At 70.6% G+C, this 56,868-nt stretch carries 50 protein-coding genes and 2 pseudogenes (1 of these 52 only partly in view); 27 read left to right on the top strand and 25 right to left on the bottom strand.

What is annotated here, in order from left to right; genetic code table 11:
- Positions 1-94: 94 nt before the first annotated feature.
- From FPZ41_RS06125 to FPZ41_RS06135, 3 genes are read left to right on the top strand one after another with little or no spacing between them, the layout of a single operon-like run.
- The gene (locus tag FPZ41_RS06125; protein ID WP_194236006.1) at positions 95-1,438 is read left to right on the top strand and encodes an ABC transporter substrate-binding protein; all 1,344 of its coding nucleotides are present in this window, start codon (positions 95-97) and stop codon (positions 1,436-1,438) included.
- A gap of 16 nt (positions 1,439-1,454) precedes the next feature.
- The gene (locus FPZ41_RS06130) at positions 1,455-2,327 is read left to right on the top strand and encodes a carbohydrate ABC transporter permease (protein WP_322619876.1); all 873 of its coding nucleotides are present in this window, start codon (positions 1,455-1,457) and stop codon (positions 2,325-2,327) included.
- Complete coding sequence (locus tag FPZ41_RS06135) at positions 2,324-3,151, top strand: carbohydrate ABC transporter permease (RefSeq protein WP_152859878.1); 828 nt, start codon at positions 2,324-2,326, stop codon at positions 3,149-3,151. Before FPZ41_RS06130 ends, FPZ41_RS06135 begins: the two co-directional genes overlap by 4 nt.
- A gap of 54 nt (positions 3,152-3,205) precedes the next feature.
- Here FPZ41_RS06135 and FPZ41_RS06140 read toward each other — a convergent pair whose 3' ends face one another.
- From FPZ41_RS06140 to FPZ41_RS06155, 4 genes are read right to left on the bottom strand one after another with little or no spacing between them, the layout of a single operon-like run.
- Entirely contained in the window at positions 3,206-4,318 is a 1,113-nt protein-coding gene (locus FPZ41_RS06140) for an NAD-dependent epimerase/dehydratase family protein (protein WP_152859879.1), read from the bottom strand.
- The gene (locus FPZ41_RS06145) at positions 4,315-5,913 is read right to left on the bottom strand and encodes an AMP-binding protein (RefSeq protein ID WP_322619877.1); all 1,599 of its coding nucleotides are present in this window, start codon (positions 5,911-5,913) and stop codon (positions 4,315-4,317) included. The genes FPZ41_RS06140 and FPZ41_RS06145 overlap by 4 nt, the downstream gene beginning before the upstream one ends.
- A 4-nt stretch (positions 5,914-5,917) precedes the next feature.
- A complete protein-coding gene (locus tag FPZ41_RS06150) occupies positions 5,918-6,943 on the bottom strand; it encodes an alpha/beta fold hydrolase (RefSeq protein ID WP_152859880.1) in 1,026 nt (341 codons plus the stop codon).
- A 2-nt stretch (positions 6,944-6,945) separates the two neighbouring features.
- On the bottom strand, positions 6,946-7,974 hold the full coding sequence (locus FPZ41_RS06155; RefSeq protein WP_322619878.1) for a 3-oxoacyl-ACP synthase III family protein: 1,029 nt from the start codon (positions 7,972-7,974) through the stop codon (positions 6,946-6,948).
- Between the two features lie 253 nt (positions 7,975-8,227).
- On the opposite strand from FPZ41_RS06155, the gene FPZ41_RS06160 reads away from it, so the two are divergent.
- The gene (locus FPZ41_RS06160; protein WP_152859881.1) at positions 8,228-15,685 is read left to right on the top strand and encodes a type I polyketide synthase; all 7,458 of its coding nucleotides are present in this window, start codon (positions 8,228-8,230) and stop codon (positions 15,683-15,685) included.
- A 180-nt stretch (positions 15,686-15,865) separates the two neighbouring features.
- On the opposite strand, the gene FPZ41_RS06165 is transcribed toward FPZ41_RS06160, so the two are convergent.
- The gene (locus FPZ41_RS06165) at positions 15,866-16,066 is read right to left on the bottom strand and encodes a hypothetical protein (RefSeq protein WP_152859882.1); all 201 of its coding nucleotides are present in this window, start codon (positions 16,064-16,066) and stop codon (positions 15,866-15,868) included.
- Between the two features lie 32 nt (positions 16,067-16,098).
- A complete protein-coding gene (locus FPZ41_RS46905) occupies positions 16,099-16,296 on the bottom strand; it encodes a hypothetical protein (protein ID WP_194236009.1) in 198 nt (65 codons plus the stop codon).
- Between FPZ41_RS46905 and FPZ41_RS06170 the strand changes: the two genes are divergently transcribed.
- Together FPZ41_RS06170 and glpK are read left to right on the top strand one after the other, a co-directional pair.
- Entirely contained in the window at positions 16,265-17,095 is an 831-nt protein-coding gene (locus FPZ41_RS06170; RefSeq protein WP_152859883.1) for an MIP/aquaporin family protein, read from the top strand. The genes FPZ41_RS46905 and FPZ41_RS06170 overlap by 32 nt on opposite strands.
- 16 nt (positions 17,096-17,111) lie before the next feature.
- A complete protein-coding gene (gene glpK / locus FPZ41_RS06175; RefSeq protein ID WP_152859884.1) occupies positions 17,112-18,626 on the top strand; it encodes a glycerol kinase GlpK in 1,515 nt (504 codons plus the stop codon).
- Positions 18,627-18,702: 76 nt separating this feature from the next.
- Here the strand turns inward: glpK and FPZ41_RS06180 are convergent, their stop codons facing one another.
- From FPZ41_RS06180 to FPZ41_RS50165, 9 genes and pseudogenes are all read right to left on the bottom strand, one after another.
- Positions 18,703-19,035, bottom strand: a complete 333-nt coding sequence (locus tag FPZ41_RS06180; RefSeq protein ID WP_131557843.1) for a TcmI family type II polyketide cyclase — start codon at positions 19,033-19,035, stop codon at positions 18,703-18,705.
- Positions 19,036-19,046: 11 nt separating this feature from the next.
- Complete coding sequence (locus FPZ41_RS06185) at positions 19,047-19,526, bottom strand: SRPBCC family protein (protein ID WP_131557841.1); 480 nt, start codon at positions 19,524-19,526, stop codon at positions 19,047-19,049.
- 1 nt (position 19,527) lies between these two features.
- Entirely contained in the window at positions 19,528-19,797 is a 270-nt protein-coding gene (locus FPZ41_RS06190; RefSeq protein WP_131557839.1) for an acyl carrier protein, read from the bottom strand.
- A 14-nt stretch (positions 19,798-19,811) separates the two neighbouring features.
- Positions 19,812-21,062 carry a ketosynthase chain-length factor gene (locus tag FPZ41_RS06195; protein ID WP_322619879.1) on the bottom strand — a complete coding sequence of 417 codons (1,251 nt, stop codon included), beginning with the start codon at positions 21,060-21,062 and terminating at the stop codon, positions 19,812-19,814.
- A complete protein-coding gene (locus FPZ41_RS06200) occupies positions 21,059-22,327 on the bottom strand; it encodes a beta-ketoacyl-[acyl-carrier-protein] synthase family protein (protein WP_152859885.1) in 1,269 nt (422 codons plus the stop codon). The genes FPZ41_RS06195 and FPZ41_RS06200 overlap by 4 nt, the downstream gene beginning before the upstream one ends.
- On the bottom strand, positions 22,324-22,740 hold the full coding sequence (locus FPZ41_RS06205) for a cupin domain-containing protein (RefSeq protein WP_152859887.1): 417 nt from the start codon (positions 22,738-22,740) through the stop codon (positions 22,324-22,326). The genes FPZ41_RS06200 and FPZ41_RS06205 overlap by 4 nt, the downstream gene beginning before the upstream one ends.
- A gap of 75 nt (positions 22,741-22,815) precedes the next feature.
- Complete coding sequence (locus tag FPZ41_RS06210) at positions 22,816-23,961, bottom strand: SchA/CurD-like domain-containing protein (protein ID WP_228022517.1); 1,146 nt, start codon at positions 23,959-23,961, stop codon at positions 22,816-22,818.
- A gap of 254 nt (positions 23,962-24,215) precedes the next feature.
- Positions 24,216-24,632 carry a type 2 periplasmic-binding domain-containing protein gene (locus tag FPZ41_RS49370; protein ID WP_152859889.1) on the bottom strand — a complete coding sequence of 139 codons (417 nt, stop codon included), beginning with the start codon at positions 24,630-24,632 and terminating at the stop codon, positions 24,216-24,218.
- A 47-nt stretch (positions 24,633-24,679) separates the two neighbouring features.
- Positions 24,680-24,841 (bottom strand): annotated as a pseudogene (locus FPZ41_RS50165) (hypothetical protein); the annotation flags it as partial.
- 9 nt (positions 24,842-24,850) lie between these two features.
- Between FPZ41_RS50165 and FPZ41_RS06220 the strand changes: the two are divergent.
- Both FPZ41_RS06220 and FPZ41_RS06225 read left to right on the top strand, forming a co-directional pair.
- Positions 24,851-25,993, top strand: coding sequence for a DUF4037 domain-containing protein (locus FPZ41_RS06220; RefSeq protein ID WP_152859964.1), 1,143 nt, complete (start codon positions 24,851-24,853; stop codon positions 25,991-25,993).
- A 54-nt stretch (positions 25,994-26,047) separates the two neighbouring features.
- Positions 26,048-26,515, top strand: coding sequence for an HIT family protein (locus FPZ41_RS06225; RefSeq protein WP_322619880.1), 468 nt, complete (start codon positions 26,048-26,050; stop codon positions 26,513-26,515).
- A gap of 120 nt (positions 26,516-26,635) precedes the next feature.
- Here FPZ41_RS06225 and FPZ41_RS06230 read toward each other — a convergent pair whose 3' ends face one another.
- A complete protein-coding gene (locus tag FPZ41_RS06230; protein WP_152859893.1) occupies positions 26,636-28,297 on the bottom strand; it encodes a PucR family transcriptional regulator in 1,662 nt (553 codons plus the stop codon).
- Positions 28,298-28,636: 339 nt separating this feature from the next.
- On the opposite strand from FPZ41_RS06230, the gene FPZ41_RS06235 reads away from it, so the two are divergent.
- From FPZ41_RS06235 to FPZ41_RS06270, 8 genes and pseudogenes are all read left to right on the top strand, one after another.
- The gene (locus tag FPZ41_RS06235) at positions 28,637-30,133 is read left to right on the top strand and encodes a sodium:solute symporter (protein WP_152859895.1); all 1,497 of its coding nucleotides are present in this window, start codon (positions 28,637-28,639) and stop codon (positions 30,131-30,133) included.
- A gap of 23 nt (positions 30,134-30,156) precedes the next feature.
- Positions 30,157-31,020 (top strand): class II aldolase/adducin family protein, encoded by an 864-nt coding sequence (locus tag FPZ41_RS06240; RefSeq protein WP_152859897.1) that lies wholly within the window; start codon positions 30,157-30,159, stop codon positions 31,018-31,020.
- A 148-nt stretch (positions 31,021-31,168) separates the two neighbouring features.
- Positions 31,169-31,678: a DinB family protein gene (locus FPZ41_RS06245; protein ID WP_322619881.1), complete on the top strand. Its 510-nt coding sequence runs from the start codon at positions 31,169-31,171 to the stop codon at positions 31,676-31,678.
- Positions 31,679-32,560: 882 nt separating this feature from the next.
- Positions 32,561-33,214 (top strand): hypothetical protein, encoded by a 654-nt coding sequence (locus tag FPZ41_RS06250; RefSeq protein WP_194236007.1) that lies wholly within the window; start codon positions 32,561-32,563, stop codon positions 33,212-33,214.
- 92 nt (positions 33,215-33,306) lie between these two features.
- Positions 33,307-33,501 carry a hypothetical protein gene (locus FPZ41_RS06255; protein WP_152859903.1) on the top strand — a complete coding sequence of 65 codons (195 nt, stop codon included), beginning with the start codon at positions 33,307-33,309 and terminating at the stop codon, positions 33,499-33,501.
- 269 nt (positions 33,502-33,770) lie between these two features.
- A pseudogene (locus FPZ41_RS06260) lies at positions 33,771-34,493 on the top strand (undecaprenyl-diphosphate phosphatase); the annotation flags it as partial.
- Positions 34,494-34,542: 49 nt separating this feature from the next.
- Positions 34,543-34,839, top strand: coding sequence for a Chromate resistance protein ChrB (locus FPZ41_RS49800; protein WP_322619887.1), 297 nt, complete (start codon positions 34,543-34,545; stop codon positions 34,837-34,839).
- A gap of 29 nt (positions 34,840-34,868) precedes the next feature.
- Positions 34,869-36,023 (top strand): MFS transporter, encoded by a 1,155-nt coding sequence (locus FPZ41_RS06270; protein ID WP_152859966.1) that lies wholly within the window; start codon positions 34,869-34,871, stop codon positions 36,021-36,023.
- 386 nt (positions 36,024-36,409) lie between these two features.
- On the opposite strand, the gene FPZ41_RS06275 is transcribed toward FPZ41_RS06270, so the two are convergent.
- Positions 36,410-36,934 carry a GNAT family N-acetyltransferase gene (locus FPZ41_RS06275; protein ID WP_152859968.1) on the bottom strand — a complete coding sequence of 175 codons (525 nt, stop codon included), beginning with the start codon at positions 36,932-36,934 and terminating at the stop codon, positions 36,410-36,412.
- Between the two features lie 55 nt (positions 36,935-36,989).
- Between FPZ41_RS06275 and FPZ41_RS06280 the strand changes: the two genes are divergently transcribed.
- Positions 36,990-37,580, top strand: a complete 591-nt coding sequence (locus FPZ41_RS06280; RefSeq protein WP_152859905.1) for a helix-turn-helix domain-containing protein — start codon at positions 36,990-36,992, stop codon at positions 37,578-37,580.
- A 26-nt stretch (positions 37,581-37,606) separates the two neighbouring features.
- On the opposite strand, the gene tpg is transcribed toward FPZ41_RS06280, so the two are convergent.
- Positions 37,607-38,161, bottom strand: coding sequence for a telomere-protecting terminal protein Tpg (gene tpg / locus FPZ41_RS06285; RefSeq protein WP_152859907.1), 555 nt, complete (start codon positions 38,159-38,161; stop codon positions 37,607-37,609).
- Between the two features lie 8 nt (positions 38,162-38,169).
- Positions 38,170-40,461 carry a telomere-associated protein Tap gene (gene tap, locus FPZ41_RS06290; RefSeq protein ID WP_152859909.1) on the bottom strand — a complete coding sequence of 764 codons (2,292 nt, stop codon included), beginning with the start codon at positions 40,459-40,461 and terminating at the stop codon, positions 38,170-38,172.
- 177 nt (positions 40,462-40,638) lie between these two features.
- Between tap and FPZ41_RS06295 the strand changes: the two genes are divergently transcribed.
- Positions 40,639-40,968, top strand: coding sequence for an antibiotic biosynthesis monooxygenase family protein (locus FPZ41_RS06295; protein ID WP_152859911.1), 330 nt, complete (start codon positions 40,639-40,641; stop codon positions 40,966-40,968).
- Between the two features lie 64 nt (positions 40,969-41,032).
- Here FPZ41_RS06295 and FPZ41_RS06300 read toward each other — a convergent pair whose 3' ends face one another.
- The 4 genes from FPZ41_RS06300 to FPZ41_RS06315 form a co-directional block, all read right to left on the bottom strand.
- Positions 41,033-42,193, bottom strand: a complete 1,161-nt coding sequence (locus tag FPZ41_RS06300; RefSeq protein WP_152859913.1) for an alpha/beta hydrolase family protein — start codon at positions 42,191-42,193, stop codon at positions 41,033-41,035.
- A 248-nt stretch (positions 42,194-42,441) separates the two neighbouring features.
- Positions 42,442-43,215, bottom strand: a complete 774-nt coding sequence (locus tag FPZ41_RS06305) for a class I SAM-dependent methyltransferase (RefSeq protein ID WP_194236008.1) — start codon at positions 43,213-43,215, stop codon at positions 42,442-42,444.
- Positions 43,216-43,358: 143 nt separating this feature from the next.
- Positions 43,359-43,700 (bottom strand): VOC family protein, encoded by a 342-nt coding sequence (locus FPZ41_RS06310; protein WP_152859917.1) that lies wholly within the window; start codon positions 43,698-43,700, stop codon positions 43,359-43,361.
- Positions 43,701-43,768: 68 nt separating this feature from the next.
- On the bottom strand, positions 43,769-44,176 hold the full coding sequence (locus tag FPZ41_RS06315) for a RidA family protein (protein ID WP_152859970.1): 408 nt from the start codon (positions 44,174-44,176) through the stop codon (positions 43,769-43,771).
- A 142-nt stretch (positions 44,177-44,318) separates the two neighbouring features.
- Here FPZ41_RS06315 and FPZ41_RS06320 point away from each other — a divergent pair, with 142 nt between their 5' ends.
- The 8 genes from FPZ41_RS06320 (at position 44,319) to FPZ41_RS06355 (ending at position 53,336) form a co-directional block, all read left to right on the top strand.
- A complete protein-coding gene (locus FPZ41_RS06320) occupies positions 44,319-44,699 on the top strand; it encodes a winged helix-turn-helix transcriptional regulator (protein WP_152859919.1) in 381 nt (126 codons plus the stop codon).
- Positions 44,700-45,105: 406 nt separating this feature from the next.
- On the top strand, positions 45,106-46,197 hold the full coding sequence (locus tag FPZ41_RS06325) for a LacI family DNA-binding transcriptional regulator (protein ID WP_152859921.1): 1,092 nt from the start codon (positions 45,106-45,108) through the stop codon (positions 46,195-46,197).
- Positions 46,198-46,358: 161 nt separating this feature from the next.
- Positions 46,359-47,669: an ABC transporter substrate-binding protein gene (locus FPZ41_RS06330; RefSeq protein WP_152859923.1), complete on the top strand. Its 1,311-nt coding sequence runs from the start codon at positions 46,359-46,361 to the stop codon at positions 47,667-47,669.
- A 9-nt stretch (positions 47,670-47,678) separates the two neighbouring features.
- Positions 47,679-48,647 (top strand): carbohydrate ABC transporter permease, encoded by a 969-nt coding sequence (locus tag FPZ41_RS06335; RefSeq protein ID WP_407698755.1) that lies wholly within the window; start codon positions 47,679-47,681, stop codon positions 48,645-48,647.
- A gap of 14 nt (positions 48,648-48,661) precedes the next feature.
- Positions 48,662-49,540 carry a carbohydrate ABC transporter permease gene (locus FPZ41_RS06340; RefSeq protein ID WP_181587276.1) on the top strand — a complete coding sequence of 293 codons (879 nt, stop codon included), beginning with the start codon at positions 48,662-48,664 and terminating at the stop codon, positions 49,538-49,540.
- A complete protein-coding gene (locus FPZ41_RS06345; protein WP_407698756.1) occupies positions 49,537-50,568 on the top strand; it encodes a hydroxyacid dehydrogenase in 1,032 nt (343 codons plus the stop codon). Before FPZ41_RS06340 ends, FPZ41_RS06345 begins: the two co-directional genes overlap by 4 nt.
- Before the next feature lie 36 nt (positions 50,569-50,604).
- Entirely contained in the window at positions 50,605-52,548 is a 1,944-nt protein-coding gene (locus tag FPZ41_RS06350) for a DUF2264 domain-containing protein (protein WP_152859927.1), read from the top strand.
- A complete protein-coding gene (locus FPZ41_RS06355; RefSeq protein ID WP_322619882.1) occupies positions 52,545-53,336 on the top strand; it encodes a sugar phosphate isomerase/epimerase family protein in 792 nt (263 codons plus the stop codon). Before FPZ41_RS06350 ends, FPZ41_RS06355 begins: the two co-directional genes overlap by 4 nt.
- A gap of 39 nt (positions 53,337-53,375) precedes the next feature.
- On the opposite strand, the gene FPZ41_RS06360 is transcribed toward FPZ41_RS06355, so the two are convergent.
- Both FPZ41_RS06360 and FPZ41_RS06365 read right to left on the bottom strand, forming a co-directional pair.
- Positions 53,376-55,421, bottom strand: coding sequence for an NAD(+) synthase (locus FPZ41_RS06360; protein WP_322619883.1), 2,046 nt, complete (start codon positions 55,419-55,421; stop codon positions 53,376-53,378).
- A 57-nt stretch (positions 55,422-55,478) separates the two neighbouring features.
- A complete protein-coding gene (locus FPZ41_RS06365; protein WP_131561380.1) occupies positions 55,479-55,916 on the bottom strand; it encodes an Lrp/AsnC family transcriptional regulator in 438 nt (145 codons plus the stop codon).
- A 97-nt stretch (positions 55,917-56,013) separates the two neighbouring features.
- Here FPZ41_RS06365 and FPZ41_RS06370 point away from each other — a divergent pair, with 97 nt between their 5' ends.
- On the top strand, positions 56,014-56,868 hold the 5' portion of the coding sequence (locus FPZ41_RS06370; RefSeq protein ID WP_152859929.1) for an SMP-30/gluconolactonase/LRE family protein. It continues 63 nt past the right edge of the window; the window shows 855 of its 918 coding nt (coding positions 1-855); it begins with the start codon at positions 56,014-56,016; its stop codon lies off the right edge, out of view.

Here is a 56,868-nt window from a genome sequence, read left to right on the forward strand (position 1 = left end):
CTCCCGTACAAGCTCCTCCCCCACACCGGCTCGACACCTCCCCGCGGGGCTGACGCCCCGATGCGCACGCCGAGACCACGCAAGGAGGCCGATGATGGACAGGACGCACCGGGCGTTCCGCCGCGTCGCGGCGATGGCCTGCGCCGTCGCGCTCGTGCTGCCGCTCACCGCCTGCGACGCCCTGACCCCCGGCAGCGCGGCCGTGGTGCCGGGGCCCCGCAGCGTGCCGTCCTCGACCGCCGTGCCGGACGAGGACATCACCTTGCGTCTGCAGTTCGCCGACGCTCCAGTGATGGTCGACGCGCTGATCGCCGCGTTCGAGAAGGACCACCCCTCCATCAGGGTCGAGCCGCACTACAAGACGTTCCCGGACTACGTGCAGAACCTGAAGCTCACCATGACCTCGGACACCGCGCCCGACATCGCGCAGTACGCGGTCGGGATGAACGACCTCGCAGCGGACGGCCAGATTCTCGATCTTGCGCCCTATCGGGAGGCGTACGGCTGGGACGACGCCATTCCCCCGGTCAGTCTCGACCAGCTCACCGCTGGGCGGAGGAGTGAGGCCACTGGCGGGCGTGCCCTGTTCGGGGTCCCGGCGGGCCTGTCGATAACGGGCATCTACTACAACAAGAAACTGGCCGAGCGGGCCGGGATCGGCTCTCCGCCCAGGACTCTGGCGGAGTTCGAGGACCAGCTCGCCGCGGCCAAGGAGGCGGGCCTGACACCGCTCGGCGTCGGCGCGCTCGACTCCGGCGGCATTCACCTTTGGGCCGCGCTCCTCAACCAGACCATGCCCACGGACGACTACTGGGACTGGGTCAACGGCACCAAGGGCGCCACCATCGAGACACCAGCCGGGATCACCGCCAGCGAACTCGTCGTCGAGTGGGGCCGCAAGAGCTACTACAACAAGTCGGCCAACGGCACCGCACAGATCGACTCCACCGCCCGGTTCACCAAGGGCGACAGCGTCTTCCTCATCAACGGCAACTGGGCGGCCGGACAGTTGGCAACCACCATGGGAGACAACGTCGGCTTCTTCCCGATGCCGGGCGTACAGGCCTCCGACCCCACGGTGGCCTCAGGATTCAGCGTCTCCTACGCCGTCTCGTCCCGGAGCGAACACCCTGAGGCGGCAGGCGCGTTCCTCGACTTCCTGACCTCGCCAGAGGCCGGGCAGATCATCAGCGACAACGGCTTCCTGCCGCCCAACCCCGAGGCCGTGGCCAAGCCGGACGGCGTTCTCGCCGACATCGCGGAGGGCCACCGGCGGGCCGTCGCCGACGACGGGATCACGACGTTCCCCGACTTCGCCGCCCCCGCCATGCTCGACCGGCTGCGCTCCGGTATCCAGAAGCTCATCGCGGACCGCGTGAAGCCGGCGGACTACCTCGACTCGCTTCAGGACCAGTGGGAGGAACACCATGCGCGGTAGGCCACCGGTCCAGCCCGTGAGCTCCCGCAGGCGCAGTCCGTATCGCGGCTACGTGTACGTGCTGCCCGCCTTCGCCGTCTACCTCACGTTCGCGGTGCTGCCCGCCCTGCACACGGCGTACCTGTCGCTCTTCGACTGGGATGGCGTCACGCTGGGCGACTGGGTAGGCCTCGGCAACTACCGGGAGATTCTCCGGGACTCCGTCCTGCGGCGGTCCGTGTTCAACGCTCTGGTGCTGGTGGTGTTCTTCTCCTTCGTGCCTATCGTGCTCGGGCTGACGATGACCGGCCTGCTGGGCCGTTACCGGCGGCCGGGCATGGGGACGTACCGGTTCCTGTTCATGCTGCCGCAGGTCGTTCCGCTCGTCGCGGTGGGCGTGACCTGGCGCTGGCTGTACGGGGACGACGGGCTGGTGAACCAGGCGTTCCGCGTGGTCGGCCTGGACGGCGTGACGCGGGCGTGGCTGGGCGACTTCGGCGCCGCGCTGATCGCCGTGGGCCTCGTGGGTACGTGGGTGCTCAGCGGGCTGTGCATGATGCTCTTCCTGAGCGGTGTGCAGAAGGTCGATCCCAGCCTGTACGAGGCGGCCCGGATCGACGGGGCGGGTCCCGTCCGGGAGTTCGTCTCCGTCACCCTGCCCCACCTGCGCGGCGAACTCGCCGTCGCCCTGACCGTGACCACGGTGGCCGCGCTCGCCAGCTTCGACATCGTGTACGTGACGACCAACGGCGGCCCCGGCGAGCAGACCACGGTCCCCGGCCTGCTCGTGTACCGGCTGGCGTTCTCCGAGGGCGAGGTCGGGCTCGCCGCGGCCCTGGCGGTCGTCCTCGGCTGTGTGATACTCGCGATCGTCTACCTCGTGAACCGTCTGTCGAGGTCACAGTCATGAACACAGCGACGCGATCGGAACGCTGGTCGGGTTACGCGCTCCTGACGGTCATGGCGATCGCCGTCGTGATCCCGTTCCTCAGCGTGTTCCTCGCCTCACTGCAGCCCGCGGGGACGCCGGTGGTGGGTCTGACCTGGCCGGAGCGGTGGAGCTGGGAGAACTACGAACAGGCGTGGTCGGTGGCCGGCTTCTCCGCCCTCATCCGCCACAGCCTCACCATCGCGGCCGGTGTCGTCCCCGCCTCCCTGGTCCTCGCCGCACTGGCCGGCTACGCGCTGGGGACCATGAGGCTCCCGGGCGGCAACGCGGTCGCGACGTTCTTCATCGCCGGCCTGACCATCCCGGTCGAACTGATCGTGGTTCCTCTCTACTTCGACCTGCGGGGCTTCGGTCTGACCAACTCGTACCTGGGCGTGATCCTGGTGGAGATCGCGCTGTTCATGCCGTTCAGCGTGTTCTGGATGCGCACCCACTTCCGGTCCACCCCCGCGTCGCTGGTGGAGGCGGCGCGTATCGACGGCGCCTCGTCGGCCACGATCCTGCTGAGGATCCTGCTCCCGCTGGCCCGCCCGTCCCTGATGACGCTCGGTCTGCTGGTGTTCATGTGGTCGTGGAACCAGTTCCTGCTGGTGCTGGTCCTCATCCAGGACACCACCAAGCACACGGCACCCGCCGGGCTCGGCTTCTTCGTCGGTCAGAACAGCACGGACATCCCCACGCTGGCCGCGGGGACGATCATCGTGATGCTCCCCATCCTGATCCTCTTCGTGATCTTCCAGCGCAGCTTCATCGCGGGACTGCTCCAGGGAGCGATGAAGGGCTGACCCCGCACACGGCCTGCACGCACGGAGGTGCTCCTGGATGGAGGTGGGCGGTGCTCACTTGTCGGTGGGGTTCCAGGGGCCGGCGAACTCGGCGAGGGCCCGGTTCAGGATCTCTGGGCGTCCTGAGGTGTGGGCCAGTTCGCGGAGGCCGTCGACGAGGCCGACGGGCGGTGTGAATCCGAGGTCCCGTCTGGCGGCGGTGATGTCGAACCAGTGCGGGTGCGTGAGTTCGTTCACCAGGAAGCGGCTGAGCGTGTGTGTACGGGCGGAGCCGGTGAAACGGGCGACCGCCTCCTGGACGGTGGCGGCGCCGTGCGCGAGGGCCGGCGGGACGGAGTGCCATGCGGCGCGGATTCCGGTCGCCGCCAGGTAGAGGGTGGCCATGCCGGCGAGCGGGCAGGGCTCGCCCTGGGCGATGAAGTAGGCGCGCCCGTTGACGGGCCCTCCCCGGTGGAGGCGGTCGAGGGCGAGCAGGTGGGCGTGGGCGGCCGTGCGCAGGTGGGTGGTGTCGACGAGGTTGGTTCCCCTCCCCGGCATGATCAGGTGGCGGCCGCGGGCCGCACGGGTCAGGGCGGGCAGGAAGTGCGGGTCGTCGGGCCCCCAGATGAGGTGGGGGCGAAGGGAGACGGTGGCCAGGTCGGAGCTGTCCGCCCGCAGGACGAGCGCTTCGGCGCGCGCCTTGCTCAGCGGATAGGCGGCCAGGTGTCGCTCGGGGTAGGGGGCGCGTTCGTCGGCGTTCTCCAGGCCGCCGGTGCGGAAGACGACGCTGGCGGTCGAGGTGTACACGAGGGTGCGGACACCGTGGGCGCGGCACTGGTCGAGGATGTTGCGTGTGCCGTCCACGTTGGTCGTCCAGTACGGTCGCAGAGGGCCGCTGACTCCGGCCAGGGCCGCGTTGTGGATGACGGCGTCACATCCGGTGACCGCCTTCCCGACCGCGTCCGCGTCGGCGAGGTCGCCCAGGTGCTGGCGGACGCCGAGCCGGTCCAGGGCGGTGCTGGGGCGGCGGCTGAGGGAGGCGGTCTCGGTGCCGCGCCCGACGAGTTGACGGCAGATCTCCGCACCGAGGAACCCGCTGCCACCTGTGACGAGAACCCTTTGCGGTCGGGCTCCTTGTGGCCCACATCCTTGTGGGCCGGCTCCTTGTGGTCCAACTGGTCCGGTCATCGCACCCGCTTCAGTCGTCCGGCGGCCCACGCGGCGAGTCGCTCCCGGTCGATCTTGGAGTTGTGCCGGATGTCGGTCGGGAAGCCCGGGTGGACGAGTACGGCTCCGACGTGGTGTCCGTCCGGATGCCGTCGCAGCGTCAGGTGCAGTTCGCGCAGGACGTCTTGTGGGTCGCCGCCGTCGCGGTTCAGTTCTACGCACAGCACCGCCTCTTGGTGTCCGAGGGCTCCGACGCCCACCAGTGCCGTGCGCCGGACGCCCGGCGTGCTGTCGGCCGTCGTCTCGACGCCCTCGGTCGGCAGGGCGAATCCGGCGCCGGTCACCTGCTGGGACTTACGGCCGTGGAACCACAGCCGACCGTCCTCGTCGAGCCGCCCCAGATCGCCAGTGCGGTGGAGCAGGCCCCCGGAGGCCTGGACCTTGGTTGCGGCCGTCGCCTCGGGGCGGGCGTGGTACGCGGGGCTGACGTTGGGTCCGGCGACGGCGATCTCGCCCACGCCGGAGCGATCCTCGTCCAGGATGCGCGCCTGAACCGCGGGCAGGGGACGGCCGAGGCAGGTCCCGGCTCGTACCGTCCGGCCGACGGCGCCTGCCGCGCACCGCAGTTCGGGAGCGCTGATCGCGCTGACCGGCAGGCACTCCGTGGCTCCGTACACGCTGAGCACCTCGGCGTCCGGCCGCAGTACCGCGTGCAGGGCATCGGCGAGCCCGGCGCGCAGCGGCGCTCCGAAGGAGACGACGCGGTCGACCGAGGGCAGGGTCAGCCGACGGCGGACACAGTGCTCGGCGAGCAGCCCCAGTACGGCCGGCGACGCCGCGACCACCGAGGCCTGGTGCTCCAGCAGAGGTCTCAGCAGGCGTTCGGGCGGTGTGCGCGCCGGGGAGCGGTGGCTGACGGCGGGCGCGAGTGTCGTCAGGCCCAGCGCCGGGCCGAGGAGGACGAAGGGCAGGAAGCCGGCGAGCAGAACGTCGCCCGGTCGTGGTGCGAGGACCGGGCCGAGGGCGTCGAGCTGACCGGTCAGGGTGCTGTAGCGGTACTCCGCCCCCTTGGGCACCCCGGTGGAGCCGGAAGTGAAGGCGATCATCGCCAGGTCCCCCGGGGGCGGTTCCTCCAGCTCCCAGGCCGGTCCGTCCGTGTCCGGCACCGTCACGGGCAGCCCGCGTCCGAGCCCGGGAACAGCCCGGCCGGTGACCAGGGGAAGGCGTACGTGCCCGCGGGCCCAGCCCAGCACGCGGCGTGCCAGATGCGCCAGGGGCTCACCGACGAACGCCTCCGGCGCCACCTCGTCGAGGCACGCGCGCAGCTGGGGCCGGGGCAGCCCCGGATCCACCAGGACCGGCACGGCGCCGACGGCGAACAGCCCGTAGACGAGGGTGAGCAGCTCGTACGGGTCCCGCGTCATCGTCACGGCCTTGTGCCCGCGGCGGAGCCCGGCGTCATGGAACGCCTCGGCCGTGCGGCGGCAGCCTTCGTGGAGCTGAGCGAAGCTGATGACGTGGCCGGATCCGTCGCTACGGCCCCGCACCAGCGCCGTTGCTCGTGGCCGTTGCTCGACCAGGCGCGCCATGCGCGCGTAGAGGCCAGGACTGTCCACGGCGTCACGCCCGAAGCAGGAAGTCGCGGACGTGCCGGTCGAGTTCCCCGGCGGCGTCCTCCATCACGAAGTGGCCGGCGTTCCGGTAGCGGTGTACGCGGGCCTGCGGAAACCGGCGGGTCCATTCGTCCAGCACGGGGGGCGTGAACACGGGGTCCCGCATACCCCAGCCGATGAACGTCGGCAGACCGGCAAGGCCGCCGCCGACGAGGCCGCCGCCGACGTCAGCAGGTCCGGCCTCGGCAGGTCCGGCCTCAGCGGCTCCGGCCCCGGCAGGTTCGAGCAGTCGCCATGCCGGGTCGTCGCCGCCCCGGGGAATGCACCGGATGAACTCCACGACGGTGCGGCGGTTCTGTGCGTCGGCGAAGGGCAGCAGGTACGCCAGCCGCTCGGCCGAGCCGAGCCGTCGTACGACTCCGAGCCGTACGGCGGCGCGGGGAAAGACGTTGGTGGCCCGCGCGAGGGCGGCGACAGGGGCACTGTCCCTGATCCACCTCAGATACACCGGTAGCCGGTAGCCGACGGGCCACGGGAAGGCCACGCTGTTGAGGACGACCAGCCGTGCCACCACGCCGGGGTGGCGCAGCGCCCACGCGATGCCGATCGGGCCGCCCCAGTCGTGCACCACCAGGGTCCATCGGTGGGCGGGCACCCCCTGGCTGCCGGTGAGGTGGTGGAACAGGTGGTCCAGACACGCGATGTGCAGTTCAAGGCGGTCCACGGGCCCCAGCGCTCCGGGGGAGCCGGTCCCCTGCGGTACCCCGGAGCGGGGGGACAGGCCGAGTCCCGCAAGGTCGGGGGCGATGCAGCGGAAGTTTGGTGACAGGGTGCCCAGCAAACTCCGCCAGATGTAGCTCCAGGACGGGTTGCCGTGCAGGAACAGCACCGGGTCGCCGGAGCCGGCATCGACGTAGTGCTGCTCCGTGACGGGAACCTGTCGCCAGTGGCTGGGGCCGGGGTAACCGGGAAGGGCTCGCGCCGACCGCGTCGGCGGGGCGGCGCCGTGGCGGCGCGTTCCCCTGTCCCCCATGCTCACAGCCGGATCACCGCCAGCCCCACGCTGAACCCGCTGGCCATGCCGATCAGCGCGACGGTGTCACCCGGCTCGACGCGGTCGCTCTCCAGCGCGGAGACCAGTTGCAGCGGCAGCGACGCGGACGCCGCGTTGCCGTGCTCGGCCACGGTGGGCAGACAGCGGTCGGGCGGCAGACCGAGTTGCTCGATCGTCTCGTGGAACTGCGGCATGGAGATCTGGTGGAAGGCGACGAACGCGCTCCGGCGCACCAACTCCAGCTCCGCGGCGGCGCGTTCGAGCACCAGGGGCAGGATGCCGATGGCGGCGTCGCGCAACCGGTCGTCGTTGAGGCGCACATAGGTGGGTTCCGGGCTGGTGGGGCGGTAGTGCATGGTGCCGCCCGCCTCCACGACACAGCGGTCCCAGGCGGTGGAATCGGCGGTGAAGGCCGTGGTGAGCACCCCCGGTCCGTCGTCGGTGGCGGGGACCGCCGTCAGCAGTACGGCGGCGCCCGCGTCGGAGAGCGTGTATCCGGGCAGGGCCCGCAGGAAGGCGTCGTGATCGGGCACGGTCCAGCGGGTGGTCATGGTGGGCGCTTCACCGGAGGTGATCAGTACGGTCCGGTAGCGGCCGGATTCGATGAACGCGGCGGCGACCTCCAAGCCGTTGAGCACGCTGTTGCAGGCGTTCTTCACATCGAACACCGGGCAGCCGGCGCCCAGTTTGGCGGCCACGATGTGCGCGGTGGCCGGTTCGATGAGGTCCTGGGTGCAGGAGGTGAACAGCACGAGATCGATGTCGTCGATGCCCAGCCCGGCGGCGGCCAGGGCTTTCGCGGCTGCCGCGACGGCGAGGTCGGAGGCCTGTTCCCGGTCACCTCTCTCGTGGACCCCGCGCACCCCGGTGAGGTCCTCCAGCAGGCCGGACGGTGGCACATAAGGACTGCCCAGGGCGGCGATGCGCGCCCGGGCGTCCTCCATGGTGCGGTACGCGGGGGGTAGATGGACGGCGGTGGTCACCAACTGGGCACGTACGGCGGAAAGCACGCGGATCACGGTAGGGCCGACGGTGCCAACTCGCCCCTCTTGCACGGCTTTTCACCTCAACGACGGAAGAGGTGATCAAAGAGGCGAATAGCTGCTTGCCTCCTGCTTGGGCACGCTTTGGGGGACCGGGCTTTTGACGAGGCCCCTGACGGGCCTTTCACGGGGCCGTTGACCGGGCCTTTGAGGGGACTTCACCTGGGGTTCGCAGCCGGTCGACCACTGCGTACGTGAACGAGCAAGAGGGGGAGTGTCCATGGGGCAGGGTGACGAGGCCGTCGCCGTTGTCGGTGTGGGTTGCCGACTGCCGGGCGGGCTGACGGATCTGGCCGGGCTGTGGGACGTGTTGTCGCGCGGCGAGGACATGATCGGCGAGATGCCGGAGGACCGTATGCAGCGGGCGCGCGTCGTGGACCCGGGGCCCGCGCGCGCCAACCGGAGTTACACGGCGGCCGGAGGGTTCCTCCCGGACGTCGCGGGCTTCGACGCGGGGTACTTCGGCATCGCACCGGCGGAAGCCATCCGCATGGACCCGCAGCAGCGGCTGCTGCTGGAGATGGCCGTCGAAGCGTTGGACGACGCCGGTGTTCCCGCACAGGCGCTGGCCGGTTCGTCGGCCTCGGTGTTCGTCGGCGTCTCCGAAGCTTCCTATCTGCGGCTCCAGGCCCAGGCGACGGCCGAGCTGAGCCCGTACGTGGTGAGCGGCGGAACCCTGTCGGTCATCGCCAACCGTCTGTCGTACTGTCTGGATCTGCGCGGCCCGAGCATGGTGGTCGACACCGCATGCTCGTCCGCGCTGGTGGCGCTGGACCGTGCCTGCCGGTCTCTGCTGGACGGCACCAGCCGCCTCGCGTTCGCCGGCGGTGTGCACGTGCTCACCGGGCCGGAGGGCTTCTACGGGTTCTCGGCCGCGTCGATGCTGTCGCGGCGCGGCCGGTGCGCGGCCTTCTCCGCCGACGCGGACGGTTTCGTGCGGGCCGAGGGCGGGGGCGTCGTGGTCCTCAAACGGCTGGCCGACGCGGTGGCCGACGGTGACCGCATCCACGCGGTGATCGCCGGCAGCGGCACCAACAGCGACGGCCGCACCATGGGCCTGGCGCTGCCCAACTCCGAGGCGCAGGAAGCGCTGCTGCGCGACGTGTACGAGCGCGCCGGAGTGGTCCCCGACGACCTGGTGTACTTCGAGGCGCACGGCACCGGGACCCCTGCCGGGGACCCGGCCGAGGCCCGGTCCGTCGGCCGGGCGCTGGGGCAGCGCCGCACCACCGGCCCGCTGCCGATCGGCTCGGTGAAGTCGAACCTCGGGCATCTGGAGCCGGCCTCCGGGATGGCGGGACTGTTCAAGGCACTGCTCGTGCTTCGGCACGGCACGGCCCCGGCGACCCTGCACGCCCTCCCCCTGAATCCGCAGATCGACTTCGGCGGGCTGGGGCTGGCCCCGACGGTCGAGCCCGTCAAACTACCCCTGCGGCCCGGAGCCGCCGTCGGCATCAACTCCTTCGGCTTCGGCGGCGCGAACGCCCATGTCGTACTGACCGCGCCCCCCACCCCGCCACTCGCCGGGCCCGCACCCACCGGCAGGCTGCCCGTGCTGATCTCCGCGCGTTCGGCGAACGCGCTCAGCGAACTGGCCACGCGAATGTCCGCACGTCTCAGGGACGCCGCCCCCGACGAGTTCTACGACCTGGCGCACACCTCCACCCGGCGCCGCAGCGCCCACCCGCACCGCGCCGCCGTCCTGGCCGACAGCCCGGACCGGGCGGCCGACGAACTGGACGCGCTGTTCGCCGGTACACCGGCCGCCGGAGCGAGCGGCTCGGCAGCGGAACACGGCGCCGTGGTGTACGCGTTCACCGGCAACGGCTCCCAGTGGCCCGGCATGGCCGCCGATCTGCCGGCCGCCGAACCCGCATTCCGTTCCGCCGTCGAGGAGGCGGACGCCGCGCTCGCCCCGCACCTGGGCTGGTCGGTGGCCGGGGAACTCGCCCACCCCGATCCGGCGCGCTTCAGCCGTACCGAGGTCGCCCAGCCCGCCCTCTTCGCCGTCCAGGTGGGACTCGCCGCCCTGCTCCGCGCGAACGGGGTGCGCCCGGCGGCGGTCCTCGGGCACAGTGTCGGCGAGGTCGCGGCCGCGTACGTCGCCGGAGCTCTCACTCTCGCGCAGGCCGCGCACGTGATCGCCGAGCGCAGCTCAGCCCAGGCCGCCACCGCGGGAACCGGCCGGATGGCGGCCGTCGGACTGTCCGAGCAGGCGGCCCGTGACGTACTGGCTCGCTACGACGGCGCCCTGGAGCTGGCGGCCGTCAACAGCGACCGGGACATCACCGTCGCCGGGGACCCACGGGCGCTGGCCGCTCTCGGAGCCGAACTGAGCGCCAGGGACGTCTTCTTCCGCGAGCTGGACCTCGACCACGCCTTCCACAGCCGTGCGATGGATCCCCTCGCCGGGCCCCTGCGTACGGCCCTGGCCGGACTCACGCCCTCGGCTGCCCGTATCCCCTTCGTCTCGACCGTCACCGGCGCCCCGCTCTCCGGCGAGCAGCTGACGGCCGACTACTGGTGGCGCAACGTGCGCGAGCCGGTCCGCTTCGCCGAAGCGGCGGCCCATGCCCTCGGCGGGACACCCGGCGTGGTGGTGGAGATCGGCCCCCACCCGGTGCTGCGCCCGTACCTGCGCCGTACCGGCGCCGCTCATGTGCCCACCCTGCAACGGGACTCCACCGGTCCCCGGGACATGGCCGCGGCCGTGACGGCGGTGATCTCGGCGGGCGCCGACCTCGACTGGGCCGCCCGCTTCCCCCACCCCGCCCGGGTGGCCGACCTGCCCTCGTATCCCTGGCAGCGCCGACGGTACTGGCACGGCGAGGCCTGCGACTGGGAGCGGACCAGCGGCACCGGCCGGACGGAACACCCGCTGCTCGGCGAGCGGTTGCCCGGCCCGCATCCGACGTGGGAGACCACGGTCGAACCCCAGCTGGTGTCCTGGCTCGGCGACCACCGCGTCGACGGGGCGGTGGTGATGCCCGCGGCCGGTTACGTCGAGATGGCCCTGGCCGCCGGACGGCGGGCCCTGCACTCACCCGTCGAGGTGCGCCATCTGGAGATCACCCGGCCACTGCCCCTGCCCTGGCCCGACCCCGGCGACACGCGAGTGCAGACCAGCGTGCAGCCGGACAGCGGCGCTCTGGCCATCAGTACCAGCGAGCGGCGAGGCGAGGAGTGCCACCCGGTGGCCCGCGCCCAGGTGCGTACCCTGCTCGGCCGTCCTCCGGCACGGGTCGACCTGGACGCGACACGCCGTCGCTGTCCCCACCCGGTCGACAGCGCGGCCCACTACGAGGAGTGCCGACGAGCCGGACTTGCCTACGGTCCGGCCTTCCAGCTCCTGCGGAACCTGCACGTCGGCGACGGTGAAGTGCTCGCCACGTACACGTACGACGACCCGGACGCGGCCTACGAGGTGTGGCCGGCAGTGCTGGACGCCGCGTTCCAGGCAGGCGCTCCCCTGCTGCGGAACCGGACCGCCACAGGTGATTCCTACCTGCCCTGCGGTCTGGGAAGCGTTCGCGTCTGGCGGGCGCCGGGCCCCTCGGGGGTCGTCCGGGTGCGCCAGGGTGCCGTGATCGATCCCGAGGTCTGCTGGGACATCGTGATCACCGACGAGGACGGCACCGTCGTCGTCGAGATCGACCGCCTCCGCATGCGGCGGATGCCGGGCGACCGTACACCTCTGAGCGTCCAGCAGACCGTCCTGCGAGCCGCCCCCGGCCCCGGTGACCACGGCGACGCCGCCGCCGTTCCTGTACCCGCCGACCTCGTCGAAGCCGCTCACGGTCGGATCACACAGCTGCGACAGGCGTGGCAGGCATCCGGCTGTGATCACTTCGCCGCGGCTGCCGACCGCGCGATCGCGCACCGCTGGGCGACGGCCCTGGCCGGCCTGCTGGGTGAACCCGCCCGGCCGTTCACCACCGGGGATCTCGTCGCGGCAGGCCTGCTGCACCGGCACCGCCGCCTGCTCAAGGTCATGCTTCCCCTGCTTGAGCAGCAGGGCGTGGTCAGCGGCCTCCCCGACGGAAGGTGGGAGCTGACCGGGACAGCGCGACGCGACGCGGAGCTGTCGGCCGCGCTGCTCACCGATCACCCGGCCTTCGCGGCCGACGCGAGCCTGCTCACCCGCCAACTGCACCACCTGCCCGGCCTGCTGACCGGCGCCACCGGTCCTCTCCAGTTGCCGTCGGCCGACCCGACACGCCATCAGCACTTCTACGACCTCAGTCCCCGGAGCCGCTTCGGCAACCTGACGGTCCGGTGTGTACTGGAGGAGATCATCCGGCACTGGCCGGCCGACCGACCGCTGCGTGTACTGGAGATCGGCGCGGGCACGGGTGGTCTCACCGCTGCCGTCCTCCCGGTGCTGCCGGCCGACCGCACCCGCTACACCTTCACCGACGTCTCGGCCGCCGTCCTCGGCCCCGCCGAACACCGGTTCAGCGCCTACGACTTCGTCGACTACCGCACGTTCAGCCTGGACACCGGGACCGACGGGAAGGAGCTGCCCGAGGCCGGGTTCGACGTCGTCCTGGCCGCAGGCGCCCTGCATACCGCCGCCGATCTGACCGAGGGCCTCCGCCGGGCCAGGCGGCTACTGGCTCCCGGCGGCCGGCTGCTCGCCGTCGAGTCGCACGATCCGGCCCGCCTCGCCGCGGTCTTCGGGAGCCTCGACAGCTTCTGGCGCCGCAGCGACCACGCACTACGCCCCGACGGTCTCCTGCTGCGGCGCGATCAGTGGCCGCCGCTACTGGAACGGTGCGGCTTCACCGGTGTGGTCCGCACCGGGCCCGACACCGATGCCGGGACGGCCGACCTGTCCGACCTGTCCGTCCTGGTGGCCGGCGTGGACGACCGTACGGCCCCGCCGCCCCAGGCCCTCGCGGCACCGGCCCCCGGAACCGTGTGGAGGGTCGGTGCCGAGGCCCCGTCCGAAGAGCCGCTGGCCCGGGCCCTGGCCGAAGTGCTGGGCGGCGCCACGGTCACCGATCTGGAGGGGCTCAGCGGACCGGCCGAACCCGGAGCGGAGGAAGTGGCCACCGTGCTGGTGCTCGGGGAACCCGAGGAGCACCCCGACCGCATCGTCGGGCAGACCACCCGCAGAGCAGCCGCACTGCGTGCTCTCGCCGCAAGCAGCGCACGTCTGCCGGGCGGCACCCGCGCCTCCGTCTGGCTGGTCACCCGTCCCAGCGGCCTGCTGCCCGCCCCCGAACGCCCGGCCCACCCCGGCGACGCTCCTGTGTGGGGCGCCGCGCGCACCCTGGCGAACGAATGGCCCGACCTGACGGTGCGCCGGATCAGCCTCGACCGCTGTGACGACCCGCCCTCCGACGCCCGGCGCCTCGCGCAGGAACTGCTCAGCCCTTGCGACGAGGACGAGATCGTACTCACCCGCGGCGGCCGTTTCGTCGCCCGCGAAACCGGCCGCCCCGCGCACGAACCGGCAGCCACGGCACAAGCAGTCACTGCCCCGGCCCACTCCTTCGCCTTGGCAGTCCGCGACCCCGGCCTGTCCTACCGGCTCCTCTGGCAGCAGCGCCCCGCTCCCCGCCCCGGTCCGGGCCAGATCGTCATCGAGGTCAAGGCTGCGGCCCTGAACTACCGCGACACCATGCGGGCCAACGGCCTGCTGCCCGCCGAGGCAGTCGAGGGCACCCCCACGGAACACGGGCTGGGCATGGAGTGCGCGGGCGTCGTCACCGACATCGGACCGGGGACCACCACGTGGGCACCCGGCGACCGGGTCTTCGGCCTGGCGGCCGCGGCGCTCGCCTCGCACGCCGTCGCCGACGCGGGGGCGGTCGGCCGTGTCCCGGACGGCATGAGCTTCGCGGAGGCGGCCACCCTGCCCGTCGTCTTCGCCACCGTCCACTACAGCCTCGCCCAGTTGGCGCGGCTCGCTCCCGGAGAGACCCTCCTGGTGCACGGCGGTGCCGGCGGCGTCGGTCTGGCCGCCCTGCAGTACGCCCGCCGGCACGGAGCGCAGGTGATCGCCACGGCGGGCAGTGACGCCAAGCGTGATCTGCTGGCCGCTCTCGGCGTCGAACACGTCCTGGACTCCCGCTCGCTGGACTTCGTGCCCCGCGTTCGCGAACTGACCGGCGGCCGGGGCGTCCACGTCGTGGTGAACTCGCTCAGCGGTGAGGCGGGCGACCGCAGTCTGGAACTGCTGCGCCCCGGCGGACGGTTCATCGAGCTCGGCAAGCGGGACATGTTCGAGAACCGGCCTCTGCCCCGGCGTCCCTTCCTGGACCACATCGCCTACTTCGGCGTCGACATCACCAGGCCCCTGGCCGACCCCGACGCCGCGAAGGAACTCCTGAGGGAGATCGTCGGCCTCGTACACGCCGGGGACTACCGGCCGTTGCCGCACGTCGTCCATCCCGCGGCCCGCGTGGAGGAGGCGTTCCGGCTGCTTCAGCACTCCCATCACACCGGCAAAGTCGTCGTCGCCTTCGATCCGTTGGACGAACCCGTCCCCGTGCGTCACACACGGGTACCCGCGGCACTGGACCCCGACGGTACGTATCTGGTCACCGGTGGTCTGGGCGGCTTCGGTGCGGCCACCGCCGCCTGGCTGGCCGACCAAGGTGCCCGCCACCTGGCTCTGGTCGGCCGCCGCGGGGCCGAAGCTCCCGAAGCGGCCGCGTTCGTCGACCGGCTCACGCGGCGCGGCATCACCGCCACCCCCTACGCCGCCGACGTCACCGACGAGGCCGCCGTACGCCGGGTGTTCGCTGCCGTGGACGCCACCGGGCACCCGCTGCGCGGGGTGGTCCACGGCGCCATGCACCTCGACGACGCCCCCCTCAGCGACCTGACGGACGACCGTTTCGCGGCCGTACTCTCCCCGAAGGCAGCCGGCGCCGCCGTCCTGCACCGGCTCACCGCCGACCGCGATCTGGACCTGTTCCTGCTCCACTCCTCCGTCACGGCGTGCGTGGGCAACGTGTCCCAAGCCCCCTACGTCGCGGGAAACAGCTACCTCGAGGCCCTGGCCCGCGCCCGCCGGCACGCGGACCGCCCCGGCACGGCCATCGCCTGGGGCGCCATCGACGGAACCGGCTACGTCGCGCGCAACGATCTGGGCGATGCCCTGTCGGCCCTCGGAATCGACCCCGTGGCCCCCGACGTGCTGCTTCCCGTCGCTGCCGGCGTCCTGGCCGAGGGTGCCGCCGTCGCCGCGATCGGGCGCTTCCGCTGGAGCCGGGCACGCCATCTGCTCCCCGCGATGGCCGCGCCACGCTTCACGCATCTCGTCCCCGCCCGGCCCGACGCCTCGGACGACACCCCGGGCGATGTGCTGCGCGCGCTGAACGCCTTGCCTCCTGACGAGGCCGCACATGCCATCACCGGCATCCTCGCCGGGTTCCTTGCCACGGTCCTGCGCACCGAAGTCGCCGAACTCACTCCGGACCGCCCGCTGGCAGAGTTCGGCATCGACTCCCTCATGGGCGCCGAGTTCCTGGTGCGCGCCCGCGAGTACTTCGACGTCCGCCTCTCGCCGACCGAACTCCTCGGCAACTCGGGCAACCTCACCCAGCTCGCCCGCCTCATCCGGCAACGTCTGGAGCAGGCCGTACCGGCGCCACGGAAGGAGACAGAGGCGTCAGAGCAGGGCGGCCGACCGACAGCCGGTCTCACGGCAACAGCCACCGCGTAAGCCGACGAGACCGAAGCCGATCACAGTCGCGAGGCCCTGGGCGGGGCATCCACCCGCCCAGGGCCGCCAGAACGGCTTCCGTCGGCTCGCTCGGGGTGGCTCATCCCGCCAGGACGACCGACAGGGCCGCGGCGACGATCGTGACGGCGGTCAGAGCGACCATCACCGTCCTCACCGCCCTCACCTGTCGGCCTGCGCGAGACGCCGGAACAGTCCCAGTGGCATCGTCCGGGGCACGGGCAGACGTTTCGCGACGGTCGGCACCTGTCGGGCCACGGCGTCGGCGTCCCGCAGTTGCACGCACCACGCGCAGGTGTCCTCATCAAGGCCGGCAAGCCACTGAGCGGGGCCCGTGTCGGGGCTGTCGCCGAAGAAGTCCATGACCGTTCAACGACCCAACCGCGGCCAGGCTGTCACAGGTCACCCGTTCGCCACACCGCTCGGACGTCACCGCGCTCCGGCGCGGGGTTGTGGCCCACCCGAACGGCCCGCCCGTGGATGCCGCTTCCGGCCGTGCCGGTGACGATTGCCGGTACGTGATCGCGATGGGCCAGGCCGACTGGACGGGAGGTGCGGAACATGCCGGCACCGACGTCGAGGGCACGTCTCATGGGCGAACTCTCGGCCGAGTTCGCCGGCACCATGATCCTCATTCTCTTCGGGTGCGGTGCCGTCGCGCAGGTCATCGCCGGCGGCGCACTGACCCACGGTGCACTGGGTGGCCACGACAGCATCGCCTGGGGCTGGGGGCTCGGCGTCGTCATGGGCATCTATGTGGCGGCCCGGCTCAGCGGCGCCCACCTCAACCCAGCGGTCACCCTCGCGCTCGCGGCCTTCAAGGGCTTCCCCTGGTACAAGGTCCTGCCGTACTCCCTGGCCCAGACAGCGGGCGCCTTCGTAGCCGCACTGCTGGTGCGCTGGAACTACACCGAGGTGCTGGCGAAGGCCGACCCCCACCACACCGACAAGACGCAGATCGTGTTCTCCACACTGCCGGGCAACGGCGTCCTCCCCATCAGCCAACTGGGCGCCCTGCGCGACCAGATCATCGGCACCGCCGTGCTGGTGCTGCTGATCTTCGCGGTCACCGATCTGCTGAACACGCCGCCGCAGGCGAATCTCGCCCCGTTCATCATCGGCCTGATCGTCGTCGTCATCGGCATGGGGTGGGGGACGGACGCCGGTTACGCGATCAACCCGGCCCGTGACCTCGGGCCCCGGCTGGCGTCGTTCCTGACGGGCTATGGGGGCGCCTGGCGTGACCAGTACGGCGACCTCTACTTCTGGGTGCCGATCGTCGGGCCCCTCATCGGGGGCCTGGTCGGTGCGCTGCTCTACCGCTTGCTGATCAGCCGTTACCTGCCGGTCACCGAGCAGGAACCGGGCCAAGTGCCCGCGCCGGACGAGTGAAAGGAAAGGGGCCGCCATGCCCGAGTTCGTCGGTGCGGTGGACCAAGGCACCACCAGCACCCGTTTCATGATCTTCGATCACGACGGCCGGGAGGTCGCACACCACCAGCTCGAACACAAACAGATCTTCCCGCGCTCCGGCTGGGTCGAGCACGACCCCGTGGAGATCTGGGAACGCGCGAACTCCACGATGCAGAACGCCGTCCGCCTGGGCGGCCTGTCCGCCGCCGACCTGGCGGCCATCGGCATCACCAACCAGCGGGAGACCACGGTCATCTGGGATCCCAGAACCGGTGAGCCGTACTACAACGCGATCGTCTGGCAGGACACCCGCACCGACTCCATAGCGGCCGCGCTGGAGCGGGAACACGGCGACCTCATCCGGCGCAGGACGGGGCTCCCGCCGGCGACGTACTTCTCCGGCGGCAAGATCAAGTGGATCCTGGAGAACGTCGACGGTGTCCGGGAGGCCGCCGAGAGGGGGCGGGCCGTCTTCGGGAACACCGACGCCTGGGTCCTGTGGAACCTCACCGGCGGTCCGAACGGCGGCATCCACGCCACGGACGTCACCAACGCCAGCCGCACCATGCTGATGAATCTCGAAACCCTCGACTGGGACGACGAGCTGCTCGACGTCTTCGGCATTCCGCGCGCCATGCTCCCGGCCATCAACCCGTCCTCGCACCCGGAGGCGTTCGGGATCACCCGCACCAGCCGTCCGCTGCGCACCGCGGTACCCATCACCGGGGTCCTCGGGGACCAGCAGGCGGCCACGGTCGGCCAGGTCTGCTTCCGCCCGGGCGAGGCCAAGAACACCTACGGCACCGGCAACTTCCTGATCCTCAACACGGGCACGGAGATCGTCCGTTCCAGCAGCGGCCTGCTGACCACGCTGGCGTACCAGTTCGCAGGCGCCCCCGCGGTGTACGCACTGGAGGGGTCCATGGCGGTCACCGGGTCCGCCGTGCAGTGGCTCCGTGACCAGTTGCGGATCATCTCCTCCGCCTCAGAGATCGAGGCTCTGGCCCGGCAGGTGGAGGACACTGGGGGCATCTACTTCGTACCGGCCTTCTCGGGTCTGTTCGCGCCGTACTGGCGCTCCGATGCCCGGGGCGCGATCGTCGGCCTTGCCCGGTACCACACCAACGCACACCTCGCCCGCGCGACCCTGGAGGCCATCTGCTACCAGAGCCGCGACGTCGCCGAAGCGATGGAGCGGGACTCCGGGGTGGCCCTCGACGTGCTGCACGTCGACGGCGGCGTCACCGCCAACGACCTGTGCATGCAGCTCCAGGCCGACATCCTCGGCGTACCGGTCAGCCGCCCGGTCGTCGCCGAGACCACCGCGCTCGGCGCCGCGTACGCGGCGGGACTCGCCACCGGTTTCTGGGGGGACACCGACGAACTCCGCTTGCACTGGCACGAGTCGAAACGGTGGGAACCCCAGTGGAACGACGATGAGCGGGAGAAGGGCTACGCGGGCTGGAAGAAGGCCGTGGAGCGCAGCCTCGACTGGGTGGACGTCGAATAATCGGTAACCCCACAACGCACCGCGGTCGTTCAGCGGTGCGCTGTGGGGTGTGGCCGCCGGTGCGGCACTGAGAGGCTCAGCCCGCGGTGTCCCGTTCCCAGCGGTAGAAGCACCGTGCCATCGCGTCCTTGGGGCTCCGCCACGTCTCCGGGTCGTAGGCGGAGACGAACGGGGCGAGCCGTTCGCTGACGCCGCGGAACTCCGGATGGCCGGCCAGCTTGGCGATGGTGGGTGCGGGGTCACGCTCGCTCTCGATGAGATGCAGGTACACATCACCGAACTCGAAGAGGCTGCGCCGGGTGACTCCCACGAGGTGGGGCAGTTCGCCGCTGTCCGACTCGGAGAAGACCTCGGCGATGTCCGGTGCCGCGCCGGGAGCCATGCGGGCGACGATCAGGGTGTGGTGCATCGGGGTCCCCTTCAGTCGGTGAGGACCGCGGCGCTGCGGCGTTCGTCCGCGGCCCGTTCGATCCGGTCGCGGATGAGGGCCATCTGTTCGCGGGAGTTGCGGTTGATGATCTCTGTCATCCCGGTGTCGTCGACGGGTGCGTCCGGCTTCATCGTGAAGTCCTGGATCCAGTCCATCCGGGTGCCGTGGGGTGTCTCGGTGTACTCCCAGCGGATCTTCATGTACTCGAAGGGACCGGTCTCGACGCGATGGGCCCAGACGGTCCGCGTCATACGGTCCGCGACGCGTTCGGACACCCAGCTCCACACCCGGCCCTGGTCGTCGGGGAACATGGTGAGCCGGAAGGTGGTGCGGTGGCCGTCCCGGCTGAGCACCTCGACGGAGGCGTACTCGCTGAACAGCCGCGGCCAGTTCTGGATGTCGTTGGTCATGTCCCAGACCAGGTCCAGGGGTGCCGCGATGGTGATCTCGTTCTCGGTGTGGGCTGCCATGTCATGCTCCCTTCATCAGGACGCCGTTCACCACGGCGAGGAAGTCCGCGGGCGTCTTGCAGCGCTCCATCTGCTCGGGCAGGCCCATGCCGTGGCGCTTCTCCAACTCGGCCACGATGCCCAGCAGGCCGAGGGAGTCCAGGCCGAAGGTGTCCCAGCCGGAGCCGGACTCCTCTTCGAGAATGAGGGGGTCGACGCTCACTCCGGCGGTGCGCTTCATCAGCTCGGCCAGATCGTCGATGGTCACCTGGTGGTCCACTTGGTCGGTCATACGGATGCACTCCTTCATTCGGGGGGCGGAACGGAGCCCTGGCGCAGGACGAGCGCCGAGTTGAAGCCCATGAGTCCGCGGCTGAGAACCAGTGCCGTGCGCAGCTCGGCAGGGCGGGCACGGCCGACCACGAGGTCCACGTGGTGGCAGATGTCGAAGACGTTGGGTGTGGGCGGAATCGTTCCCTGCTCCATGGCGAGCACCGCGGTCGCCACGTCGAGCACCGGTGCCGCGCAGTAGGCGCGCCCCATTCCCGTCTTGGGCGCGGTGACCGGCACGCGCCGTGCGTGCGGGCCGAGTGCGTCGGTGAGGGCCAGCGCCTCCGCCTCGTCGGCCTCGGGCACTCCGAGGGCGTCCGCGAACACGACGTCCACGTCCTCCGGGCGGCAGTCGGCCTCCGTCAGTGCGGTGCTGATCGCCCGGGCCAGCCCGGACCGGGAGTCCTCCCAGCGGGAGGCGCCGGTGAACGTCGCCGCATGGCCGGCCAGTGTCGCTCGTGGGTCGGCCCCGCGTTCGCGCGCCGCCTCCTCGTCCTCCACCACGAGCATCGCTCCGCCCTCGGCGGGCACGAACCCGCAGGCGGCAGTGGTGAAGGGCCGGTAGGCGCGTTGCGGATCGTCGTTCCGGCTCAGCTCGGGGTAACCCAGCTGGCAGACGATCGAGTACGGAGCCAGCGGGGCCTCGGTGGCGCCGACGACGATCGCGTCGGTGCCGCGCCGTACGGCCTGGGCGGCGTGTGCCAGGGCGTCCAGGCCGCCGGCTTCGTCGCCGGCCACGACACCGCAGGGGCCCTTGAAGCCGTTGCGGATGGAGATCTGACCGGTGCTGGCCGCGTAGAACCAGGCGATCGACTGGTAGGGGCCGACGTGGCGCGGTCCCTGCCCCCACAGTTTCTGGAGTTCGCGCTGGCCGAACTCGCCGCCGCCGGAGCCCGCGGCGGTGAACACGCCCACGGAGAAGGGCGAGTCCATGTCGGCGCGCCCGAAACCCGCGTCGTTCAGCGCGAGTTCGGTCGCCGCCATCGCGAAGTGCGTGAACCGGTCGGTCTGGACGAGGAAGGTCCCCTCGATCAGGGCGTCCGCGTCGAAGTCACGTACCTCGCCCGCGATCCGCAGGGGGAGGTGTTCGCAGCCTTCCTTGCCGAGGGGAGCGAGGCTACTGCCGCCTTCCTTGACCGTCTTCCAGAAGACGTCGGTACCGATTCCGTGCGGTGTCACCACACCGAGTCCGGTGACGACCGCATGCCTGGGGCGTTTCCTGTTCACTGCCGCCTCCCCTCAGGGCCCCTCAGTACGACCGCGGACTGGAACCCGCCGAAGCCGCTGCCCACCGACAGCACATGGCGCAGCTTCCGCTCCCGTGCCACACGGGGCACGTAGTCCAGGTCGCATTCGGGGTCCGGGGTCTCGTAGTTGGCGGTGGGCGGTACCGCCTGGTGGGACAGGGCGAGTACGCAGGCCGCGACCTCGATGGAGCCGATCGCACCGAGCGAGTGGCCCACCATGGATTTGATCGAGCTCATGGGTATCGCGTAGGCGTGGTCGCCCAGTGACCGCTTGACCGCCGCGGTCTCATGACGGTCGTTCTGCTTGGTGCCGGAGCCGTGCGCGTTGACGTAGTCGATGTCCGTGCCGCCCAGGCCCGCCTGGGCGAGGGCGCCGTCGATCGCCCGCGACATCTCCAGGCCCTCCTTGGTGAGCCCGGTCATGTGGTAGGCGTTGCCGTACGTCGCGTAGCCGGCGATCTCGCAGTACACCTCCGCGCCGCGGGCACGCGCGTGTCCGAGTTCCTCCAGGACGAGCACGGCGCCGCCTTCCCCCATGACGAACCCGTCGCGATGGGCGTCGAAGGGGCGCGAGGCGTGTGCGGCGTCGTCGTTGTTCGGAGAGGTCGCCTTGATGGCGTCGAAACACGCCATCGTGATCGGCGAGATCGGTGAGTCCGAGGCGCCCGCGAGACATACGTCGGCACGGCCCTCGGCGATGGCGTGGTACGCGTATCCCACCGCGTCGAGTCCGGATGTGCACCCCGTGGAGACGGTCTGCACCGGCCCGTGGACGCCGAACTCCTCGGCGACGGCGGAGGCGAGGGTGCTCGGGGTGAAGGCCCGGTGCAGTGACGGCTCCGCCCGCCGGTCGTCGACGTCCCATCGCGCGCCGTTCGCGCTGACGAGGACGTAGTCGTGTTCGAGTCGCGTGGTGCCCCCCACCGCGCTCCCCAGGCTGGCTCCCATCCGCCAGGGGTCCGACTGCTGGAGGTCGAGGCCCGCGTCGCGGACCGCCTCTCTGGCGGCGACCAGCGCGAACTGTATGTACCGGTCGCAGCGCCCGGTGGTCTCGTCGTCCAGGCCGTGTGCCGCCGGGTCGAAATCGCACTCGGCCGCGATCTGTGAGCGCAGGCCCACCGGGTCGAAGAGGGAGATCCGGCGCGTCGCCGTACGCCCATTGGAGAGCAGGTCCCAGAACTGGGATATGCCGATTCCGCCCGGGGCGACGACACCTACGCCGGTGACGGCGACCCGCCGGTTCATGACACCACCTCGGGCTGCGCGGTCCCTTCCGTCTCCTCCGTGTCGACATGCCCGAGTTCCGGCCGAGGGGCCAGCGGGCCCAGGTGGAAGACCATGCGCGCCTCGCTGTCGCCGACGTTGCGGAAGCGGTGCCGCGTGTTCAGCGGGATCAGCAGCCCCTGGCCGGGCCGGAGGGCGTGGGGCTCTCCCTCCAGGTCCACTTCGAAGGTGCCGTGGGTGACGTACACGAACTCCTCGGAGTACGGGTGGTAGTGCTCGGCGATGCGTTCCCCGGGCTGCACGATGGCCACGCCCATGAATCCACTGGTCGACCCCACCGTGGTGGGTGTGAGGAGGGCGCGGATGTCGCCGCCGCGCCGGCGGTTGGGCGCGATGCCGCTGAGGTCGACGATGCGTGCGTGCTGTTCTGCCATGTCGGTCTCCGGAGCAGGATGCGAAGGTGGGGGCAAAGGTGGGGGACGGGATGCGGCGTTCGGACGGCAGCCGGGTCAGGAGGCCGACGCCCGGCGGTCGGTGACGTGCTTCATCCGGGCGTGCGTGAGGAGCCGCGGCAGCATCCGGTCGTCCGCCAGGGTCTCGTCGATACCGAGTGCTCCCGCATCCAGCATTCGCCCTGCCTCGGCGATGACGGCGGACGTGCGCAGAGCCAGCGCGGCGCCGGGCGCGTCCTCCGGTTCGCCGTCCATGTCGACAAGCCGGACGACGAGGTCGTCGCGGTGGAAGACGGTGCAGGCGAGGACCTGACCGGCCGGGTCGCCCGTGGCGGCCACGTCCTGCTGCGACAGGAGCAGGGCCAGTGCCTGGCCGCTGCCGGGCCTCGCCGGGTAGTAGAACGCGCACCGCCGCACGTCCGGGCCCTCCCGGCGACCGGACTCCACGTGATGGACGGCCGGGACCGCGGCCCGGGTGAAGAACAGCCGGGCGGACTGCGGGTCGCGGAGGTCCCGTTCCTGTTCCAGATACGGGTCGAGGGCCTCCTCGACGGCGCGTACTTCGGGCTGCCGGGCGACGTGCCGCAGCGCGGCCTGCAGCTCGCCCTGTACCTCGACCGCTCTGACGACACGGTTGCCGTGCATGAACAGTGAGGTGCGGAGCAGCCTGGTGGTCTCGTCCACCCGGGCCTCGGGCGAGGCGTAACCGGAAAGGATCTCCGCGACCTTGGACTCAGTGCCGGGTTTGACGGTGAAGGTCAGCGCCTGCCGGACCGTGTTGCCGCCCACGCGCGGCGCGGACTGCAGCCGTTCCCGGGCCACCGCACGCGACTTGTGCTTCTTGCCGAAGGTCTCGCGCAGGACGGTGTAACGCATCGACCGGGTGTCGCGGACACAGCCCTGCAGGGGCTTGACCATCTCCAGATGGTCCTCACTGTTGACCCACGCGAGGAAGGGCGGTGCGCTCTCCCATTCGCTGGTGATGAGCCACTGGGTGGGGTTCTCCAGTGACTGGCAGAGCTGGTCGCTGATGTGCCCGGGCACCGCGGCGACCTGCTCGCACATGTGCTCGTAGGCGTCGAGGAACTCCTGCTGTGTTCCGTCATGGATGTCCAGCATCAGCACGACCCGCACTCGGGACCCGTCGAACGCGGTGGTGGACACGCCGTCCGGGATCATCGACACGGCTGGGGAGACTGCCATCCGGAGCACCTCTTCCTGTGGAACGGGGCGGACCGTCGCACCACGTGAGGGTGCGTATCGGCCGCATGGCAACGATCGTGTGTCGTGCCGTGCGGCACCGCGAACCAGGCGGGCCATGCGGGTGAACGTCCAGGCCCTCCGCCTCATGCGGCGCGGATATGCCCCGGGCATCGCCCTCTACAGCCCGTCAGCCCCCAGCCCGTCAGCCCCCAGCCCATCGGTCGATGCGCGTGGCGGCGCCGAACAGGGCCGCGCTACGCCACCACAGCCTGTTCTTCCCCTTGCCCGGTGATCGCCGCTGCCGCCTGCTGCACGACGGTACGGGTGTCCGCCTGGCGCACCACCCACGTCGTCATGGCCGGCGACAGTCCCGTCAGCGGTCGCCAGGGCCAGTCGGGGAGCTGGCGGCCGGCGGTGTACGAGCCGACCACGACCGCCTCGGCCTCGGCGGCCTCGGCACAGGCGCGGGCGTGCTCGACGTAGTGGGTGAAGAGCCACTGCGGGCGGATGTCGGAGGCGAGAGCGGCGGCCATGAGGCTGTCCTGCTGAGTCGGCACCTGGTCGCGGGAGTGGACGAGGACGCGCAGTCCGTCCAGGTCGGCCAGGGTGTAGCGGGGGCGGGCAGCGAGGGGGTGGGATGGTCGGACGGCGACGCCGAGGGTTCGGCCCACAGCCGGCGCGAGACGTGTTCGGCGGGCGGGGCCTGGTGGACGATGCCGATGTCGAGGCGGCCCTGGCGCAGCAGGCGCAGTTGCTCACTGCTTCCGGCTTCGCGGTACGCGGGCTCGCAGTGCGGCACCTCGGCGCGCAGCTGGTGCACCGTGGCGAGCAGCCAGTCGTCGCGGATACCCGGTGGTACGCCGAAGAGGATTTCCAGCACAGTTGGGTCATGACGTTCTCTGGCGCCAGGTACATGCCCGGAATCGAGCTGTCCAGGGTCTTGTACGAGGAGGCGGTACGCCCGCTCCTGGGGGAAGTCCTTCCGGGGCTGCGGTACGCGGCTGCCCGGGTCGGTAGCGGGTCTGAGGTGCTGGGCTTCGACACACCGCGGTCGGCAGATCACGAATGGGGCCCGCGGCTGCAGATCTTCCTGACTGCCCAGGACCACGCCCAGCACGGGGCGGATATCCGTCGCATGCTGGCCGAGCGGCTGCCGAAGCAGGTGCGGGGTTGGCCCACCCACTTCCAGGAGAGGGACGATCCGCTGGATCCGGTCGGTCGCATGCAGTTGACCGATGGCCCGGTCAGCCACCGCGTGGACGTGTACGACGTGGACGGATGGCTGGCCGAGCAGCTCGGACTGCGTACCGCCGAGACGGACTTGAGCGTTCGTGAATGGCTGGCCATGCCGCAGCAGCGGCTCGCCGAGACCACCGGTGGCGCGGTGTTCCACGATGAGCTCGGCACGCTCACCGACCGCCGGCGCAGGCTGGAGTGGTACCCGGAGCAGGTGTGGCGGTACCTGTTGGCGTGTCAGTGGCAGCGTGTCTCGCAGGAAGAGGCGTTCGTGGGGCGCTGCGCGGAGGTCGGTGACGACATCGGTTCGGCTGTTGTGGCCGCCCGCCTGGTGCGGGACCTGATGCGCCTGTGCCTGCTGCTTGAGCGCCGCTACGCCCCCTACGGCAAGTGGCTCGGCAGCGCGTTCGGCCGACTGCCGGTGGCGGAGTCGCTCACCCCGGCGCTGCGCGGTGTGCTGACGGCAACGGACTACCCGACCCGGGAAGCGCACCTGTGCGATGCCTACGAGGCCGTCGCTTCGCTGCAGAACACATCCGGACTGATCACGCCGATGGACCCGAAACGTCGCCGCTACCACTCGCGTCCTTTCCTGGTCCTGCATGCCGAGCGCTTCGCACAGGCACTCGCGCGCACCGTCACCGACCCGGACCTTTGCACGCTGCCACTGGTGGGAAGCGTGGATCAGTGGGCGGACAGTACCGACCTGCTCACCCGGCCCCACGTCATTCGGGCCACGACGAGAGCGGTCGGACGAACCGTGACAGGCTCCAGCGCCATCGGCGTGGTTTCGTGAGTGGGAAGGGGCAAGGGGCGCGTCATGGGGCTGTCCGGGATTGGTGGAGCGACCGTGGCTGAGGATTCCGGTGCGCGGGGCGGGTGTCTGGCGTGTGACCTCACGATGGGGAATGTTCCGCTGCCGGGCGGAAACGTGCTGCGGACCGAGTCCTGGGTTGTCGAGCACTGCGTCGGACCGCTCGGTCCGGGGACCGTTGTGGTCAAGCCGGCTCGACATGTGGTGCACGTGGCCGAGTTGACGGCGCAGGAGTCCAGCGAGCTGGGGCCTCTGCTGCAGAGGGTGAGCGCTGCCGTCACCGAGGTGATGGCCCCGGAGCAGGTGTACGTGTGCCTGTGGTCGCATGCCGGCGGGGTTCCCGGCCACATCCACTTCGTCGTGCAGCCCGTCGGAAAGGACGACCTGGCCCGGTTCGACGCCTTCGGTCCCGCATTGCAGGTGGCGATGGGTGAAGCGGAGTATTTCCCCGGGGCGGCGGAGGTGGAGCGGGTGTGTGAACGGCTGAGGGAAGCCCTCGGCTGAACAGCTCCCGCTGAGTCGTCCCTCGCGGCCGTCAACCTCTGTGCGAAGCCCGGCGGGTGAGTACAGGGGGCGGCCCGCGTGTGCGGCAACGGCGGTGGTGCCTCGTTGTCCCAGTCCTGCTCACGGCGGTGTCGGTTCGGTGGGATCAGCTGTCCTCTGTTTGCCCGTGGGCTGCTCGCCGGGGAGCCAGTGGAGGGCGAACCAGAGCTCCATCCGGACATTGAGGTCCTGAAGGTCGGCGTCGAGCAGTTCGGCTGACTTGGCGATGCGTCGGCGCACGGTGTTGCGATGGAGTTGGAGAGCGGCGGCTGTGCGGTCCCAGTTGCCGTGGTGGGCAAGCCAGGTGCGCAGGGTTTCCAGCAGGACGGCGGGGCCGGGCGCGGGGGCTTCTGCGAAGGGGGCGAAGCGGGCCTGCGCGAGTGCCGCTGCGTCGCCCGGGCTGACCAGGGAGTGCATGGTCAGGTCCTGGGTGCGGTGCTGTGCCGAGGACGTGCCGGTGGCCACGGCATGGCGCAACATGCGATCGGCCTGTCTGTCGGCGATCGCCAGATCGGCGGCGGCGACGGGCGAGCTGATGCCGAGGGTCCAGCCGAGGCGTGCGACCGAGGCGAGGTCGGGCAGCGGGGAACCGGGGCTGCTGGGGACGAGTGCGCGCAGGCTGGTGCCGTCGATGTCGAGGTAGGGCGTGGTCAGGACCGTGCCGAGGGCGGCCAGTTGGACAGGGTCGCCGCCGGGGCGCGCCGTTGCCCCTGGGCCAGGTCTGGTGATGCGGCCGTGGACCACGACCCAGTTGTCCGCAGCCCGTGCGTCCGGCGACAGGAGCCGGGCCACGTCGACGGGGTGCTGGCCGAGCATCAGGCGGACCAGGGCCGCGGCGCCACGGGTGTCGGTACCCAGGGCGTGCCGGGGGGTGGTGAGCAGCGACAACAGGACCAGCGCGGTGCCGATCACGGAGCGGTGCACGGCGGTGGGCGTGGAGGCGGCTGCGACGCCGAGGACGAACGGGCCGTCGGCGATCTCTGCGGGGAGGGTGTGCACCGTGAGGTGGAACTCGGCGTGATGCTCGGCTGCCGCTGTCGGCAGCTGCGGCCGTCCTTCGGCGGAGCGGGATCGTACGTGGGCCGTGGTGCGCGCGGCGAGGGCGCGCAGTTGCACTGCGGCGGGCGCCTCCGGCCGGGTGCCGGCGGCGAGGAGTTCGCCGCCGAGCGGGTTCAGGAGGACGACCCAGGCACCGAGACGCGTGGCGAGCTGCTGCAGGACCGCCTTCAGTGCGTCGGGACGGGCCGCGGCCGTGGCGAGGGCGGCCTGCGCCTCGGCGATCTGGCGCAGTTCCTGGTGCCGTGCCTCGGCCATGGCCGCGTGGGCGGCATGGTTGACGGCGACGAACGGCGTCCCGGGCGGGATCCGCAGCAAGGGAAGCCCGTGCCGGTCGCAGGCCGTGACCAGGGCGGACGGGACCTCGTCGTGCACCGGGGCGACACCGAAGCCGAGCGCCGCGATGCCCGCCCGGACGACGCGTTGTACGTAGGTGTCGACGCCCTCGGTGGTCTCCGGGAGGCGGACACCGGCGATGAGCAGGAGTTCGCCGCCGAGCAGGTAGGGGGCCGGGTCTTCCAGCTCCGTGGTGCCGATCGTGCCGACGAGGCGGTCTTCCGTGGGCCCTGCGACCTGCTGCAGGCCCAGGGCGGCGTCGGCGAGCAGGGTGCTCAGTGGGACGGCGGGGGTGCCTGACGGGGGTGGAGTGGGGCTGGTCGGCGCTGGGGGCGCGCTGGTCGGCGGCATGAGCGATTCCTCGGATCGACGCGTTCCGCAGGCGGGATGATTCATCCCTTGGCGGTCACGATATGAGACAGATCCGACAGTGTGGTGTCAAGGCCCGGCGGCCTACGGTGGTCGAACCCCACCGGGCACCGGACACCGGGCACACACCTTCCGCACCGGCACCAGCGTCCCCACTCGTCCCCACCGTGGCCGAGCCCGCCTGTCACCCCGAGTAGCAAGCCGCCGCCTTACCCGGTCCTGCGCGCAGCCGCTCCCCTCACACGAGTCACAGAGCACACGAGCATCCCGGTACCGCGTTCCCCGGCGCGGGCCGCCAAGGACCTAGGACCGGAGGACGTCATGAGCGTCGACTACGCAGTGATCATCGGATATCTGCTCGGTATCGCCGCCGTCGGATGGTGGGGCAAGAGACGCGCCCGTTCCACCAGCGACTTCCTCGTCGCCGGACGGCGCCTCGGCCCCGGCATGTACACCGGCACGATGGCCGCCGTGGTCATCGGCGGTGCCTCCACCATCGGCGGTGTGCGCCTCGGCTACACCTACGGGCTGTCCGGCGCCTGGATGGTCTTCGCCATCGGCTTCGGACTGCTGGCACTGAGCATCGGCTTCTCCGCGCGCATCGCCCGTCTGCGGGTCTACACCGTCGCCGACATGCTGTCCCTTCGCTACGGCGACTCGGCCAGCATCATCTCCGGCCTGGTGATGTGGATCTACACCCTGATGCTGGCCGTCACCTCCACCATCGCCTACGCCACCGTGTTCGACGTCCTCTTCGACGTGCCCCGCTGGGCCGCCGTCATCATCGGCGGCACCATCGTGGTCGGGTACTCCGCCCTCGGCGGCATGTGGTCGATCACCCTCACCGACATGGTGCAGTTCGTGGTCAAGAGCATCGGCGTTCTCGTGGTCCTGCTGCCGGCAGCGGTCGTCAAGGCGGGCGGCTTCGCGCAGCTCTCCGCCCAACTGCCCGACAGCTACCTGTCGTTCGGCTCCATCGGCGGCGAGAGCATCTTCACCTACGTACTGATCTACACGTTCGGCATGCTGATCGGTCAGGACATCTGGCAGCGCGTCTTCACCGCCCGCAGCGACAAGGTCGCTTCCTGGGGCGGCACCGTCGCCGGCCTGTACTGCCTGGTCTACGCACTGGCCGGCGCCGTGATCGGCATGGCCACCAAAATCCTCCACCCCGACCTCGCCGACGCGGACAGCGCCTTCGCGACCATCGTCAAGAGCACCCTGCCCACCGGCGTCAAAGGCCTGGTGCTGGCCGCCGCCCTGTCCGCGATGATGTCCACCGCCAGCGGCGCCCTGATCGCCTCCGCCACGGTCGTCAACAACGACATCTGGCACCGACTGCGCGCCCTCGGCGGACGCACCGCACACCCGCGGACCGGTGACGACCACGACGAGGTCGCCTCCAACCGGGCCGCCATCATCATCCTCGGCGTGGTGTCCATCGCTCTCGCCTGCCTGCTCGACGACGTTCTCGCAGCGCTCACCGTCGCCTACAACCTGTTGGTCGGCGGCCTGTTGGTGCCCATTCTCGGCGGCCTGCTCTGGAAGCGCGGCAACCTGCCCGGGGCGCTCGCGGCGATGACCGCCGGCAGCGTCACCGTCATCGCCCTGATGGCCGCCGAGGGCATGCTTGCGAACGAACCCATCTACTACGGCCTCGCCGTCAGCCTGGTCGCCTACGTCGCGGTCAGCCTCACCACCCGGCCGACCGAAACACATGTCCTGGAGCAGTGGCGTCGCCGCCTCGCCGGGCAGGCCACCACCGATCTCGACGACAGTCCGACCACGCAGTCCAAGACAGCCGTCACCTCCCTCTGACACACCGACAGGAGCCGAGTTCCATGGCCACCAGCGCCACGACCGCTGACAACGCCCCAGCCCCCACCCTCGCCGCGGCCAGGCCCGTCCCGGCCGAGCCCGCCCCGGCCGAGCCCGCCCCGGACGGACAACAGCACCACGGCGACGAAGAGCAGCGCCTACGCCGCGAACTGGCAGCCGTCTACCGGCTCGTAGCGCACTTCCGTATGACCGACCTGATCTTCACCCACATCTCGCTGCGGCTGCCCGGCCCCGACCACCACTTCCTCATCAACCCCTACGGGCTGCTCTTCGAGGAAATCACCGCCTCGAACCTCGTCAAGATCGACCTGGCCGGCAACCCCGTCGAGCCGACCCCGTACCCGGTCAATCCCGCCGGGTTCGTCATCCACAGCGCGATCCACGCCGCCCGCTCCGATGCCCACTGCGTGCTGCACACCCACACCAAGGCCGGCTGTGCCGTCGCCGCCCAACGGGACGGACTCCTGCCGGTCAACCAGATGTCCATGGAGTTCCACAACCGAGTCGGCTACCACTACTACGAGGGCGTCGCCCTCAACCTCGACGAACAGCAGCGCCTCGTCGCCGACATCGGTGTTCACCCCGCGCTCATCCTGCGCAACCACGGCCTGCTCACCGTCGGCGAGACCGCCGCCCAGGCCTTCCTGCGCATGTACTACCTGGAGAAGGCTTGCGAGATCCAGGTCGCCGCACAAACCGGCGGTACCCCACTCACGCTGCCGCCCGGCGACGTGTGCGAGCGCACGGCTCGCCAACTGCGCGGCGAGGAACACGGATCCGACCTCCAGGACGACCAGGCATACGACCTGGCCTGGCAGGCCCTGCTCCGCCTGGTGGAACGCATCGCCCCCGACTACGCAGACTGATCGAGGCGGTGACGGCGGAAACGTCCCGCACAACTTCCGGTCGCGGGGCCCTGTCCAGCCGAGGTCGAGACTCGTGGGTCGGGTCAGCCCGACGGCCATGGGAGTGGATACTGGCCGTATATACCGGTACGGATCAGGAGCATGGCCAGTGACCAGCGACAATCGCATAGGGCCACCCAGTTTTGGAAGCGAACGCGAGACGCTGCGGGCGTTCCTCGACTTCCACCGAGCGACCCTCGCCATGAAGTGCGAAGGGCTGACCGACGAGGAACTGCGGCAGCAGTCGATGCCACCGTCCACGCTTTCGCTGCTCGGACTCGTGCGGCACATGGCGGAGGTGGAACGTGCCTGGTTCCGCCGCGTGTTCGAGGACAACGACGCGCCCATGGTCTGGTCCGAGGAGATCGACTTCCAGGCGGCGTACGACGCGAGCGCATCGACCAGGGCCGAGGCGTTCACGGCCTGGGAGGCCGAGGTGGCGAACTCGCGCCGTATCGAGCGGGAGGCCGAGTCCCTGGATCTGGCCGGATACCAGCCGAGATGGGCCGAGGAGGTGTCGTTGCGGATGGTCATGGTGCACGTGCTTCTGGAGTACGGCCGCCACAACGGGCACGCGGACTTTCTGCGTGAAGGGGTCGACGGGACCGTGGGCGCCTGATCCGCAGGGTCGTCCACCACTCTCCTAAAGCAGGTGTCGCAGGTTCGAATCCTGCCGGGGGCACAGAGAAACACCAGGTCAGAGCTTGGTTGGGAGTGACGGATGCCCTCCGTGGAGATCGGCGGAGGGCATTCTTACATCAGATGGGAACGCGCTGGGAACGTGCCGTCAGGCGGGCCGTCCACCTGGGTTCATCGCTGGGAACGGCGGGCGCGGCTGGTGGCTCCTTCTGCTTTCCTGCTCGCGGCACCAGGGCGACCTGAGCTTCGTCCTCGGCGTTCTCGAACTGGGGCAGCACCGAGGTGTAGGGATCGGCGGTCAGGGAGTAGCTGCTGCCCCTAGGAGAGCTTGGATCTTCTTCATGTGGATGCGGACGGCCAGGGAGAGTGTGGCAGCGCAGTGTCGGAGATCGTGGAACCGGACGGGCGGCAGGTCAAGCTTCTCCAGAAGAGGATCCGACGGCGCAGTCGGGACGTAGACCGACCGCATCGGCGGCGTCGCGTCAACTGACTGGCGCATCCGGCGGTTTCGTTGAGCGGGCAACCAACCCGGGTCGTTGAACGGGCAGCCAACCCGGGGAGGTGTGTGCCCAGATGCGAGCCCACCAGAGCCGGACCACAATGGCCGTAAGGGGCTCCCGCAGCAGGGGAGTTACTGGGTGTCATCTCGGGCCGCGCCGGACGACGCGGAGTCTTCACCTTCGGTGACCAATGGCAGCAAGCAGCGCCTTCGATATGAGAGAGCAGCGCCATGAATCGTCCTCTGAGAACACATTCCGTCCTGCCTCGGTGGCCAAGCTACCGCGGTGTTTCCCACCTGGTGGGAGCCAGCCCCAGCGGGGCGGTGACCGTTTATGTCGACCCCAGCCTCGGGCCGCAGGGCATGCAGAACGCGACCGACCTCCTGAGCGACGCCGACCGCGTGTTCAACCTGAACAACACCATCTTCAACACCACCGGCGCGCCGGTCAGCGCCATCGTCTTCGCCCTCGGCGGCGTCGCCGACGGCTCCGGCGGCGCGGACCACGACGGCTGCACCTTCCAAAGCGGCGGCGCCATCGAGGTGGACGCCTCCTTCGGCAACCCCGCCCGGGTATCGGGGCTGTTCGAGGCCGAGCTGAGCGAGTGTGCGATGAACGGCCAGCTGTGCGGGCTGAGCACCGGCGAAGCCCTCTCCCGCTGGTGCGCCGCCGTCGCAAGCAACAACGCCCTGGTCGATTTCGCCACCGCCCCGGACTGGGCCGAGCACGGGGCGCGCAACTTCGTCGACCGGACCGACCCGACCGACCGCAACCCGCTGAGCACCGGCTGCGGGATGGCCTTCATCTCCTGCCTCATCAGCCAGGGCCACAAGCTCCCGCAGATCGCACAGGAGATGGTCCCCCTCGGGGACACCGGCACCCTCGCGGAGCTCTACGCCAGGCTGACCGGAGGACCCCAAAGCCAGGCATGGCCCGACTTCGAGCAGGCCATCAAAGGACTACCCGACGGCGTCACCAGCGACGACCCCTTCGGAGCCTTCCCAACCGCCATCTGAAGGCCCAGGCCTGACATGCCTGACCCTTCGGGTTCCAGGACTCCGATGACGGTGATCTGCCCGTCCCGTTCCCTGACGATGTCGCGGGCGGCGTGTTCCTGAACCCCATCCCGGGGCGTCTCGACATCTACGGTGCCGGCCACACGCACACCGCTGCGGTCACCGTGGAGGTGTGGGACGGGGAGCCGCCCGGGCAGGATCCTTCGCGGTGGGATGAACAGGCTGAGGCCGGCTTCGAGTCGACCAGCGGTGAAGTGGCCGTGTGGTCCAAGCTCGCGGGCCGATGACGTGATCACGCTTGGCGAGTCGGGGGGGTGCGGGTGAACTGCGCTGGGCGCAGCGAGGCCGCGGCACTCTCCGAGCAGGAAGGTACTGGCGAAGGCGTGCGGTGCAGAGTCGGCTCCCCTACTGCCGCACGCTCCACAGGCCGTCCGGAACAAGATCAGCACGCACCCGAACACCTTGCCAACCAAGATCGCCATGAGCATGACCGCGCCGACCCGCGGCTCACCTCATTCTGAAACGATCAGTCAAGAGTGCCGGCTGGCAGCTCACACTGACCCAATATGGTTGCGCTCGAGGCTGCCGGGTCGGAGTCGGACAGGCCACCGTTCTCGGAATCGTCGAAGAGGTCACGGAGTTCCTTCCGGTCTCCTCCACGGGCCACTTGAAGATCGCCGAGGGGCTGATGGGTATCCCGGTCGACGACACCTCGGTGGTCGGCTTCACCGCCGTCATCCAGGTCGGCGCGATCGCCGCGGTGCTGGTGTACTTCTCCAAGGACATCGTGCGGATCGTCTCCGCCTGGGGCCGCGGCATCGTCGACCGGGAGGAGCGCCACCACCACGACTACAAGTTCGCCTGGTGGGTCATCAACGCCACCATCCCGATCGTCGTCGTGGGCCTGGCCGCCAAACCGCTCGTCGAGGGGCCGCTTGCCTCACTGTGGGTGGTGGCCGGTTCGCTCATCGTCGGGTCCGATGCGATGTGGGCGGCCGACCAGATGGGCCGGCACAAGCGCGGTGAGGACGACACCGGCTTCAAGGACGCGATGCTGGTCGGCAGCTCGCAGATCCTCGCGCTGCTCTTCCCCGGCTTCTCCCGCTCCGGCGCGACGATGTCCACCGCGCTCATCCTGGACCTGGACCGGGTCGCGGCCACCCGCCTGTCGTTCTTCCTCGGCATCCCGGCACTCACCGGCGCCGGACTGTACGAGCTGAAGGACGCCGTGGGCGCCGGGGTCGGCGGCGCGCCGCTCGTCATCGGAACCGCCGTCTCCCCTGAACGCCGCCGGGCGCAGCTCCGAGGACGCCGCCCGATTCCAGGCGCTGTTCACTGCCGCCCGGACCGCGGACTGGACGGAGTTCCTGGCCGACTGCGGCAAGTTCGAGGCGGAGCTGGCCAAGGAGATCCGCATCGCCAAGTTCACCCTGGCCGAACTGGAGGAAGAGGAGCAGTCGCTGGAGCGGCTGCGACGCCGGCACCGCGACCTGACCGCGCGCGATGTGTTCGGTGCTCCGGAGGCGGCCGAAGCCGCACGGCGCCTCAAGCAGTGCACCGCCGCCTGTGAGGACTACGCCGAACGCGTCTTCCGCGCCCTGCACCAGGCCCCGGAGGGGGAGTAGTGAGCGCGCACACGGCACCGGCCCGGCAGATGTGGCCGCTGTACGCGGCCGGGTTCACCACCGCCTTCGGCGCCCACGACATCGCCGCCAACCTCGGCGGCTTCTCCGAAGACGCCGTCACTTCCCTGCTCGTCCTCGGCGGATTGCTCGCCCTGTACGACGGGGCCGAGGTGATCCTCCAGCCGGTCTTCGGCATCCTCGCCGACAAGATCGGCGCCCGCCCGGTGCTGCTGGGCGGGCTGGTCGCCTTCGCCGCCGCCTCCGCCGTGTACGCCGTCGCGGACAGCCCCGGCTGGCTGTGGGCAGCCCGCCTCGGCCAGGGCGCCGCGGCCTCCGCCTTCTCCCCCTCGGCCTCCGCACTCGTCGCCCGGCTCAACCCAGCGGCCAAGCACGGCCGCGCGTTCGGCTCCTACGGCTTCTACAAGTCCATCGGCTACACCCTCGGTCCGCTGCTCGGCGGGGTCCTGGTGTGGGCCGGTGGCCTACGCCTGCTCTTCGCGGTCCTGGCCATGCTCGGTGCGGCGGTCGCCATCTGGGCCGCGCTCGCCGTCCCTGCCGTACCGCCACTGCCCAAAGCCCGGCAGACGGTGCTCGACCTGGCCCGGCGCCTGGCCGACCCGGCCTTCCTGGCCCCCACCGCGGCCCTGGCTGCGGCGACCGGCGCCCTGTCGGTCGGTGTCGGCTTCCTGCCCGTCTCCGGGCGGGCCACCGGACTGGGCACAGTAGCCACCGGGGCCGCCGTCTCGGTGCTCGCCGCCTGCGCGGCCCTCGTCCAGCCGAGGGCCGGACGCGCGTTGGACGACGGACGCCTCACCGCCCGCGGCGGCATCGCGGCGGGTCTGCTGCTCACCACCGCCGGACTGGGGTGCGCCATGCTGCCCGGCCTCACCGGGGTGCTCCTGGGCGCTGCCCTGATCGGCGCCGGAACCGGCCTGATCACCCCGCTCGGCTTCGCCGCCCTCGCGGCCACCACCCCCCAAGAACGCCTCGGCCAGACCATGGGCGCCGCCGAACCCGGACGCGAACTCGGTGACGCGGGCGGCCCGCTGCTCGTGGCCGCCGTCGCCGCGTCGACCACCCTCACCCACGGCTACGCGGCGCTCGCCGTCCTCCTCGCGTCGGGCGCGGCACTCGCACTCGCCCACCGCAGCACCGCGCCTGCGACGCCCGAGACGGAGACGTGACCGGAAGAGAAACCGCGACGGCCGCTCCCTCGCTCCCCTGCTTCCCAGCGTCCGGGCCGACATCGCCCCACTGCTGGGCCACTGGGGCTACCTGGCGGTCGCCGCCCTGGTGTTCGCCGGGGACTTGAGGGTCCCCGTCCCCGGCCAAACCGTCATGATCATCGCCGCCGTCTTCGCGGGCGCCGGCCGGTTCAATATCGTCGCGGTGGCCGCCATGCCATCGTCTCCGCCGTCTCGGGCGACAACGTCGGGGACGCCGTCGCCCTCGTCGACGTCGACCAGGTGCAGCCAGGCAGACCCTGGAGATCATCGCTCGCCAGGGCCCTGCCCGCTCTCCCCGGCGATGGGCTCAGTTCCGGTCCGGGTAGAGACTCCCGCGCCTCGGCTCATTCCGGTTCGGCCGCCGTCAGGTCGCGTTGCAACAGCAGTGTGTCGATCCACCGTCCGTGCTTGCGGCCGACGGCGGTCAGGCGGCCTGCCTCCGTGAAGCCGCAGCGACGGTGCAGTGCGGCTGAGGCGTCGCTGCCCGTGTCGGCTATGACGGCGATCATCTGGCACACTCCGGCCCGGGCTGCGCCGGCGATCACCTCGTGTAGTAGAGCGTTGCCCAGGCCACGGCCGGTAGCACTCGGGGCGAGATAGATCGTGTCCTCCACCGTGTGGCAGTAGGCGGGTTTGGCCCGCCAGGGAGCCGCGTACGCGAAACCGGCCACCTGGCCGGAGAGTTCGGCGACGACGAACGGCAGACCGCGGCCGGTGAGGTCGTCCAGTCGACGCTCCCAGTCGGCGACACCCGGAACGGTTGTCTCGAATGTCGCGACGGTGTGGAGAACGTAGTGCGCGTAGATGTCGGCCACTGCCTCCTGGTCCCGAGGAGTAGCCGGGCGGATGACCGCCTCGGCATCTGCCATGCCTGCCACGACCAGCTCATTTCTCTATAGCGGAAACAGATGCCATTATAGAGCAATGCTTGATCTGTTGGCGCTGGGCAGGCGCGTCCAGGGACTGCGGCACGACCGGGGACTGACCCTCCAGCAACTGGCGAACACCGCCGATGTGAGTGTGAGCATGCTGTCCTCGGTCGAGCGCGGGCAGAAGGCCCCGACGATCACAGTGCTCGCCCGCATCGCCGAAGGACTCCGAGTCCCTCTTCCCGAACTCGTCGCCCAGTCCGCCGACAGCCGTGCCATCGTGCGACGAGCGGCCGACCAGGACACGGTCCACGAGCCTGGCGGGTGGCACCGGACGGTCCTCTCCCCCGTCGTGCCCGGAGTGAACTTCGAATGGATCCGCACCACTCTGCCGCCCGGCTGCGACGCCAGCGCGTTCCCCGCCTACGCTCCGGGCTCCCACGAGTTCATCGCCGTGGAGTCCGGGACGCTCCGGCTCACCCTCGGAGACGAGGCACTCGTTCTCGACGCGGGTGACTCCGCCTACTTCGCCGCCGACGTCACACACGGTTACGCCAACCCGGGCCCGGAGCCGTGCACTTACCACGTTGCCGCGCTCATCATGCGGCCCCGCTCACCACAGCAGCGCAACCGCCAGTCACCGTGATGCCGGGGGCGTGCCGTACGGCCCGGCTAAAGCTCGAACTCCAGGTGCTCCAGGTCGCTGAACTCAACCTCCAGCCCTTGGGCTCGGCGGCCGCTGTCGCGGAAGTACACCTCGCCCAGTGCCTCGGCGGCGATGTCGCGCAGCGCCTGCTCGCCGGCCCCGGCTTCCTGGGCCTCGAAGAGGCGGGCGGCGTGCTGCGGGGGCAGTGCCACGGTGAGGTGGCGGAGCCGGGGGTCGTCGGTGGTGCCCGGGGCGGCGGTGTAGCCGAAACGGGCGCGGGTGTCGATGACGATGCCGCCGGTCGTGGCCGCGGTCTGCTTGGCTTGCGCGCGGATCTGCGGCTGCCACCGCTTGTACACCTCGCGCTCCAGGCGCTCGGCGAGGTCCCGGCGCGGCTTTTTGATCTGGTCCTTCACATACCGCTCCACGGTCCGCTGGGAGACACGCAACAACTGGGCCACCTGCTTGGTGCCCTTGAGCTGTCTGACCAGGTACCGCATCCGGGCACCCGCCGACTTCGGAGCGGGGCGCGTGAACGCCGCCCGCACCGCCTTGTCGAGCCCATCCCCGACCGTGACCATCGGCTCCCCTACTCCCCGTCGTCCTTGGCGGTGACCTCGCCCGTCTTGACGTAGCGCGCGAGGTTCAGGGCCCGGTCGTACTTCTCCCGTACTTCCTCGGCCCACAGAGTGGTCCGGGTGCCCTCGTGCTTGACCATCCCCGGCGACACCCCCAGGCGGAAGCTTCCAGGCACCGTCTTGCCGTCGGCGTCGTACGGGAGGACGTCCAGCGGGGAGGGCCCGTCGGCGGCGTACACGGCGCAGTCCGACAGGACCGCCACCGGATACCGGCCGGTGGCCGCGGCCAGGTTGAGCATCTTGCGGTGCATGTTGACCCGGGCCCGGGAGATGACGGCCGCGCGGATGTCGGGCCGCCACGTTGGCCTGGAGAGGGCCGGCCAGGCCTGGCCGGGCTTCCAGCCGCCGCCGCGCGCCCGCTCCCGCAGCTTGCCGATGCCGCCCTTCACGGTCGCCTTGATCGCGTCCAGGACGATCGCCATCTCCGGGTCGCGCTGTTTGTAGTCGTCCATCACCCGCAGGAACTCCGCCGGAGGCAGCTTCTCGCCCACGCCCAGGTCGCCCATGGTGTCGACGTAGGCGTTGCGCAGCCGCTTGTACCAGCCGTCCAGGAACTTGCCCTTGTCCTGGCGCACCCAGGCCTCGACCGGGGCGACGTCGTAGCCGAGCTCCACCGCGTACGCCACGGTCGGCGTCGCGTACCAGGCCGGCCCCTCCGGGCGCTCGCCGGTCGGTGTGAACGGGCTGGGCAGCAGGGCCCCTTCGAGCTGCCGCCACTGTTTGGCGACCAGCACCCGGGAGAGGTCGACGTGGGAAAGGTCGACCAACCACGCCCCGGGCAGCGTCGGATCGAACGGCGGGTCGGTCACGTGAACCGGCGGCTGCGCGAGGCCCACGACAGCGCCGTTCGCCGCCGCGCCGAAGGCGAGGTTGACGTCGATGCCGACCACGAAGCGCATCATGCACTCGGCGTCGGTGAGCTCCCGCGCCCAGTCGTACGCCTCCTCGAACAGCATCTCCGCCGGGCCCCGCTGGTGGAAGCGCGGCAGATCGCTCAGCAGCGGGTGCCCGTCCGGGGCCTCGCACGGCGCGCAGTCCATCGCCCGCTCGCCGAGCGATCCGGGACGGTGTTCCTTGTGCCGCCTTCCGTCCTCGTCGGGCCGGCTTGCCCGGGTGGGCGGGTTCAGCGCGGTCATCAGCTCCAGGCCGGTCACGGCGGTGGAGCCGCGCGGCGTCATCACCCGGGCCGCGTACGTGCCGAGCAGCCGGGCGAGTTCGGCCGGCGGAAGCTTCGCCGCGTCGCCCCAGGTCCGTGTGTCCAGCGCGGACCACGACGGGACGCACAGCTGCACGCAACTCCGCTCTCGTCCCTGCGCGGGCCGGTAGATCCGCGCCCACGGCCCCAACCCTCGCTTCGTCAGCTGCCAGTCCGCGCGGTCGAGCTGCTTGAGGACCTTGTGGCCGTCCGGGAGGCGCCCGGCGAGCCGCTCGGACTCCGACAGCGTGACCGGCAGTCCATAGCGCTCCAACGCGGCCTCGGTGAGGACGAGGAGTGGGTCACCGTCCTTCCCGGAGCCGTTCAGCCGCTCCGCCCCCAGCTGCGCCTCCGTCAGCGTCCAGTCCACCAGTGAGGGAAGGGACTTGGCGGGCACGTCCAGGATCAGGCCGCCCACGCAGTACGCCACCACCCGGCGGTCGGCGTCGGCGTCGATGACGGCGAGCGGACCATTGGCGAACCGCGTGTCGAGGGCGGCCGCCGGAGTGGTCTGCTGAGGGGCGGCGCTCCTCGCCCGGGGGCGGCGCGATGTCGATGACGGCCTCGGCCCCGCCTCGGCACGCGACGCACTGTCCGGCACCGAGGCGGGGACGGAGACCGAGACCGGGACGGGGACGGGGACCGGGTGCATGGCGCTGCTCTGGGGATCGGACTTGACCGCGGCCTCATGTGCCTGGCCGACGGAGGGAGTTGGCGCTTCTGACGACGCCTCCGCAGACGGGGCGGGGCCGCTGGCCGTCTCAGGCACCGGCGCCGTGTCCTGCGCGGGAGGGGTGGTGTCGGTGTCAGCGGGGTAGAGCGCCGCGAGTTGCTTCAACAGGCGCGCGTACGCGTCGCGCTCCGGGGGCCTCGGCTCGGTCCTGCCCGCCTCCCAGCCGCTGACGGTCGCTCGCCGTACCTTCAGGGCGGTGGCCACCTCGTCCAGCGTCAGCCCGTGTGCCTGACGCAGCCGTTTGCGCTCGGCAGGCGCCGGCAACGGGGATCGGGACGCGACCAGCGCGTCGACCGCGTCGAACAAGTCGGACATGGAGCACCTCCTGGCTCACAGCCTACTCCATGAACCGTACGGATTCCGTACGGTGGAACATTCATTCTGCGTACGAAACGCGGCCACAACCGTCGCGCAGTCCGAGGGGACGAGGTGGCGGCATGTGATGTACGAGCCGCTCGTCCGTTGCCGATCGCCGTGCGGCAGGATGGGTTTATGAGCGTCGTCAAGATCAACGTACTCACCGTCCCCGCCGAGCAGCGGGAGACGCTGGAGAAGCGGTTCGCGTCCCGTGCCCACGCCGTGGAGAGCTCCGACGGCTTCGAGTGGTTCGAGCTCCTCCGTCCCGTCGAGGGCACCGACAACTACCTCGTCTACACACGGTGGCGTGACGAGGCATCCTTCCAGGCCTGGCTGGAGGGTCCGATGAAGGCAGCCCACCAGGGCGGTGACGCCGAGGCCGGCGAGCGGCCCAAGCCGGCGGCGAGCGGGTCCACCCTGTGGTCCTTCGAGGTCGTGCAGCAGGCGACTCCGACCAACTCGTAGGCGGGTCGTCACGGGCGACAGGGCCAGAGGCCCTGTCGGCTCCGCGGGGACGGCATACGTTCGATCAGTTGGTCCGGTGGAAAACCACTTCCGGATACTCCGGCGACGGCCGGTCCAGCAGCGGCCGGCTGACGCCCTTGAGGTGAAGGTCGAAGAAGGCCGCCACGTAGCGCCGGGTGATCTGCTGCGACCTGTCGCCCGACAGGGGCTCCTCCGGCGGCAGGAGCCCCAACTGGTCGGCGAGGACCGGAATGTCGGTGAACGTAAAGTGCCCCGAACCAGACACGGCCAGCCAGCGCTTCCAGCCGTCGAGGTTCGGCCAGTCACGTACCCAGGAGGTGTCCTCGACCCCGGCGCCCAGCACCATGAAGGGTCGGCCACCGAGACCGCCCGTCGGCACCGGGTCGAAGAAGGAGCCGTCCAGGTTGACCCCGGCACGCATCCGCTGGTCGCCCATCATGGCGGACGCGGCGGAGGCACCGCCGATGGAGTGACCCGCCATGCCGATCCGCGCGGGGTCGATCATGCGGGCGTATCGCCAGGCCGGGAAGCGGTCGGTCAACTGGTCGAGCACGAAAGAGACATCCCGGGCACGGCCGCGGGCGACGGCCCCGTACCCGAGTTCGGGAAGCTTGTCGCAGGCGACGCAGGTGAGAAGCCGGTTGCCCGGGAATGTCGTGCCCACCGACTCGTAGGCGTGGTCCACGGCGGCCACCACGTACCCTCGGCCGGCCAGTTCCTCGGCGAGCGAGGTGAGTGTCGAGCGGTTGACGGTGAATCCGGGCGACAGCACGACCAGTGGAAACTTCCCCCGTAGGGGGGTGGCGCCGGGGCGGGCGTGGGTGCGAGTGCCGCTGAGGGTCTCGGCCGGCACCACCTCGGCCACATCCCGGTCCTCCAGGAAGGCGCGGGCCTCGCCAGTGGTCATGTACGGCGCCGTCGGGCCGCGGCCGGAGCGGGCGGGGTAGTACAGCGACACCATCAGCTCGCGAGCGCCGGCCTCGGACACCCACGGGTCGGGGCGGTCGGTATCGACCAGATGCAGGGTGTCCCGCCCCACCGCCAGCGGCCCTGTGGGGCGCGGCAGTTCGAGGCGGACGCGGTCGCTCTCACCGGCAGTGGACACGCCGGCCGGTGCCGGTACGGGGTGGGCCGTCCCCGTACCGAGGAGTGCGAGGGACAGACCGAGTAACGCGGCGGTGGCGCCGCGGGGCAAACGATTCATGCAGGTGAGGCTAGGCAACAGGAACCCCCTTCACGTCCTGCGGCGAGCTGATCCATGATCGGCCCACGGGCCGATCCGGGGGGCGTGATGTCATGCGGTGGACTGACGAACTCCACGCGACGACGCCCACGCCGGCCGTCAGGAAGCACGCCTGTGCCAGGCCGGCCCCCGGGAAGGCGGGGACGTCCTGGTCTTCTTCGCGTCCGAGTGCGCGGCCGCCCACGCCTGCGGGCCTCGCGGCTCGTGCGTCACACGGCGCAGTCGACGTACAGGGCGTGCGGGATCTTGAGGTAGTTGGCCCAGTGGAACTCGCCGTACGCGGCGACGCCCTCGGCGGAGACCCGGGGGTGGACCCAGGTGACGGTGGTGAAGCCCGCCTCGTGCAGGGCATCCTCGTAGGCTCGCCGCGACCAGCGGTAAGGGAGGAGAGGGAACTCCTCGAATCCGGGCACCTTCATCACCGCCGGGGCCTCGGCGCCGTCCCGGGCGGCCGGGCCGATGGCGAAGTCGATGCCGTAGTGCGCGTACCAACCGGGTTCGACGGCGACATCGGGGTTGAGCGTGGCGAAGACGAACCGGCCGCCGTTCGGTCGGAGGGCGCGGCGCGCGGTGCGGCAGAAGCCGGCCAGCGCCTGCCGGGTGGGTGCGTAGCACAGTACGTACACGGAGGACACCAGGTCGAAGCGGCCGTCGAGTTGGGGGTCGCCCTCGGCAGGTGGGGCGGTGGCTTCGCGTGACAGGTAGGTGATGTCGAGGTCCGCCGCGGCCGCGCGGCGCCGGGCGAAGTCGAGCATGCCGTCGGAGCTGTCGATGCCGGTGGCCGTCGAGGCACCGAGCTCTCGCAGTCTGCGGGTGTAGAGACCGCTGCCGCAGCCCAGGTCCAGAACGGCCCTGCCCGTGATGTCGCCGAGGAGGGTGAACAGGGTGTGGGACTCGATGTGTTCACGGAAGGGCAGTGCGGTGGCCATGCGTTCGTAGGCCTCGGCGAGGCTGTCGAAGTCCGTGCCGTGGTCCTCGTCCATGGTGTGGTCCTCCTGCTCACGGCCGACGGTCCGCCCCCAGGGGGCGTCGGGCAGGGTGGCACGGTCATGGTAGCGCCGGAGGCGCGCCAACTTCCCTTGCAGGCAGGACAGTTGTCTGCGATGACCGGGAACCCGCCTCCGGGTCAGAGTGGGGCGCCGCCGAACTGGATCTCGTTCCCGTCGGGATCGACGTACGCGGCCTTGCGCACGCCGTTCGGGTAGGTCTCCCGCTTCGTGGGCTTCAGGCCACGATCGGCCGCCTGGGCGACGAAGGTGTCCAAGTCGTCGACGAATACGGTGTGCATGGCGTGGCCGGCGTGTTCCGGTCGGTGTTCGATGAACACCGACCGGTGTTCCGCGAGTTCCCACACGGCTTCCGTGTCGCTCGCTACGAACGTGGGTGGGGAGCCGAGCAGGACTTCGTACCACGCCAGCGCGGCCGCGTAGTCGGCGACGGGGATGCCTGCGTACAGGTCGAGGGCCATGCCGCCACATTAGTCCCGCGGTCGCGCCCAAGGTCCCGCGGACAGCGAGTCCGGCAGGAGAACGCCGATCAGTCGATCATCGCGGTGGCTTCGACCTCGACCAGATGCTCGGGGATGTCCAGTGCCGCGACGCCCAGCAGCGTGACCGGCGGGACCGGGGTGCCCCCCAGCTTCTCGGACGCCCGGGAGATCCCCTCCAGGAGGGCGGGCATCTTGTCGGGGGTCCAGTCGACGACGTAGGCGGTCAGTTTCGCCACGTCGTCGAAGGAGCCGCCGACCCCGGCCAGGGCGGTGCCGATGTTGAGGTAGCACTGCTCGACCTGAGCAGCGAGGTCACCTTCGCCGACCGTGACCCCATCGGCGTCCCAGGCGACCTGCCCGGCGATGAAGACCAGCTTCGAACCGGTCGCGATCGACACCTGCCGGTACACGTCGATCTTCGGCAGTCCGTCGGGGTTTACGAGGGTGATGGCCATGTTGTTCGCCTTCTTGCCAGGAGAGTCCACGGGCTCACTTCCAGCAAACCAGGACTCCCGTGCTCTCTTGTGGTTACTTGGGAACCGTAGGAGAGTGAGCGCTGACATGGAAGAACGCACTTTTCAGTGACTGGGGAACCTAATGGTGACCAAGCAGTTCAGCGGCTCGCCCGAAGACGCGGATCTGAGGCGCGCGGACTCTCTGGCGCGGGAGATCTTCTCGGACGTCGCCAACAAGTGGGCGCTGCTGATCATCGAAGCCATGGGGGAACACACCCTGCGTTTCAGCGAGCTGCGCAATGAGATCGAGGGCATCAGCCACAAGATGCTCACCCAGAACCTGCGCATGCTGGAGCGCAACGGCCTGGTCGACCGGACCGTGCACCCCACCGTGCCGCCGCGGGTCGAGTACGCCCTCACCGAGGCGGGCCGAGGCCTGCGCCGGACGGTCGACAGCATGTGCGACTGGACCCACCAGTACCTCGGTGACATCGAGGACTCCCGCCGCCGCTTCGACACCTGACAGGCCCTGACAGGACCTGCCAGGGCCCAGGGAGGGAGCGCCACGGGCGGGCGGTGGGGGTGCGCTGCACGCCCACCGGATCGCCGGGCAACACACGAGGGCCCGCCCCGCGCAATGCGGAACGGGCCCTCGAATCGGAGCGCCGGGCAGGCCTTGCACCTGCATTTCCCCGCAGGAAGCGGGGCGTCTTTCCTTGGACCACCAACGCACGACCAGATACCGGGAGTTCCGGCGACCGGCTCATGATCCAGTCTAGCCCACGCCAGGCAGTGCCCAGCCCACGGCCGGCAGCGCCGAAGCCACCTCCCATGTGATCGATTGATCGGTATCATGAACGCATCGCGCGCAACCGATCGCGCGAGCCGCCGCGGGTGGCGCGGCAGGGGCGGACGAGAGCGGTGGGGACATGCGGGAGACGGCGCAGAAGCGGCAGGCCCGGATCGCGGAGGTGGTGCGGGACAGGGGCGTCGCACGCATCACCGATCTCGCCGACGAACTAGGCGTCTCCATCGTGACCGTGCGGCGGGACGTCGAGGACCTGGCCCGGCGCGGAGAGGTGCGCCGCGGGCACGGGGTGGCCCGTTCGCTGCGGCCGGTGGCCGAGGAGGTCGCCGCCGGGGGTGACGCCGTCGCCATGATCGTTCGCGAGACCAACACCTACCTCACCGAGGCCGTGCAGGGCGCGCGGGAGGCCGCGGAGAAGGCCGGCCTGCGGCTGGCACTGCACATCGCCCCAGGTGACGACGGGGCCGAGCGCGAGGCGGTGCGCCAGGCACTGGACGCCGGGGCGCGCGGGCTGCTGCTGTCGCCGCACTGGCGCACCCGGGCCGAGGCCGAGGCCGACCACTCATGGATGGCCGCCCTGGACGTCCCCACGGTGCTGGTGGAGCGGCGTCCCGCACGGACCAGCGGGATCTACTCGCTGGACTGTGTGCGCTCGGACCACGCGTACGGCGTGCATCTGGCGCTCGGGCACCTGGTCGGGCTCGGGCACCGGCGGATCGTTCTGGCGGCGCGCGACGACAGCCCCACCGCGCGGGTCATCCGGGCCGAGTTCGCCGAGCAGACCGCCGCCCGGGGACTCTCCGACGGGTGCCGCACGATTCTCAGCTCGCGCACCGCGGGCCCCGACCCGCGCGTCGCCGACCCACGGGCGGTCGACCTGGCAGAGGTCGTCGAGGAAAGCGGGGCCACGGCGGTGCTGATCCACAGCGACGTGGACGCACTGGTGCTCGTACAGCGGCTGCAGGCGGCGGGCATCGACGTGCCGGGACGCTGTTCGGTGGTCGCGTACAACGACGTGGTCGCAGACATGGGGCCGGTCCCTCTGACGGCCGTCGCCCCGCCCAAGGCTGAGCTCGGCCGGAGCGGGGTCGAGCTGCTGCTGCGCCGGCTCGACATGGGGCGTGGCGGACTGCGGCCCGGCGCCACCCGGCACGTGGAGCTGCTGCCTGACCTCGTGATCAGGGAGTCCACGGCCCCGGCGGCAGCCGTCTGATCGGTTCCGGCCGGGTTCCCGGGGCTCAATGGGCTCCAGGGGGCCAGGTCCCTCAGAGTGTTGTTCGTTTGACCGTTTAAGTTTCTTCTGTTCGATCTATTGACGCTTTTTTCTGCGCCGCTCAGGATGCCCGTAACCCAGCAACGACGCGGGAGGGGCTCATGCGAAGTAGTCGCAAGGCCGGAGCGGCACTGTTCACGATTCTCGCCGTCCTGATGACGGGCTGCTCCGCCTCGGACAGCAGCACCAGCGCCAGGAACGGCCCGGTCCATCTCACGTTCTGGTCGGCGCTGCGCGGCACCCAGGAGGTCGTCGACGAGTACAACCGCATCCAGAACAAGGTGAGGGTCGACTACCAGCAGGTCCCCTCGGGTCCTCAGGGCGGCTGGGCCAAGCTCAGCAACGCCGCCCGCGCCGGCAACGCGCCCGACGTCGCCACCATGGAGTACCCCCAGCTGCCCGGCTACGCCATCGACGGCGTGCCCCGCGACATCACCGATCTCCTGCCCGACTCGGCGCGCCGGAAGATCCTCCCGCAGGCGCTGGACCTCACCACCCTCGACGGACGCACGTACGCCGTGCCCGTGGACATCGAGCCGATGATGTTCTTCTACCGCAAGGACGTGTTCACCAAGTACGACATCCCCGTCCCGAAGACCTGGACCGAGTTCGAGAGCGCGGCGCGCCAGCTCAAGAAGGCCCAGCCCCGTTCCCGTATCGCCAGCTTCTTCACCAACGGCTCGCAGCACATGGCCGGGTTCTCCTGGCAGGCCGGCGGCCAGTGGTTCAGGACATCCGGCGACGCCTGGCAGATCTCCCTGGCCGACGCCCCGACCCGCAAGGTCGCCGCGTACTGGCAGGGCCTGGTGGACCAGGACCTGGTGCGGGTGGAGCCGGTGGACAGTCAGCAGTGGCGGGCGCATCTGCAGAACGGAGAGACCGTCGGCTACATGGCGGGCGCCTGGGCGGCGGGCTCGTTGATGAACTCCACCCCCAGCGGCAAGGGCAAGTGGGCCATCGCACCCCTCCCCCAGTGGGACCCGGCCAAGCCGTCCCTCGGTACCCAGGGCGGATCGACCTTCGCCGTCACCAAGGACAGCAACCATCCCAAGGAGGCGCTGGAGTTCATCACGTGGATGGTCACCAGCCCGGACGCCCTGCGCGCCAAGCTCTCCAGCGGCATCAGCAGCGCGTTCCCCGTGGTGCCTGAACTGGTTCCCGTCGCCCGCAAGGAGATGGACACCAGCTACTACTCGGGCCAGGACATCTTCGGCCTCTTCCAGCAGTCCGCCCAGCTGATCTCCCCCCGGTGGAAGTGGGGGCCGCGCATGACCTCCACCATCACCTCCGTCGAGGACGGCTTCGCGAAGGCCGGAGCCGGCCGCGGCAGCATCGTCGAGGCGCTCCGTGAAGGGGAACGCAGGACGCTGCCCGACCTCAAGAGCCTCGGCCTGTCGGTCACTACCAACTGAGGTGCACCCGTGAGCACAGTGATCTCACCAGGGCGACGCACGGCCACGACAGCGTCGTCCGCGAAACCCGCCCGTCCCCGTAGAGCCGGACGCCGACAGCAGGTGCTCGCCTGCGTCACGCTCATGGCCCCGTTCACGGCACTCCTCATCGCCGTGTTCCTCGTACCCGTCGGCTACGCCATCGGCCTCAGCCTTTTCGGCGAGGACCACAAGGGGCTGGGCTTCGGCGGCGGCACCACCGTCTTCACCGGGCTGCGCAGCTACCTCGCCGTGCTGCAGGACCCCAGCTTCGTGTCCGGGTTCGGCGCCATCGCCCTCTACTGCGTGATCTTCGTACCGGTCGTCGTGATCGGCGCGCTCGCGCTCGCCCTGCTCCTCGACTCCGGACTCGTCCGGCTGCGGCGCACCGCGCAGATGCTGCTGTACCTGCCGCACGCCGTACCCGGCATCATCGCCGCCGTCATCTGGCTGTACCTCTACACCCCCGGCCTCAGCCCGGTCATCAAGCTCCTCGCCCAGGGTGACATCACCGTCGACTTCCTGGGGATGAACACCGTGCTGCCGTCGATCGTCAACATCGCCCTGTGGAGCGGCCTCGGATACAACATGGTGATCTTCTACGCCGCACTCCAGGCAGTGCCGCGCGAGGTGATCGAGGCGGCACGGATCGACGGCGCCGGCGGCTTCCGCACCGCGCTCATGGTCAAGGTGCCCATCATCAAGGGATCCGTTCTGATGGTGTGCATGTTCGCCCTGATCGGCGCGCTCCAGCTGTTCACCGAGCCCATGCTGATGAACCAGGCCACGCCGATGGTCAACTCCCGCTTCACCCCGAACATGTACATCTACGACGCGGCCTTCCGCCGCAACAACTACGGACTGGCCTCCGCGGCCTCCGTCATCCTCCTCATCGTCACCTGCGCTCTGTCGTACGCCGTGACTCGCTGGACCGGCCGCAAGGAACGGAGCGCGCGATGACCACACACCAGCTGATGCCCACGAAGGGGCTGACGGCCACCAACAGATCGACGTTCGCGAGCAGGCTCACGAGCCGTGCCGCCGCCAACACCATCGTCCTCATCGCGGCGCTCTACACGCTGCTGCCCGGTCTGTGGCTGCTGCTGGCCGCCACCAAGAACTCCGACGCGCTCTTCAGCAGCGACATCCTCTCCTTCGGGGACTTCTCGCTCTGGCGCAACCTCACCGACCTGTTCGCCATGGAGGAGGGCATCTACGGGCGGTGGTACGTCAACAGCCTGCTGTACGCGGTCGTCGGCGCCCTCGTCGGCTCGCTGATCAGCGTCTCCGCCGGGTACGCCTTCGACAAGTACGAGTTCCGGCACAAGGAAAAGCTGTTCGGTCTCGTCCTCACCGGCGTCATGGTCCCGCAAACCGTGCTGGCCCTCCCGCTCTACCTGGTGGCCTCCGGAGTCGGCATGGTCAACACGTTCTGGGCGGTTTTCATCCCGGTCCTGTTCAACCCCTTCGGCGTGTACCTCGCCCGACTGCTCAGCAGCGGCTACGTACCCAACGAGGTGCTGGAGGCCTCCCGGGTGGACGGCGCGGGCGAACTGCAGACGTATATCCGTGTCAGCCTGCGCATGCTCGGCCCCGGATTCGTCACCGTCTTCCTCTTCCAGCTCACCGCCATCTGGAACAACTTCTTCCTGCCCATGGTGATGCTCTCCGACCAGGACCTCTATCCACTCAGCCTCGGGCTCTACACCTGGAACAGTTCCGCCACCGTCTCACCCGAGTACTACCCGCTCGTCGTCATCGGCTCGCTGCTCGCCGTGGTGCCGCTGATCGTCGCGTTCATCACTCTGCAGCGCTACTGGAAGTCAGGTCTCACCGCAGGGAGCGTCAAGTGACCCACCCCGACCTCCGGCCCCACACACGCCCGCGCGCCGTGCTCGCCATGGCGCGGAAGACCGCGCAACAGGTCCTCGACACGGACGTACGGGCCCGGCTGGCCGCCCTCACCGACATCGACCCGAACCTCGTCCTGGACGATCTCACCACCCCCACCGCACACCGCGCGCTCGCCGACGCCGAACTGCTCATCACCGGCTGGGGCTGCCCGCCCATCGACGCGGCGGCACTGGACGCCGCACCCCGGCTGCGCGCGGTCGTGCACACCGCCGGGACCGTACGCCACCACATCACCGCCGCGTGCTGGGAGCGCGGACTCACGGTGTCCTCCGCGGCCGTGGCCAACGCCGTACCGGTCGCCGAGTACACCCTCGCCATGATCCTGCTCGCCAACAAACGGGTCCTCGACACCGCCCGTCTCTACCGCCTCGAACGCCGCCGCACCGACTGGAACGAACGGCACCCGGAGGCGGGCAACTACCGCAGGACCGTGGGCATTCTGAGTGCCTCGATCATCGGACGCCGCGTCATCGACCTGCTCCGCCCGCACGACCTGACGGTGCTGCTCCACGACCCCTACGTCAGTGACACCGAGGCCCGTGACCTCGGGGCGCAGCCGGTCTCCCTTCCGGAGCTGTTCACTGCCAGCGATGTCCTGAGCGTCCACACACCGCTGCTGCCCGAGACGCGGGGCCTGGTCAGCCGCGAGTTCCTGGGAAGGATGCGTACGGGCAGCACGCTGATCAACACCGCGCGCGGGGCCGTCGTCGACCAGGCCGCCCTCACCGACGAGGTGGTGTCCGGGCGGCTCCACGCGATCCTGGACGTCACCGAGCCGGAGGTACTGCCTGCCGACTCGCCGCTGTGGGACTGCCCGGGTGCCCTCATCACCCCGCACATCGCCGGCTCGAAGGGCGGGGAACTGCGCCGCCTGGCCGACCTGGCGCTGGCCGAGGTCGAGTCGTACGCCCTCGGCCGCCCCTTCGCCCATCCCGTCCGGCCCGAACACCTGGCCCGCCTCGCCTGAGCCCCGACGAAACGAACAGGAGACGTGGCCCCACCCATGCTTGAACACCCCCTCCCCACGGCCCCCGAGGAAGACCGCACCCTCAGCCCGCACACCGGATACACCCGCGCCCACTGGGAAGCCACCGCCGACCAGCTGCTGACCGCCGCCCTCCGCTACGCCACCCCCGGCCACGCCCTGATCGACCTGCCCGGACCGCCCTCGAAGTCGGGGGTGCGCTCCGACGGCCTGGAGGGGTTCGCGCGTACGTTCCTGCTCGCCGCGTTCCGCACGGCCGGTGCGTCCGGCAAGGACCCGCACGGCTTCCTGGAGCGCTACACCGCCGGCCTGGTGCGCGGCACCCGCTCCCCCGGCCGGGACGACGCCGAGTCCTGGCCGGAGATCGGGCACCACGGCATCCAGGGCCAGCCGATGGTGGAGTCCGCCTCCGTGGCGCTGGCGCTGCGGCTGACCGCGCCCTGGACCTGGGACACCCTGCCCGCTGCCGACCAGGACCGTGTGGAACGGTGGCTGCGCGGCGCGCTCAGGCACACGCCCGCCCCCAACAACTGGTACCTCTTCCCGTTGACCGTCGCGGGCTTCCTGGAATCCGTCGGGCGCGGCGACGCCGAGACACGGCACGCGATCGAGCGCGGGCTCGCCCTGCTGGACGGCTGGTACCAGGGGCAGGGCTGGTACTCCGACGGTGACGGCCGGTCCTTCGACCACTACAACGGCTGGGCCCTCCACTTCTACCCGCTGCTCCACGCCCACCTCGTGGGGGACCAGGCGCTGCTCGACCGGCTCGGCCCGCGGCTGCGGGAGTTCCTCGACGGCTTCGCGTTGCTCTTCGACGCGAACGGCGCGCCCATCCACCACGGGCGCTCCCTGACGTACCGCTTCGCCGCCGTCACCGCCGTGGCCCTCGGTGCCCTCACCGGCCAGACCCCGCTCGCCCCCGGCGTCACCCGGCGGATCCTCAGCGGGGCGCTGCGCCACTTCCTCGACCGCTCCGCGCTGACCTCGGACGGCGTGCTCAGCCTGGGCTGGTACGGCCCGCACGAGGCGACCCTCCAGCGCTACTCCGGGCCCGGCTCCCCGTACTGGGCCTCCAAGGGCTTCCTCGGCCTGCTCCTCCCGCCCGAGGACCCGGTGTGGACCGCGACCGAGGAGAACGCGCCCGTCGAGGGGCCCGACAGCACGCTCGCCCTCCCGGCTCCCGGGCTGCTGATCCAGACCACTGGCCGGGACGGCCTGGCGCGCCTGCACAACCACGGCAGCTTCAAGCGGGACCTCCGGGAACCGGAGCGCGCCCCCGGCAACCCGCTCTACGCCCGTCTCGCGTACTCCACGCGCACCGGCCCGACCAGCGCCGCCAACACCCCGGACAACGACATCGCGCTCCAGGCGCGTGGAACCCGCAGTGCCCGGCTGCGCATCACCCCCCTCGCCGCCGGCCCCGACTGGCTCGCCTCATGGCACAGGCCGGTCTTCCCCGAGGGCGGTCCCGCCCTCCCCTCGGCCCGGATCGAGAGCCTCACACTGGCCCGCGGCCGTCTCGAACTGCGAGTGCACCGCACGGTGGGCGTACCGGCCGGAACGCCGATCCACCACAGCGGTTGGGCCGTCGCCCTCGCGCCGGGCGCGGCCGCCGAAACCGAACAGACCGCGGAGGTACGGCTCGACGGACCGGAGGTGACCAGTCAGCTGTTCGGCCTGTACGGCTGGCAGACGCAGCGCGCGGTCCGCGCACCGCAGGGCACGGCCTACGGACCCTGGGCCCTCGTTCCCGAACTCACCGGAACCGTGGGGGCGGACCCGGCCGGCACGGTGTTCGCCGCGCTGGCCTCCCTCACCGGCGAACCCGGCGCGTCCCCGCTCACCGGGCTGGCCACCGCCGAGGTGAGCGGCCTCACCGTCGTCGTCCGCTGGGCCGACGGAGGCCGTACGGTCGTGGACTTCGGCACCGAGGTGCCCTCGGTCACCGAGGAGGCGGTGTGAAGGGCGTGATGCCGCGCCTCGGCCTGTGCTCCGTCACCCTCCGCCACGTGGACGTGGCCGGGGTCCTCGCGGCGGCGGTCGAGGCGGGCCTGGACTGTGTCGAGTGGGGCGCCGACATCCACGTACCGGCGGGGGACGAGGCCGCCGCCTCCCGGGTCCGGGCCGCCACCGAGGAAGCGGGCCTCGCGGTCGCCTCCTACGGTTCGTACTACCGGGCCGGGAGCACCGACCCCGCGTCGTTCGACGGCGTCCTGCGTTCCGCCGTGCTGCTGGGGGCGCCCCGGATACGGATCTGGGCGGGGGCGACGGGCACCGACGAGACCTCACCCGAGGGACGGACGGCGGTCATCGAGGACACCCGCCGGGCGGCGAAACTGGCGGCCGAAGCGGGCGTCCAGCTCGCCTACGAGTTCCACCGCAACACCCTCACCGACGGAGCCGACCGCACCCTGCGGCTGCTCAACGCGGTGGACCACCCCGACGTCCGCACCTACTGGCAGCCACCGCTCGACCTTCCCGACGCGGAGGCCATCGCCGGTCTCGACACCGTGATCGACCGGGTTGCCGCCGTGCACGCCTTCTCCTGGTGGCCCGGCACCACCCGCCACCCGCTCTCCACCCGCGCCGAACTGTGGCGTGCGGTTCTCGCCCGCCTGCGGACGCGGCGCCGGCCGCTGGACGTCCTTCTCGAGTTCGTCCCCGAGAACGACGAGAAGGTCCTCGCCCGCGAGGCCAGGACCCTGAGGTCCCTGGCCGCCGAAGACGGAGCGGGCGAGGGCTCGGAGTGAACGGGTGACGGAGCTTTCCGGCTCCGTCACCCTTACCGGCTACTCTCCGGCGCGCGGCACGTCCCAGCGGGCGAGGTCTCTCAGCCAGGCATTCGCCGTACCGTCCGACGGTGCCCGCCAGTCGCCGCGGGGCGACAGGGAACCACCGGCCAGGACCTTCGGCCCGTTCGGCATGGCCGAGCGCTTGAACTGCGCGAACCCGAAGAAGCGGCGGCAGAAGTACTCCAGCCAGTGCCAGATCTCCGGCAGGTCGTACGCCACCCGCTCGGCCTCGGGGAACCCGGGCGGCCAGGCGCCGGCGTCCCGGTCGTGCCAGGCGTGCCAGGCCAGGAAGGCGATCTTCGACGGCCGCAGTCCGTGGCGCAGTACGTGGAAGAGGGTGAAGTCGTGCAGCGCGTACGGGCCGATCTTGGACTCGGTGGACTGCAGTTCCTCGCCCGGTACGAGCTCCGGGCTGATCTCGGTGTCGAGGATCGCGGCCAGCGTCTCGTTGGTCTCCTCGCTGAACTGGCCGCTGCTGATGACCCATCGGATGAGGTGCTGGATGAGCGTCTTCGGCACGCCGGAGTTGACGTTGTAGTGGCTCATCTGGTCGCCGACGCCGTAGGTGCACCAGCCGAGCGCGAGTTCGGACAGGTCACCGGTGCCGAGCACGATGCCCCCGCGCTGGTTGGCCAGCCGGAACAGGTAGTCGGTGCGCAGCCCGGCCTGCACGTTCTCGAAGGTCACGTCGTACACCGGCTCACCGGACGAGAACGGGTGCTCCATCTCCTGGAGCATGAGCCGGGCGGTCGGCGTGATGTCCAGTTCGGCCGCGGTGACACCGAGCGCGCGCATCAGCTTGTGGGCGTTGCCCTTGGTGTGCTCGCCAGTCGCGAAACCAGGCAGTGTGAAGGCCAGGATGTCGCTGCGGGGGCGGCCCGCACGGTCCATGGCACGGGCGGCGACGATCAGCGCGTGTGTGGAGTCGAGGCCGCCCGACACACCGATGACGATCTTCGGACCGCCGATCGCCGCCAGTCGCTGCTGCAGGCCCGCGACCTGGATGTTGTAGGCCTCGTAGCAGTCCTGGGCGAGGCGGGCGGGGTCGGCCGGCACGAACGGGAACCGCTCGATACGGCGGCGCAGTCCGAGGTCGGTGGCGGGCGGGTCGAGCCGGAACGGCACGTACCGGAAGCCGCTGGTGCGGGCGGCGTGGACACGGCGGTTGTCGTCGAAGGTTCCCATCCGCTGGCGGGCCTGCCGCAGCAGGTCGAGGTCGATGTCGGCCACGGCGTACTGATCGCCCTGCGGGAACCTGTCGGTCTCGGCCAGCAGGACGCCGTTCTCGTAGATCATGGTCTGGCCGTCCCAGGACAGGTCGGTGGTCGACTCGCCCAGACCGGCCGCCGCGTACACGTAGGCGCCGAGGTAGCGTGCGGACGCCGAGCGGCACAGCAGCCGCCGGTCCTCGGCCCGCCCGACCGTGATCGGGCTGCCCGAGAGGTTGACGAGTACGGTCGCTCCGGCCAGCGCCGCCTCCGCGCTCGGGGGCACCGGCACCCACATGTCCTCGCAGATCTCCGCGTGCAGCACCAGGCCGGGGACGTCCTCGGCCGCGAAGAGCAGGTCTGTGCCGAACGGCACGGTCGCGCCGCCGACGCGGATCGTCCCGCCGCGCTCGTCGTCGCCCGCGGCGATCTGCCGCCGCTCGTAGAACTCGCGGTAGTTCGGCAGGTAGGACTTGGGCGCGACGCCGAGGATCCGCCCACGGTGCACGATCACCGCGCAGTTGTAGATCCGGTTGCGGTGGCGCAGCGGGGCGCCGACGACGAGCACCGGCAGCAGCTCGGCCGACCCGGCCACCACGGCCTGGACTGCCGCCTCGACCTCGTCGAGCAACGCGTCCTGCAGCAGCAGGTCCTCGATCGAGTAGCCGGACAGGCAGAGTTCGGGGAACACCGCGACGGCGACCCCCTCCTGTGCGCACTGGCGCCCCTGCCTCAGGACCGCCTCCGCGTTGGCGGGCGCGTCGGCGATGGCCGCATGGCCTGTGCACGCGGCGATCCGCGCGAAGCCGTGCTGATAGATCGACCAGAAGTTCACGATGCGAAGTGCCCCTTCCCGGCAGCTCCATGTGGCTGAGCATGTCACTCAGCACCGTCAGTCGGCGCGGACCGGCCTTTCGAAGAAGGTCTCCAGTACGACCGTCGCCTGCGTCCCGCTCACGCCCTCGATCAGGTAGAGCCGCCGCAGAACGTCCTGCAACTGCTCCGTGGTGGCCGTGCGCACCTTCACGAGGACGGAGGCGGTGCCCGCGATGATGTGGGCTTCCTGAATCTCGGGGATGGCGGCGAAGGATTCGGTCGCGTCCCCCATCCAGGCCGATGAGTCGACCATGACGAAGGCGAGTACACCGCGCCCGAGGGCGGTCGGGTCGACATCCACGGTCGTGCGGCGGATGACACCGCGTTCACGGAGCTTGCGTACGCGATCATGAGCCGCGCCGGCTGACAGGCCGACCACTTTTCCGAGCGTCGCGTAGGCCTGTGTGGCGTCACGCTGAAGCTCTGCGATCAGTGCTCTGTCGACGTCGTCCACGATCCCGTTGCCCATCCCCATGCCTTCACGATATCCGGTTCGGACACACTAAGATCACACCGAACGGCATTCAGCCACCCTGGGAGAGGGGTAGTGCATGTCCGGCGATCTGGTCAAAAATCTGTACGAGGTTCTGGACGAGCGGTTTCTCACCGGGAGGTGCGCCAACGGTGACGCACGGCTGGAGCGGCTGCACTCCGACTGCCGCTGGGCCGAGGGGCCGCTCTATCTGCCCGCCTGGCGGCAGCTGATCTGGAGCGACATTCCCAACGACCGCCTGCTGCGCTGGGACGAGACAACGGGCGCGATCGGGGTCTTCCGCTCCCCGGCCGGGCACGTCAACGGCAACACCCTCGACCGTGAGGGCCGGCTGGTGAGCTGTGAGCAGGGCAACCGCCGGGTCACCCGCACCGAGCACGACGGCCGCCTCACCGTGCTCGCCGACCGCTTCGAGGGCAGGCGTCTCAACAGCCCGAACGACGCCGTCGTGCGCTCCGACGGGTCGGTCTGGTTCACGGACCCGGACTTCGGGATCACCAGCGATTACGAGGGCCACCGTGCCGAGAGTGAGATCGGCGCCTGTGACGTCTATCGGATCGACCCCGTGACGGGCGGGGTCCACCGGGTCGCGGACGGTTTCGGCGGACCGAACGGCCTGGTCTTCTCACCGGACGAGAAGCTGTTGTACGTCGCCGACACGAAAGCCGGACAGATCCGCGTCTTCGACGTGCAGGACGATCGCGCCCTCTCGCAGGGCAGGGTTTTCGCCGAGCGCGCCGCCGACGGTTTCGACAACATCCGCTGCGACGACCAGGGGCGGCTGTGGGCCGCCGCGTTCGACGACGGGGTGCACTGCTACCACCCCGACGGCACCCTCATCGGAAAGCTGCACGTGCCCGAGCCGGTGTCGAACATCGCGTTCGGCGGCCCGAAGAACAACCGGCTGTTCATC

The organism is Streptomyces acidicola, assembly GCF_009377235.1.
GTDB classification, from domain to species: domain Bacteria; phylum Actinomycetota; class Actinomycetes; order Streptomycetales; family Streptomycetaceae; genus Streptomyces; species Streptomyces acidicola.

Bases quoted from the DNA above. Each gene is read 5' to 3' on its own strand.
- FPZ41_RS06125 (WP_194236006.1), top strand. From the start codon at position 95: ATGGACAGGACGCACCGGGCGTTCCGCCGCGTCGCGGCGATGGCCTGC.
- FPZ41_RS06135 (WP_152859878.1), top strand. From the start codon at position 2,324: ATGAACACAGCGACGCGATCGGAACGCTGGTCGGGTTACGCGCTCCTG.
- FPZ41_RS06140 (WP_152859879.1), bottom strand. From the start codon at position 4,318: ATGACCGGACCAGTTGGACCACAAGGAGCCGGCCCACAAGGATGTGGG.
- FPZ41_RS06150 (WP_152859880.1), bottom strand. From the start codon at position 6,943: ATGGGGGACAGGGGAACGCGCCGCCACGGCGCCGCCCCGCCGACGCGG.
- FPZ41_RS06160 (WP_152859881.1), top strand. From the start codon at position 8,228: ATGGGGCAGGGTGACGAGGCCGTCGCCGTTGTCGGTGTGGGTTGCCGA.
- FPZ41_RS06165 (WP_152859882.1), bottom strand. From the start codon at position 16,066: ATGGACTTCTTCGGCGACAGCCCCGACACGGGCCCCGCTCAGTGGCTT.
- FPZ41_RS06170 (WP_152859883.1), top strand. From the start codon at position 16,265: ATGCCGGCACCGACGTCGAGGGCACGTCTCATGGGCGAACTCTCGGCC.
- FPZ41_RS46905 (WP_194236009.1), bottom strand. From the start codon at position 16,296: ATGAGACGTGCCCTCGACGTCGGTGCCGGCATGTTCCGCACCTCCCGT.
- glpK (WP_152859884.1), top strand. From the start codon at position 17,112: ATGCCCGAGTTCGTCGGTGCGGTGGACCAAGGCACCACCAGCACCCGT.
- FPZ41_RS06180 (WP_131557843.1), bottom strand. From the start codon at position 19,035: ATGCACCACACCCTGATCGTCGCCCGCATGGCTCCCGGCGCGGCACCG.
- FPZ41_RS06185 (WP_131557841.1), bottom strand. From the start codon at position 19,526: ATGGCAGCCCACACCGAGAACGAGATCACCATCGCGGCACCCCTGGAC.
- FPZ41_RS06190 (WP_131557839.1), bottom strand. From the start codon at position 19,797: ATGACCGACCAAGTGGACCACCAGGTGACCATCGACGATCTGGCCGAG.
- FPZ41_RS06200 (WP_152859885.1), bottom strand. From the start codon at position 22,327: ATGAACCGGCGGGTCGCCGTCACCGGCGTAGGTGTCGTCGCCCCGGGC.
- FPZ41_RS06205 (WP_152859887.1), bottom strand. From the start codon at position 22,740: ATGGCAGAACAGCACGCACGCATCGTCGACCTCAGCGGCATCGCGCCC.
- FPZ41_RS06210 (WP_228022517.1), bottom strand. From the start codon at position 23,961: ATGGCAGTCTCCCCAGCCGTGTCGATGATCCCGGACGGCGTGTCCACC.
- FPZ41_RS06220 (WP_152859964.1), top strand. From the start codon at position 24,851: ATGACGTTCTCTGGCGCCAGGTACATGCCCGGAATCGAGCTGTCCAGG.
- FPZ41_RS06230 (WP_152859893.1), bottom strand. From the start codon at position 28,297: ATGCCGCCGACCAGCGCGCCCCCAGCGCCGACCAGCCCCACTCCACCC.
- FPZ41_RS06235 (WP_152859895.1), top strand. From the start codon at position 28,637: ATGAGCGTCGACTACGCAGTGATCATCGGATATCTGCTCGGTATCGCC.
- FPZ41_RS06240 (WP_152859897.1), top strand. From the start codon at position 30,157: ATGGCCACCAGCGCCACGACCGCTGACAACGCCCCAGCCCCCACCCTC.
- FPZ41_RS06250 (WP_194236007.1), top strand. From the start codon at position 32,561: ATGCAGAACGCGACCGACCTCCTGAGCGACGCCGACCGCGTGTTCAAC.
- FPZ41_RS06270 (WP_152859966.1), top strand. From the start codon at position 34,869: ATGTGGCCGCTGTACGCGGCCGGGTTCACCACCGCCTTCGGCGCCCAC.
- FPZ41_RS06275 (WP_152859968.1), bottom strand. From the start codon at position 36,934: ATGGCAGATGCCGAGGCGGTCATCCGCCCGGCTACTCCTCGGGACCAG.
- FPZ41_RS06280 (WP_152859905.1), top strand. From the start codon at position 36,990: ATGCTTGATCTGTTGGCGCTGGGCAGGCGCGTCCAGGGACTGCGGCAC.
- tpg (WP_152859907.1), bottom strand. From the start codon at position 38,161: ATGGTCACGGTCGGGGATGGGCTCGACAAGGCGGTGCGGGCGGCGTTC.
- tap (WP_152859909.1), bottom strand. From the start codon at position 40,461: ATGTCCGACTTGTTCGACGCGGTCGACGCGCTGGTCGCGTCCCGATCC.
- FPZ41_RS06295 (WP_152859911.1), top strand. From the start codon at position 40,639: ATGAGCGTCGTCAAGATCAACGTACTCACCGTCCCCGCCGAGCAGCGG.
- FPZ41_RS06300 (WP_152859913.1), bottom strand. From the start codon at position 42,193: ATGAATCGTTTGCCCCGCGGCGCCACCGCCGCGTTACTCGGTCTGTCC.
- FPZ41_RS06305 (WP_194236008.1), bottom strand. From the start codon at position 43,215: ATGGACGAGGACCACGGCACGGACTTCGACAGCCTCGCCGAGGCCTAC.
- FPZ41_RS06310 (WP_152859917.1), bottom strand. From the start codon at position 43,700: ATGGCCCTCGACCTGTACGCAGGCATCCCCGTCGCCGACTACGCGGCC.
- FPZ41_RS06315 (WP_152859970.1), bottom strand. From the start codon at position 44,176: ATGGCCATCACCCTCGTAAACCCCGACGGACTGCCGAAGATCGACGTG.
- FPZ41_RS06320 (WP_152859919.1), top strand. From the start codon at position 44,319: ATGGTGACCAAGCAGTTCAGCGGCTCGCCCGAAGACGCGGATCTGAGG.
- FPZ41_RS06325 (WP_152859921.1), top strand. From the start codon at position 45,106: ATGCGGGAGACGGCGCAGAAGCGGCAGGCCCGGATCGCGGAGGTGGTG.
- FPZ41_RS06330 (WP_152859923.1), top strand. From the start codon at position 46,359: ATGCGAAGTAGTCGCAAGGCCGGAGCGGCACTGTTCACGATTCTCGCC.
- FPZ41_RS06340 (WP_181587276.1), top strand. From the start codon at position 48,662: ATGCCCACGAAGGGGCTGACGGCCACCAACAGATCGACGTTCGCGAGC.
- FPZ41_RS06350 (WP_152859927.1), top strand. From the start codon at position 50,605: ATGCTTGAACACCCCCTCCCCACGGCCCCCGAGGAAGACCGCACCCTC.